Source organism: Bradyrhizobium sp. GW821-FHT12B03 (genome assembly GCF_058807535.1).
In genome coordinates, this window is record NZ_JBXAQU010000005.1 from 356,232 (window position 1) to 401,908 (window position 45,677).

The following is a 45,677-nucleotide window of genomic DNA, read 5'->3' on the forward strand; positions in this document are numbered from 1 at the left end:
CGGTGGCGATGGGTCTCACGCTGCGATCATCGTCATCGACATGGATACGGGTGTCGCCCGGCGCGTGCTGGACGGCGATCGATCCACCGTACCCGAGAATGTGCCGATCACCGTGGACGGCAATGATCTGACGGTGCCCGGCAAGGACGGCAAACCTTCGCTCATCAAGGTCGGCTGCGACGGCATCACGATGGATGCCAGGTCCGAATGGGTGTATTTCGCGCCGCTCAGCGGCCGGTCGCTCTACCGCATCAAGGCCACCGACCTCGGCAACGAGAAGCTGCCCGCCGAAGAGCTGAGCGCGAGGGTGGAACGCTACTCGGACAAGCCGAACAATGGCGGCCTGTCGATCGACTATGCGGGCAACATCTACCTGACTGCGGTCGAGACCAAATCGATTGGCGTCGTCGGGACCGATCGGAAGTTTCGCACCTATCTGAGCGATCCGGACATGGTGTGGCCGGACGGGATTACTGCCTCTCCCGACGGGTACATGTACGTGTCCGCGTCTCAGGTCTCCGCAGCGGCGATGTTCCATGGCGGGAAGGCGGAAAACAAGACGCCGTATCTGATCTATCGGTTCAAGCCGATCGCCGCAGGCTATATCTCACGCTGACGGTGAGGGCGACGACCCCGGCAAGGGCAGCCGGGGCCGGAAACTGTCTTAGCGTTCTTCGTTCGCCACGTTGGCGCTCGCGAGCCGCTTCACGCGGGGCGACAGCACCGAGAGCTGCGCGGGCGAAGCGGGCATGCCGGCGACGATCATCGCGGGCGCTGCGGACTGCTCCTCGACGCCGGCGCCGCCGAGCACCTGCACCTGAGTTGTCGAGATCGGAAACGACTTCATTTCGTAAGAGGGAAGCTCGCCGGCGAGCGCCCCGGCCGAGCTTGCAATCATCGCGCCGGCAACGGCAATCATCGAGAGAACACGCATTGGAAAATCTCCGTGGAGGATGGCAATCGGAGGTTTGGTCGCGCCGATGCAGCAACAGGTTCGCTTGTGTGCGAACATTCCCATCGCCTGGGGCGAATATATTGGTTGCTTGATGCGAAGGGACGAAACGAGGAAGAAGTTTTCCTGCGCCAATGTTTCCGGACGGTTTCGCGGGAAGAGCCGATGCGCCTCGCTTAGCGCACTTGCAGATCGAGCTGCGGAGATTTGACCGGCGCGGTGGCGGCGGGAAAGCGCAGGCTCATCGTCGTGCCGCGACCCGGTGCGGACGAGATGACGAGCTCGCCGCCGTGGGCCGCCATGATCTCGCGGACAATCGACAGGCCGAGGCCCGCGCCATCGCCCGCGCCGTTGCCGGTCTGGAATGGCTCGGTGAGCCCGTGTTCGGCGCCAGCGGGCAGGCCCGCGCCGTCATCGTGAATCGAGATGCCATCGCGGCCGAGCGTGGCGGTGATGCGCCGCGCGCCACGGGCGTGGATGAGTGCGTTGCCGACGAGATTGGCGAGCGCGCTGCGAATGGCGGCGTCCGCGCCCTGTACCAGGAACGGTCCCTGGTCGGCCCGCTCCAGCGCAAGCTCGATGCCGGCGTCCAGCGCCGAGGGGCCGAAATCGGCCAGCACGTCCAGCGTGATCTCGGCAAGATCGATCGGCCGCGTCTCGATCGCATGATTCTGCAGGCGCGCGAGGTCGAGCATGGCGGAGACCAGCGAGGTAAGGCGGCGGACGTCCCGCACAAGCTCGATCTTCAGGGCCGGCTCGGGCACGTCCTCGATCTTCGCGCGCATCAGCGTCAGCGGCGTGCGGAGCTGATGGGCGGCATTGCCGAGAAAGCGGCGCTGCATCCGGATATAGGCGTCGATCTCGCCGAAGGCGCGGTTCAGCGCCTCGACCAGCGGCTTCAGCTCGCGAGGGACCTCGCACAGGGAGATCAGACCTTGTGGTGCTGCTGGGTCGATCGCGAGCGCGCGAAGCGCCACCCGTTCGATACCGCGTGAGACGAAACGCGCGGCCAGCGCCGCACCGACGGCAACGGTCGCGGCAAAGGCCAGCGCCAGCAGCATGATCGAAAAGACACTGCGGATGAGAAAGTTTCTTGCAAGCCGACCGAAACGGACGTGAGGCTCGCCGACCATCATCGCGAGCTGCAACGAACCCCGTTGCATGACGGCGAGGCAGAAGGTGCTCTTCTGGTCGAGTGTGCTGAAGACCGATGAGCCGACCGGGCCGTGATAGGGAAACGCGAAGGGGAGGGCGGGTCGGCGTTCGCTGCCGTACTCGCTGACCAGCTCGCCCGCGGACACGACGTACCACAGGTTCGGGCTGTCCGCCTTCAGCTCTTCGAGGGCGGGAGTCGGGCGCACCGTCAGGTTTTGCCCTTCGACTGTGGTTGCGCGATCAAGAACGGCGGCCACGACCCGGCAGGCCCTGAACTCGCGCTCCTCCATCGGATAGCGCCAGATGAAAAGGCCGAGCATGATCAGGAAGATCGTCGTCGCGGCGATGCCGAGCGACAGCGCAAACGTCCGGGCGATCGACGTCATCGCGGTGTTGCCAGACGCAGGATGTAGCCGATGCCGCGCATGCTGCGGATCTCGACGTCGCCGCCGAGCGCGGCCAGCTTCTTCCTCAGGCGCGAGACCTGCGCTTCGAGCGTGTTGGATTCGATCTCGTCGTCGAAGCCGTAGATCTCCTCGATCAAGGCGGCGCGGGTGATGACACGGTCGCGCCGCATCAATAACGCCGCGAGGATCAGCGCCTCGCGCCGCCGCAGCAGGATCTTGGTGTCGGCGACCACCGCTTCGTTGCTGCCGAGATGCAGCTCGACATTGCCGAGCGACAGCACCGCGGGGGCAAGCAGCCGCGGCCGCCGCAAGACGGCGCGCACCCGCGCAATCAGCTCCTGCGGCTCGAACGGCTTGCCGAGATAGTCGTCGGCGCCGCCGTTGAGGCCGTCGACGACATCCTCCTTGGCGTCCTTGGACGTCAGCATGATGATCGCGGGGCGTTCCGGCGACCGGCAGAGCGCCGTGACCACCTCGAGCGCATCGCCGTCCGGCAGCATCCGGTCGACGATGGCGAGATCGTACTTGAAATTGTTCAGCGCCTGCCGGGCGTCGGCAATCGAGCCGACGAGGTCGACGACGCCGTGCAACTGGCCGAGCAGGCGGCTGACATAGGCGCCGATCTGCGGTTCGTCTTCGATCACGAGGGAGCGCACGCGGGCCGTCCTTGACTCTGCTGGGGCAACGAACCCCGACCTTGACGCTCTCCGGCCGAATTCCGGCGTTTCGGTTCGTGCGCGAGGTTCCCTTTAAGGCAGTGAGCTTGGCGAATAAAAGGCAGGGCCGCGGGTGCCGACCGGCAGGCGCGATCAAAGTCAGCGGCGTGAACGTGTCCCGGGCAATGTTCGGGCAATGTTGGTCCGGGGGCGCGCCGGGAATGGATTGCAACGACGGCCTTGGCGCCTTGCAATCTTGGGGCAATTTTGCCGGACCACATGCTGGGGCTCCAACCACACAAGTCGACCAGGTCTGCATGGCCGGTCCGGGGCCCCGTAATGAAGCATTTTGACGAAGCCGCTCTCGATCGTGCGGCGCGCGCGCAGCCGAGCCTGCTGAGCGCATTCCTTGCCGCACTCGGCGCGATCATGGCGATCCCGCAGTCTGCAACGGCGCAGACCACGTTCACGCTGCCGGCTCCGCCGTTCGATGTGCCGATGCTGCCTTCACCCTCCGGCAACTGGACCGTCATGGTCGGCATCGGCGGCGAATACACGCCGGACTTCGTCGGGTCGAAGAACGGAAAATTCCGTCCGATCCCGATCTTTTCCATTCGTCGTGCCGGATCGATCGATCAGTTTCGCGGGCCGCGCGACAGCGCCAGCATTGCGCTGCTCGACGTCGGCAATTTTCGCGCAGGGCCCGCATTCAAATACGTCTCGTCGCGCAAGAGCGACAAATATTCCGAGCTGACCGGCCTTGGCGACGTCAAGGCGGCATACGAGCTCGGCGGCTTCGTCGAATATTATCCCGTCGACTGGCTGCGCCTGCGCGGCGAATTGCGCCAGGGCATGGGCGGCCATGCCGGCACGGTGGCCGACGTCTCCGCCGACGTCATCGTCCCGCTGATCCAGCGGCTCACGATTTCGGCCGGCCCGCGCTTCACCTGGAAAAGCACCAAGGCGACCGCGCCGTATTTCGGCGTCGATGCCGCGCAGGCGCTGGCGTCGGGACTGCCGATGTACGATGCCAGGGGCGGTGCGCACTCGGTCGGCTTCGGCAGCCAGATCTCCTATCGCATCAATCCCCAGTGGGAGGTCCACGCCTATGTCGAATACGAGAAGCTGCTCGGCGACGCCGCGGACAGCCCGCTCGTGAAGCTGCGGGGGTCGTCGAACCAGACCACCATCGGCCTCGGTGCGTCCTATTCGTTCGATTTCAGGATTCGATAGGTATGCGCCGCAGAGTCATTCTGGGTCTCGCCTGTGCGATCGCTTCCGCCGTCCTCGGAGCCGCTGCGGCGTTCGAGACGCGCGCGACGCGTCTCCAGGCGATCAAGACCGTCGGCATCGTCTCGGCCATCGGCGAGGAGATGAGCCTGACGCAGGCCGGGCTGACCGCGCTCGGCAACACCGGGCAAAGCGCCTCGATCAGCGCCTGGGGGCTCGACGACATGATCGTTCAGCAGGCGACGAAGCTCTTGAGCCCACGCTTTCGCGTGCAGGCGGTGAGCTACAGACGCGCCGCGTTCGCCGCGATCAGGGATTCAGCGGTCGCGCCCGTCAATCTGCTGCGCAGCGATCCGTTCAAGGAGCTGGTTCGCAGTGACGTCGCCCCGCAGGGGGTGGATGCCTACATCGTCATCACAAGGGCAAGATCGAAACTCGGCAATGGCCGCAACGTCGAGGGCGTCGGGCTCGCCCAATACCGGACACTGCTTGCAGACTACGGTCTGATCCACGCGCTCTACGAGGTCCGTGTGATCGACGGCAAGTCGTTCGACGTGATCGAGAAGCGGGCGGCCGCGCCGCTCGACAACACGGGGACCATGCGGCTCGCCGGCCCGAGCGGGCCGGTGGACGAGACGTTTGACGGTCCGGCGTCGGGTGAACGGCTGCGCACGGCGATCACGGATCTCATCATGCGCAGCCTTCCGGTCACGCTGAGCGACATGCACCTGATGGAAAGTCAGTGACTCCTCAGGTCACCGGCGCCGGATTGAACAGAGTGAGATCGTTGTGGATGCCCCAGCGGTCCGACCACGGCTTGGTGCGGCCGCTGGCGACGTCGAGGATCAGGCGGAACAGATCCCAGCCGGTCTCCTCGATGGTCTGCTCACCGGTGGCGATGCGCCCGGCATCGAAATCGATCAAATCCTTCCAGCGCCGCGCGAGCTCGCTGCGGGTCGCGACCTTGATCACGGGCGCCGCTGCGAGGCCATAGGGCGTGCCGCGGCCGGTGGTGAACACTTGCAGCGTCATGCCGGAGGCGAGCTGGAGCGTGCCGCAGATGAAGTCGGAGGCCGGCGTTGCCGCAAACAGCATGCCTTTCTGCGTTGCCTTCTCGCCGGGCGAGAGCACGCCGGTGATCGCGGACGAGCCGGACTTGACGATCGAGCCGAGCGACTTCTCGACGATGTTGGCGAGGCCGCCCTTCTTGTTGCCGGGCGTGGTGTTGGCGCTGCGATCGGCGCCGCCGCGAGCCAGATAAGAGTCGTACCAGGCCATCTCGCGCACCAGTGCGCGGCCGACGTCCTCGTTGATGGCGCGCCGGGTGAGGAGCTGGATCGCGTCGCGCACCTCGGTGACTTCCGAGAACATCACGGTGGCGCCGGCGCGCACCAGCAGGTCGGCGGCAAAGCCGACGGCGGGGTTCGCAGTGACGCCAGAGAACGCATCGCTGCCGCCGCATTGCAGGCCGATGACGAGGTCGGCGGCCGGGCAGGTCTCGCGCGTGCGCTTGTTGAGGATCTTCAAACGAGCTTCGGCCTGGGTCATGATCGCGTCGACGATCGCGCCAAAACCGTCGAAAGCCTCGTCCTGCATGCGGACGATGGCATCGCTGATGCCTTCCGGCACCAGCCGCTCGGGCGCGAGCTTTTCGCAGCCGAGGCTGATCACCAGAATTTCGCCGCCGAAATTGGGATTGAGCGCGAGGTTTTGCAGCGTGCGGATCGGCACCACCGCGTCGGGCGCGTTGATGGCGACGCCGCAGCCATAGGCGTGCGTCAGCGGCACGACGTCGTCGACATTCGGATATTTCGGCAACAGCTCGGCGCGGATGCGCTTCACCGCATATTCCATCGTGCCCTTGACGCATTGCACGGAGGAGGAGATGCCGAGGATGTTCTTGGTGCCGACCGAGCCGTCGGAATTGCGAAAGCCCTCGAAGGTGAAACCCTCGAGCGGCGGCAGCGGCGCGGGGACGGCGGTCGAGATTTCGAGCTTGTCGAGGGCAGGGGCCTCCGGCATGCGGATGCGCGCTTCGTCCACCCATTCGCCGGCCAGGATCGGCGAGAGCGCGTAGCCGATCACCTCGCCATAGCGGATGATCGGCGCGTCCTGTGCAATGTCGACCAGCGCCGTCTTGTGCCCTTGGGGAACGAAGGCGCGCAACGTCAGCCCGCTGGCGAAGCGCGAGCCGGCGGGAAGCCCGAAATCATTGACCACGATCGCGACATTGTCGCGCTCGTTGAGCTTGATGTAACGGGGCTGCTCTTTCGCTGCGACGTCCTGGTCCATGGAAGGACTCCGGGATTTGTAGGGTGGGTTAGCGCAGCGTAACCCACCACTGTCTGCATCCGTCGAACCAGAAGAGGTGGGTTACGCTGCGCTAACCCACCCTACGATGGTAGCTATTAGCCGGGATACGTATAAGCCGTCTTCACCGTGGTGTAGAATTCGCGCGCATAGGAACCCTGCTCGCGGGCGCCGTAGCTCGAGCCCTTCCGGCCGCCGAACGGCACGTGATAGTCGACGCCGGCGGTCGGCAGATTGACCATCACCATGCCGGACTCGCTGTTGCGCTTGTAGTGCGAGGCGTATTTCAGGCTGCTGGTGCAGATGCCGGAGGCGAGGCCGAACTCGGTATCGTTGGAGATCGCCAGCGCTTCCTCGTAGTTCCTGGCGCGGATGACGGCGGCGACCGGGCCAAAAATCTCCTCACGCGCGATGCGCATGTTGTTGTTGGCCTCGGTGAACAGCGCCGGCTGGAGATAGTGGCCGGGCGTCTCGCGCTTGAGCAGCTCGCCGCCGAAGGCGAGCTTGGCGCCCTCGTCCTGGCCGATCTTGATGTAGCGCAGGTCCTGGTCGAGCTGGCTCTGGTCGACCACGGGGCCGATATGCACGCCGGCCTTGAGCGCATCGTCCACCGACAGGCCCTTCAGGCGCTCGGCCACCGCGGCGACAAAGCGGTCGTGGATGCCTTCGGTGACGATCAGGCGCGAGGACGCCGTGCAACGCTGGCCGGTGGAGAAATAGGCGCCGTTGACGGCGACCTCGACGGCGGTCTTGAGGTCGGCGTCGTCGAGCACGACCAGCGGGTTCTTGCCGCCCATCTCCAGCTGGAACTTCTTCATCGGGTTCGAGAGCACGCAGGCCTGCGCGATCTTGCGGCCGGTCTGCACCGAGCCGGTGAAGGAAATCGCGGCGACATCCGGATGCTCAAGGAGCGTCTGGCCGACCACCGAGCCGGAGCCGACCACGAGGTTGAACACGCCTGCCGGAATTCCGGAACGGGTGATGATCTCGGACAGCGCGTGCGCGGAGCCCGGCACCAGCTCGGCGGGCTTGAACACCACGGTGTTGCCGTAGCAGAGCGCCGGCGCGATCTTCCAGGCCGGGATCGCGATCGGGAAATTCCAGGGCGTGATCATGCCGATGATGCCGACCGGCTCACGGGTGAGCTCGACGTCGAGCCCGGGGCGAACCGAGGCGCCCTTTTCGCCGATCAGGCGCAGCGCTTCACCGGCGAAGAACGCGAAGATCTGGCCGGCGCGGGCGACCTCGCCGATGCCCTCGGGGAGGGTCTTGCCTTCCTCGCGGGCGAGCAGGCGGCCGAGCTCTTCCTTGCGGGCGAGGATCTCGAGCGAAATCTTGTTCAGCGCGTCATAGCGCACCTGCGGCGTCGACTGCGCCCAGGCCGGGAAAGCGGCCTTGGCGGCGGCAATCGCCTTCTCGGTCTGCGCCTTGTCGGCCTTGGCGTACTCTCCGACGAGGTCGTTGGTATTGGAGGGGTTGATGTTCCTGGTGACGCCGGAGCCGTCGACCCATTCGCCGCCGATGAAGTTCTTCAGGATCGCAGTCATGTATTCCTCCAGAGTTTCTTAGCGCACGAGGCACGGGCGCTTGTCGTCAAACGTCCAGCCCGGGATCAGGTCCTGCATGGCCATAGCGTCATCGCGTGCCCCAAGTCCATGCTGCTTGTAGAGGCCATGCGCCGTTTCGATGGCAGCCCGGTCAATTTCGATGCCGAGGCCGGGCTTGTCCGGCACTGCGATCTTGCCGCCCCTGATCTGGAGCGGCTCCCTGGTCAGCGCCTGGCCGTCCTGCCAGATCCAGTGGGTGTCGATCGCGGTGACCTTGCCGGGGGCGGCGGCGCCGACATGGGTGAACATGGCCAGCGAAATGTCGAAGTGGTTGTTGGAATGCGAGCCCCAGGTCAGGCCGTTGTCGCGGCAGGTCTGGGCCACGCGCACCGAGCCTTGCATGGTCCAGAAGTGGGGATCGGCCAGCGGAATGTCCACTGCGCCGAGGCGCAGCGCATGGGAGAGCTGGCGCCAGTCGGTGGCGATCATGTTGGTCGCGGTCGGCAGGCCCGTGGCGCGGCGGAACTCGGCCATGATCTCGCGGCCGGAGAAGCCGGCCTCGGCGCCGCAGGGGTCCTCGGCATAGGCGAGGATGCCGTGCATATCCTTGCAGAGGCTGATCGCCTCGTCGAGCGACCAGGCGCCGTTCGGGTCCAGCGTCACGCGCGCGTTGGGGAAGCGTTTTGCGATCGCGGTGACCGCCTCGATCTCCTGCTCGCCGCGCAAGACGCCGCCCTTGAGCTTGAAATCGGCGAAGCCGTAATGATCGTGGGTGGCTTCCGCGAGCCGCACCACGGTCTCTGGCGTCATCGCCTCCTGGTGGCGGAGGTCGAACCATTCCAGCTTGCCGGTTTCGCCGCTGACATAGTCGAATTTGGATTTGCGCCGGTCGCCGACGAAGAAGAGATAGCCGAGCGTCTCGACGCTCTTGCGCTGCTGGCCTTCGCCGAGCAGGGCGGCGACGGGCAGGTTGAGATGCTGGCCGAGCAGGTCGAGCAGCGCGGATTCGATCGCGGTGACCGCATGGATCATGACGCGGAGATCAAAGGTCTGCTTGCCGCGGCCGCCGGCGTCACGATCGGCGAAGGCGGTGCGGACGTCGGCAAGGATGTTGTTCATCGCGCCGACGGTCTTGCCGATCACGAGATCGCGCGCATCCTGGAGCGTCTGCCAGATCTTCTGCCCGCCCGGCACCTCGCCGACGCCGGTGTGCCCGGCATTGTCGGTGAGGATGACGATGTTGCGGGTGAAGAACGGTGCATGCGCGCCGCTCAGATTGAGGAGCATGCTGTCGCGGCCTGCGACCGGGATCACCTGCATCGCCGTAACGACCGGTGCACCGGAGATATTGGTCTCGGCCATCGCACGCTCCTCCCTGTTGTCTTGTTATTCTGCAGCCTGTTGTGACGATCGGATGGCGGGCAGATTCTTCACCAGCGCGGCCAGCTCCGCGATCTCCTGCTCGGTGAGATCGGTCAGCGGTGGACGGACCGGGCCGGAGTCGCGGCCGATCACCTTCATGCCGGCCTTGATGATCGAGACGGCATAGCCCTTCTTGCGGTTGCGAATCGCGATCAGCGGCAGGATGAAATCCTTCAGGCCGGCATGGATCGTCGCATGGTCGCGCTTGCGCACGGCGGCGTAGAAATTGGTGGCGAATTCCGGAACGAAGTTGAACACGGCGGAGGAGTAGGTCGTGACGCCCATGTCGAGATAGGGCAGCGCGAAGGTCTCCGCGGTCGGCAGGCCGCCGACATAGGTCAGGCGGTCGCCGAGCTTGGTGTAGACGCGGGTCATCAGCTCGATGTCGCCGATGCCGTCCTTGTAGCCGACGAGGTTCGGGCAGCGCTCGGCGAGGCGGGCCAGCGTGTCGGGCTGCAGGATGGCATTGTCGCGGTTGTAGACGATGACGCCGATCTTCACGGCGGCGCAGACCGCCTCGACATGGGCGGCAAGGCCCTCCTGCTCGGAATGGGTGAGATAGGGCGGCAGCAGCAGCAGGCCGTCGGCGCCGGCCTTTTCCGCACCGATTGCGATCTCGCGGGCGATTGCGGTGCCATAGCCGGTGCCGGCGAGCACGGGCACGCGGCCCTTGGTCTCGTCGACGGCGACCTTGACGACCTCAGGAACCTCGGTCGGGGTCAGCGAGAAGAACTCGCCGGTGCCGCCGGCGGCGAACAGGCCTGCGACATCATAGCCGCAGAGCCAGTCCATGTTGGCGCGGTAGGTCGCCTCGTCGAAGGAGAAGTCCGCCTTGAAGGGCGTGACGGGGAAGGACAGCAGGCCCGATCCGATCTTCTGGGCCATTTCCTGCGGGGTCATCTTGCTCATGGGCGCGGCTCCCTATTGCGTGTTGTGGAGGACGCAAGCCTGCGCGTCCATGCGCGGTGGTTTAGGAGACGGTTCGATGCGCGTCCAAGCCAAAGCCTATATCGACCGATGCGGATTGAGCATCAATCCTCCGCCATCTCCGCCGAGGACAATTCACCCGCGATCTTGACCAGCGCCGACAGCAGCGGATTCTCGTCGTCGCGGCGCCAGACCATGAACAGCTCGACCGGGACGCGGTTGCGCAGCTTCAGCGGCCGCAGCCGTACGTCTGAGATCTTCAGGCTTGCGGCCGCGGCCGGCACGATGGCAAGGCCGAGGCCGGCGCGGACCATGGCGAGGATCGAGTGGATCTGGCTCAGATGCTGGACATAGCGCGGCAGCACGTCGGCGCGGGTGAACAGCGCCACCAACAGGTCGTGGAAGTAGCGGCTCTCATAGGGCGAGTACATCACGAAGGGCTGGTCGTCGAAATCCTTGATGGTGATGCTCTCCGCATTCGCCAGCGGATGCTTCTTGGGGATCGCGGCGAGCAGGGGCTCGGCGACGACGCGGCGGCTGGCCACTTCGGGGCGCGCGATCGGCGGCCTGAGCAGGCCGGCGTCGATCTGACCGGAGCCGAGCGCCTCGAACTGGTCGCCGGAGACCATCTCCTTCAGCGAGAAATCGACTTCGGGCAGCTTGGCCCGGCAGGCTGCGACGAGCTCGGGCAGGAAGCCGTAGGCGGCCGCGGCCGTAAAGCCGATTTTGAGCGAGCCGGTCTTCCCGAGCGCGATGCGGCGGGCGACCTGCGAGGCGCTTTCCGCAAGCTTGAGGATGCGCCGTGCCTCCGGCAGGAAGCTGCGGCCCGCAGGTGTCAGGCGCACCGAGCGGCTGGTGCGCTCCAGCAGCGGCGCATCGATGATGTGCTCGAGCACCTGGATCTGCCGGGACAGTGGCGGCTGGGTCATGTTCAGCCGCGCGGCGGCGCGGCCGAAATGCAATTCCTCCGCCACCGTGACGAAACAGCGGAGCTGGTTGAGGTCGAACATCGATACATGCCTTAGATGGATAAGGCGCTTCCCCGGCACTTCTAGCATCGATCTCCCCCGAAACAAAGACGGCGGCTTTTCGAGCCGCCGTTGAGTTGCCTGGTCCGCTCCGATTTTCCCGGAGCTCTCAGGAGGAACGTTTGAGCACCACCCGCTCGATCTTGCCCACAACCACGAGATAGGCGAATGCCGCCACCAGGGCATTGGCGCCGACGAACAGCAGCGCGCCGTTGAAGGAGCCGGTCGCGGCCAGGATGTAGCCGATCACGATCGGGGTGGTGATCGAGGAAAGGTTGCCGAAGGTGTTGAACAGGCCGCCGGAGACGCCGCCGGCTTCCTTCGGCGACGTATCGGAAACGACCGCCCAGCCGAGCGCGCCGATGCCCTTGCCGAAGAAGGCGAGCGCCATGAAGCCGACCACCATCGCCTGTCCGTCGACATAGTTGCAGGCGATGATCGACATCGACAGCAGCATGCCGCCGACGATCGGGATCTTGCGCGCCATGGTCAGCGAACCCGTGCTGCGCAGGATCGCATCCGAGATGATGCCGCCGAGCACGCCGCCGATGAAGCCGCACAGTGCTGGCAGCGTCGCGACGAAGCCGGCTTGCAGGATCGACAGGCCGCGCTCCTTGACGAGGTAGACCGGGAACCAGGTCAGGAAGAAATAGGTCAATGTGTTGATGCAGTACTGGCCGAGATAGACGCCGAGCATCATGCGGTTGGAGAGCAACTGGCGGATGTGGTCCCATCCGGAGCCGGCCTCGGGCGCGCGCTCCTGCTTCAGATCGTCTTTCGGCGCATCGAGATCGACCAGTGCGCCGCCGTCCTTGATGTAGTCGAACTCGGCCTCGTTGATGCCGGGATGCTCCTTCGGGCCGTAGACGGTCTTGATCCAGACGAGGCCCATGATGACGCCGAGCCCGCCCATCACGAAGAAGACGTAGCGCCAGCCGTAATCGTGCGCGATCCAGCCCATCAGCGGCGCGAAGATCACGGTGGCGAAATACTGGCCGGAATTGAAGAAGGCCGACGCGGTGCCGCGCTCATTGCCGGGAAACCAGGCGGCGACGATGCGGGCGTTGGCGGGGAAGGACGGCGCTTCCGCGACGCCGACGAGGAGGCGAAGCGCGAACAGCACGCTGATGGCGGCGCCGGCGCTGAGGAAGCCAACCCAGCCTTGCATCATCGTGAACAGCGACCAGACGATGATGCTGAAGGCATAAACGAGGCGCGAGCCGTAGCGGTCGAGCAGCCAGCCGCCCGGCACCTGCGCAACGACATAGGACCAGCCGAACGCCGAGAAGATCCAGCCCATGGCGACGGGATCGAGATGCAGCTCTTTTGAGAGCGCGGGGCCGGCGATCGACAGCGTGGCGCGGTCGGCATAATTCACGGTCGTGACCAGGAACAGCATGGTCACGATGAACAGCCTGACGCGAGACCTCCTCACGTCCGCTGCCGACACCACTGCGCTCATCAGGCGCCTCCTTGAACTTCGAAACGTTTCCTCACGACGACTCCTAGAGGCGCGCGCAGCAAAGTGTCCAAGTTGAAGGGGGTATCGATCGATGCCGTTTTTGGATTGATGGAACGGCGGGTGAAAACGCTGGGAGGTGTGGGAGCCGAGGCCTTGCACCTTGGTGGTCCTGGCTTTCGCGGGGCGAAAGCCAGGACCACCAAGGAAGTTCTCTGCATCGCGGTCTCTCGGTCTAGTCCAAAGGGTGATAGCGGACGGACCGACTAAGAATTCGTAAATGCAAGCAGTGCTGTCGGCCTCGTAACGGTTGATCTGCGTGATGTTTCGGCTCGGTTACTGTCCAATCGACGCACATCCATGAAATTTCCGCAGGGCATGCTGCGATGCAGCGCCAGCCATACTTGAGGCTTCAGCGGAGGATTTGATGAAACCCGAATTGAGCGAACCGAATGTCGTCGTGCCGGTGTCCATGCAGGCCCATTTTTCGCTGCTGGAAGGTCTTGTTCACGCCGCACGCGACCGGTTTGCGACATTGCTGACCCTGCTGGGCGAAATGCACGAAAGGGTGTCGGCGGAAACGCCTATCAATTTGCGAGCCGGTGACAATCCGTCGAGGCGGTTGCGCGGGTCCGCCGTCGCGATCGGGGACATCATGACGCTCGTGGTGCTGATGGACAAGATCGCCGGCGAACTGTTGATCGAGTCGAGGCAATTGTGGGGGTCGGTCGAATACGCTTCTGGAACCGTTCACAAGGTTGCCTTCGGAAAATGGCGCTTGCTTCGGCGATTCGCTCGGGGTGAGCGCTCGATTGCCACCGTCGACGACCAGTTGAAACGATTGCCACACCTGGCGATCCTTCTGGTCGAGTTCAGTGGCCTTCTGGAGGAGGCCGTCGTGACTCTCTCGCCGCGGCAAATTGGGTCGGGCAGGTAGTTGAGCCGTCTTCGAGACGTGGCCAGAGAGGCTTTGGCGCGCGATCCGCGCAAGTCGGGAGGGAGCGCGACGACGGTTCGACCAGCCGTCATGGCGCCGGACCGGCGTCGGCGTCGACAATCTCGAGGCCCGCTTTCTTCAACCCGTCAGCGATCGTGTCCGTAACGGAGTCGACGACATGGCGGTCACGGAAATCCTCGCGCATCTCACGCGCGTAGTTGGGACGCAGCTCGAGCAGCTTCCGGACATGCGGGCGAGCGGCGTTGCGATCGCCAAGTTGACCGTAGGATGCCGCGAGCATTGCGGAGGTCATGTAGAAACCGACCGGCTTGGATGTCAGCATGGCGATCGCCTGCTGATAATGTCCCTGCCGATATTCGTCTGAGGCCAATACGAGATTGTCGAACGGCCCCGGGTTCTTGTTGATGGCCAGCGCTTTGCTCAGCAACTTGGTGCCCTCCTCGAAGTGCCCGATCGCCCAAAGCCGGTTGCCGGCGATCACAAGAACCTTCGGATCGGCGGGACTGATTTCGAGGGCGCGCCGAACAGCTTCCTCGAACCCGTTGAAGTCGCCGTCCTGAAAACTCACGATCATCGACGCCACATGGCTCGATGCGGCGAACGGTGCCAGCCGAAGTGCCTTGGCTGTGGCATCCTTCGCCTGTGCGAGTGCCTGTCCGCTTGCCCTGTTCAGGTTGTAACCGTTACGGGCCTCGTCGGCGTAGATGGTCGCGAGGTAGGCCCAGGCGTCGGCGTAGTTGGGAAGGATGGCGACCGTCTGCTCCAGGCAGTCTCGCGTGGTCGCATGGGTCTTTTGATTCATCGATAGCGGGTAACGCTGCGCCCAAAGCACGCAGAGATATCCGGGCGGCGGCGGATCCGGCAGCGTGCGGGCTTCGAACGATTTCACGAGGCCGTTGCGATAGCCGATCGCGGTAGCGATCTTCTGTGCGATCTGCTCTTCGGTCGAGGTCTCGTTCTGATTCCAGGGCCCCTGTTGGGTCGAGGTAAAGTAGACCTCCATAGTGCGTTGATCGCTGAGGCGCCACCACAGACGCACGGTATCGTGGTCGATCCGGAGTTCCGATGCGAGCATATACACCGATCGGCCCGGATTCTCTGCGAGCAGTTGGACGATCGCGTGGCTGTCGCCGCGCGACTTCGCTGAAATTGCCAGGCCGTCGAATTGCTGGAGCGCTGAGATCAGCGACTGGCTGAGCGTCCGCGCCAGGAGTCGCGTCGGCTCGTCATCCGTCAGCGGCTCGACCTGATCGACGAAAAGCAACGGCTCGAGGACGGGCGTCGGTCGAACCAGCCAGGGTTTTATGCCGACGATGATCGCAACCGCGGCAATCGCTGCCAGTCCCGCCGGGAGCATCCACCGTGCTGGCCCGCTCTTGCGGAATTTCCGCCACGCAGATCCGAAAGCCGGCCGCGCGTCGCCGCCGGAGCGTGACGCGACGGCCGGCATTCGCCCGCCGTCGTGGCTGCTCGGGGGATTTTCGATGTCCTTGATTTCCGGCACGTAGCTGCCACGGGGGAGCGAAAATTGTATCCGGGCCTTGTTGTTGGAATTGGCATAGTAGCTTGCCAGCGAGTTGCGCAGTCTGCTGGCCTCGATTCTGACGATCGGATCGACCGATCCGTCAAAATCAGGCATGCGCCCGAAGACGTCGACTGCGATCGTGTAGGATTTGATCCGGTCGCCGCGGCCGGCCAACTTTTCTTCAACAACGAAGCGCAGGAAGCGCTTGTTGCGCGCCGACGCCTCGAAGGCCGGATCTTCCAGGAGAGTATTGAGAGCGTTGATGATCGCGGCCCGATCGGCCGGGGGTGTTGCAGACGGCGTATTCCCAGACAAAGACTGATACCCTATTCCAAATTCTCATATCTTTTTCCACGCGGGCTGCGGTCCCGTCGACTCAAATGCCTGCACACGGAGTGGATGGACTGACCAGGCAACAGGCAGTGAAGAAAATCTTCACCGCCTTGCTGCCCATTCTCTGATCATTTTTGAGAGTGATCGCAGTGTTGGATTTTGAATTGACACGGGCGTAATCGCTATTTGACTCGCGCCGTTGATGTAACAACCTTTCACACATCCATTTCCGATGCTACGCCGTAACAGTAGCGTTGCAGCATGAGTGGCTGACGCGCGATGCCGTCTCCAAGCTCTGGCGCGGATCATCGCCCGAAATTTGCGATGCGGTTGTTACGTCGCCGTGTGAGATACCGTTACGATCGCGAGAAAGCGCTAGCCGAAGTCATCACAGTGCCTGCGGTTGATTCGCGGGCAGCGATCGCGCCACGCGTGATCGTGGTCCGCACATATTGTGTCGCGAGCCCGCTGAGTCCTGCTCGAAGGCGACGCGTCGTGCGTCGCTTCGATCTGTGCCCTTACCGCGTCAGGCAGCACCGGATTGCTGGCTGGGTGAAATTGCTTCTGGAGCCGGCGCTCGGCATCAATGCTGTGCAGATGCGCGACTCTTCAGGCGCTCACGCCCCAGGCAACCGATCGAGCAAAGCGTAATCGTGCGCGGTGCGTTCGGGTTTCAGCGCCGTGCGCTACTGCCGCGCGCTCGGCAGCAGCGGTGTCAGCAGCCCGCGCGTGACGGCCGGCGGTGCCGCGTCCAGTCCGAGCACCGCGCTCGCAGCCGGCAGCGCCGCGTCCGCCATCGCGGCATGGCCTTCGGCGCTTGGATGCACGGCGCCGCCATAGACGGCGGAGAGCACGCCCCAGGTGGCGTCGTGGATGTCGGTCGGCTGGCTCGCCGCCGGCAGGCCTTGCGGATAGGTCATCGCGGCGAAGTAACTGTCGTTGGCGTCGCGGATCCAGCGGGCGCGGGGCAGGTAAGCGCGATATTCCGAGGCGCCGCGACCGCACAGCATCGGCTGGCTCGCCGCGCTCACGATATCAGGATTGAAGCTCTGGCCGTTCTCGGCGAAGCAGGTGCGGTCGAATTCGGGGTCGTTGCCCGAATGGGCGCAAAAGCCGTGATCGGCGAACGCAGCCTGATGCGTATCGACGAAGGTCATGCGATCGGCTTCGGGATCGCGGCACAGCGCGCCGCGGGTGCAGGTGGCGAGCCCTTTCAGCTGCGGCAGGAATTCAGTGTCGACGAAGGTCGAGACGCGGGCGAGGCGCTGCGGATCGGCGTTGAAGGCGGGATGGATGTCGAAGCCGGCGCGGCCGCCGCGGCAGGGCACGCCGCCATCGGCGAGGGCCGGATTGGCGTAGGAGACGTAGACCACGTGCGAGAGATCGCCGCCGACCAGCGGCTTCAGCGCCTCGCGCAGCTTGACGAAATTCTGCGGCAGCTCGCGCGCCAGCGCGTCGCGGGAGTCGTCGACGCTTGCCATCACGCCGGAGCGGCGGAACAGGGCGCGTTCGGTCGCGGTGTCGACGATAACGTCGGCGACGAGCCCGGAGAAGTAGATGTCGTTGGCGCCGACCGAGAGCAGCACGAGGTCGAGCGTGCGATCCGGCTGGCGCTTCCTGGCGGCGGTGAGCGCTTCACGCAGCTCGGCGACCTGCGCGTTCACGCTGGTGTTGCAGACGCCGGTCTTGCCGGGCGGGCATTCGCGGGCGCGCTGCGAGCCCAGCAGTCCGTCGCCGATGCTGGCGCCGGTGCAGGCGAGCGGCAGAAAGGTCACCGCGATGTGGGTGTAGCGCACGGCCAGCGCCAGCGCGGTGCGGGCCTGGTAGCTGTAGAGCGAACGGTGGCAGGGCGCGTTGAACCAGAGCGCGCTGTAGTGTTGCCAGTTGGCGAGCGTATCCGGCGCTTCGCAGGCGCGGCCACCCTTGTAGCCGGCGCGGCTCGGCCGGTAATACTGCGCACCGGCGGTGCCGAGATAGGAGCGGAAGCAGAAACCGTCATCCGACAGCGCCAGTGGCCGGTCGGGATTGCCTTCGCCTGAGGCGATGCTGTCCCCGAGGCCTGCGACGAAGATGTCGCGGACCTGGATCTCGGCCTGGACGCGCTGGGTCGGATCGGAGCCGGAGGAGACGTCCACGCTGGCGACCGTCTGCTTGCCGTAGCGGACGCGCAGATTGATCGGCTCGGCGCAGTCGAAGGTCGAGGTCTGCGGTCCGTCGCCGTCGTCGAACGACCAGGCGCAGGTGGCTCCGACCGGCACCGCGCCGGTCAGGCGCACGGTCACCGGATGGTCGATGGGTGTGATGTAGTTCTCTTTGACGTTGTCGCGGGTGCAGGGCTGGTTGACCCGGCCCTGGAGGTCGATGCAGAGCCGGTTGACCATGTTGCGGGCCCAGCCGCGGCCCTCGCTCTGGAGCTCCAGCGACTGCTCGGCGGCGAGGATGCTGCGGTTGCGCGCATTCTCCTCGTGAAGCAGGAAGTCGCGCTCCTCGCGGAACAGGCGGAAGCGGTTGCGCACCTCCCAGGAAATCTGCATGGCGCCGGCGTCCTGCGCGGCTGCGCGCTCGGGCGGCAAGGCGGTCAAAATCCCGGCAAGCAGCAGGGCGCCTGCGAAGAAGGTGCGAAGAGATGATCGGATCATGGCCCGCGTGTTCAACGGCAAAGTTGAGGCGGAAATAAGAGAGGATTGCTCCTCCGCCTGCAACCTTTGTTTGACCGCTTTATCGCTTGTTGGCCTGCCGCAGCGACCGCTCGCGCTCCATCGCGGCCACCTGCTTGGGCAGGTTGGCCTGGGCGCAGGCCTCCGCCAGCCGCCGCCGTTCCTGCCAGGGCTCGACCACATTCATCCAGAGCTCGCGCGTGCCCATGATGGAGATGGCGAGGCCGAATGGGATCACGAAATAGAGGATGCGGAACACCAGCAGGGTCGCCAGAAGCTGCTCGCGGCCGAATTCGGGCAGCGCCACCAGCATGGCGGCATCGAATACGCCGATCGAGCCCGGGGCATGGCTGGCGAAGCCGAGCAGCGTCGCCAGGATGAACACGACGGCGAGCGACAGGAAATCGATCGACGGGCTGGCCGGCACCAGGAGGTACATCGCCAGCGCGCAGAAGCCGAGATCGACCACGCCGATCAGGATCTGCACCAGCGTCAGCGGTGCCGACGGCAGCACCACCTTCCAGCCCTTCTGGCCGAGCTCGCGGCGCTTCTCGCCCATGCAGAGCCAGACCAGATAGGCGCCGATCGAGGCGAGGCCGCCGAGCGCGATCAGCCGGTTGATCGACGGCGGCAGCTGATCCATGTAGGAGGCGGCATCCGGATGGATCGCCATGCCGATCGAGAGCACGAAGATGTTACCGAGCCAGAAGGTCAGGCCCGACAGGAAGCAGATTTTCGCGACGTCGATCGCGTTCAGCCCATAGTCCGAATAGATCCGGAAACGGATCGCGCCGCCCGTGAACACCGTGGCGCCGATGTTGTGGCCGATCGAATAGGACGTGAAGCTGGACAGCGCTGCGATGCGATAGGGCACGTGCTTCTTGCCGATCGTTCGCAGTGCAAAAAAGTCGTAGAAGGTCAGCGTACAGAACGCGAAGAACACGCAGATCGCCGCCAGCCCGATATTGGCGCGGGGAATCTCGGTCAATGCGGTCAGGATGACGCCGGTATCGATACCCTTGAGGGTCCGCACCAGTGTGGTGATTGCGAAGGCAATGATGAAGACGCTCGCGGCAATTCCGAGCCGTCGCCAGCCAATCCATCTCTTGAAGCCGCGCTTCAACGCGGGCAGCAGTCCGTGCATTCATCCTCCCGGCGGGGGGCAAGACCGACCAGGCCAGACATTGGCCGGTCGGGTGCGATCACGGCCCGGGCTGGGCGTCGATCGCTAGGCATGATGTAGCTCATTTAAGGCAAAAACAGCGGCTTGTGCAGCCCTTGACAAGGATAGGTTCTGCGTCGGACCGGCCACTTCTGTCATACGCGGTTCACATCGGGTGCGCGTTAAGCATATGAGTCGCAAGACCCGGCCCGGATCGCGCGGTCATCCGTCGGCATGGTTTCATATCGTGCCGCCCGCGGCATTGTTCCAGCGCAAGCGATGCCGGCTTTTTTGGAACGTCGATGCCGCGTGCCCGTTAGCGCCCCATCAGCAATCGAACATGGCGGAATACGCGGCTTTTCGTGCAAGCCGGTGCTGTCGTGTTCCCGAAACCCGAGAGGACCGGAACGATGGGACTGTTCACCAAGGACATCAAGACCATGAACGACCTGTTCGTGCACCAGCTCCAGGACATCTATTATGCCGAGCAGCAGCTCACCAAGGCGCTGCCGAAAATGGCGGATAAAGCCACCGACCCGCAGCTGAAGCAGGGCTTTTTGACGCACCTCGAGGAGACGAAGCAGCACGTCAAGCGCCTCGAGGAAGTGTTCAAGATGCACGGTGCGCAGGTGAAGGCAGTCGACTGCCCGGCGATCGACGGCATCATCGAGGAGGCCGACGAGACCGCCGGTGAAGTCGCCGACAAGGCGGTGCTGGACGCGGCGCTGATCAATGCCGCGCAGGCCGCCGAGCACTACGAGATCGTCCGCTATGGCAGCCTGATCGCCTGGGCCAAGCAGCTCGGCCGGAGCGACTGCGCCGCCGTGCTCGCCAAGACGCTCGAGGAGGAGAAGGCGACCGACAAGAAGCTCACGGCGCTTGCCGAGAGCAAGGTCAATCTGCGCGCGGCGAGCTAAGGCCAAACCTAGCCACGAAGGCGCCGCGCGGTTCGGCTGCGCGGCGCCCGCAGGTCGCGCATCTATCCTTCGGCCATTGTCGAAACATGGTGGCGGGCCGCAAGTCTATATGTCGCATGGGGCTGCAATCGAGGTGGCAGCATGCGAGCAAGCACCATCAAATATGAAGCCTTCGACGACCGAGCCGACGCGCGGCGCGTCGGCTCGCGTCTTGCGACCTCCCTCACGCTCGCCGCGATGAGCCTCGGCTATGGCGTGGTGCAGCTCGACGTCACCATCGTCAACACCGCATTGGATGCGATGGGCCGGACGCTTGGCGGCGGTGTTGCCGAGCTGCAATGGGTGGTCAGCGCCTATACCATCGCGTTTGCCGCCTTCATCCTGACATCAGGCGCCTTCGGCGACCGGATCGGCGCCAAGCGCGTCTTCATGGCCGGATTCGCCATCTTCACCACGGCCTCGCTCGCCTGTGCGTTGTCGCCGAACGCGGCCGTGCTGATCGCGGCAAGGTTGGTCCAGGGGCTGGCAGCGGCGATCCTGGTCCCGAATTCTCTCGCGCTGCTCAATCACGCCTATGCGGACGACCGCGCCCGCGGCCGCGCCGTCGCGATCTGGGCCGCCGGAGCCAGCCTTGCGCTCACCGCGGGCCCGTTCGTCGGCGGCGCGCTGATCACGCTGGTCGGCTGGCGCGCGATTTTCCTGGTCAACCTTCCGATTGGCCTCGTCGGCCTTTGGCTGAGCTGGCGTTATGCGACCGAGACCACGCGCGCGCCCTCGCGCGAGATCGATCTGCCCGGCCAGATCGCGGCAATCGGCGCGCTGGGGGCGCTTGCCGGCGCAATCATCGAGGGGGGCGCGCTTGGCTGGGGCCATCCGGCCGTGCTCTCGGCCTTCGCTTCGGCCTTCGTCCTGGCCGTGCTGTTCGTCTGGCGCGAGAGCCGTGCGGCGCAGCCGATGCTGCCCTTGTCCCTGTTCGGTCACCGGCTGTTTACCCTGGCCGCGGTCGTCGGCCTGCTCGTGAACGTCGCGGTCTACGGCCTGATCTTCGTGCTCAGCCTGTACTTCCAGAGGATCAACGGCCTGTCGGCCTGGTGGACGGGTCTCGCCTTCGTCCCGATGATGGCGGCGGTACTCCCGGTCAATCTGCTGGCGCCGCGCCTCGCCGAGCGCATCGGGCCGTGCCCGACCATCGTGGTCGGCGCCTGCATCTCGGCGCTCGGGTGTCTCGGCCTGCTGTGGATCGAGGCGGGCACCAGCTATTGGATGATCTGCGCACAGATGATCGCGATCAGCGGCGGACTTGGGCTGCTGGTGCCGCCGCTGACCTCGACCCTGCTGGGCAGCGTCGAGAAGGCCCGCTCCGGCATCGCGGCGGGCGTCCTGAATGCGACGCGGCAGACCGGCAGCGTGCTGGGCGTTGCGTTGTTCGGCTCGCTGGTGGCCTCGGAAGGGGCATTCATGGCCGGCCTGCACGCATCGCTGGCGGTATCGGCCATCGTCCTGCTGTTCGCTGCCGCCGTGATCGGGATCGGCGCGCCCTCGCGCGGATGAACGATGAACAATGTGAGCGAACGCACACATCTTCCATTCACCATCTGCCGAACCAGCGCATAGCCGGTTACCGACTATCCATCTCTGTCGGTTGAAGTGCCGGTCGATAGGGGCCGGCAATGTATCAAGTTCTCTACTGTCTCACGGACCAGCATGATTGGCGTCTGGTCGCGCTCGGCGGCGCGGTGTGCCTGCTTGCGAGTGCGGCGGCGACCAGCCTGTTTTACCGTGCGCGTGCGGCGAGCGGGGGTGCTCGCGTATCGTGGATCGCGCTTGACGCCATCGTCGCCGGCTGCGGCATCTGGGCAACCCATTTCATCGCGATGCAGGCCTACGGGCCTGGCGAGGGCGGCGCCTACAACGTTCCGGTGACCGTGCTGTCGCTGATTTTTGCGATCGCGGTTACCTTCGTCGGGTTGAGCATCGCGGTGTCGGCGAGGCGGACGATCCCGGTTGCGCTCGGTGGCGCCGTCGTTGGTAGCGGCGTTGCGGCGATGCACTACACCGGCATGATGGCGCTGGAAATTCCCGCGCGTATCGGCTGGGCGACCGGCACCGTGACGGCCTCGATCGTCCTCGGCATCGTCTTTGGATCGCTTGCGCTGGTCGTCGCGGGGCGACGCGACAGCCTGGCGAATGCGCTCGGCGCGACGGTCCTGCTCACCGTTGCCATCGTCTCTCATCATTTCACGGCCATGGGCGCCGTGGAACTGACGCCGGATCCTGCGATCATCATCAGCGGTCTGTCGATCCCGCCGGCCTCATTGTCCGTCCTCACCGCCAGCGCCGCCGCCGCGATCATCGCGATTGCGCTCGCAGCGGCCGTGCTCGACCGCCGCGCCAAGGGCGAACTGGGACGCCAGCAGGTCGTGCTCGACACCGCGCTCGAGAACATGTCGCAGGGACTGTGCATGTTCGACGCGGACGGCAAGATCATGCTGTTCAACGAGCGCTACGCGGCGATGCTTCGTCGCACCGACATCGCACTCGCGGGCCGCCTGCTGGTCGACGTGCTGCGGGAAGAGCAGGCCAAGGGGCAGTGGCAGGGCGATGCGGATGAATTCTTCTCGCGCCTCGTCGCCGACGCGCGCGAGGGCCGCACGACCAGCCAGGTCGTCAACCGCTTCGACCGCTCCATCCGGGTCGTCAACCAGCCGATGCAGGGCGGCGGCTGGGTCGCGACCTTCGAGGACATCACCGAATGGCTGGAGGCGCAGGCGAAGATCTCGCACATGGCGCGCCATGACGCGCTGACCAGTCTGCCGAACCGCGTGCTGTTCCACGAGCAGCTCGAGCAGGGACTGCTCCGGGCGAAGTCGGACGACCAGCTTGCCGTGCTCTGTCTCGATCTCGATCACTTCAAGGACATCAACGACTCGCTCGGCCATCCCATCGGCGATGCCCTGCTCAAGGAGGTCGGCCGCAGGCTGAAGGCCACCGTCGGCGAGAGCGATACGGTGGCGCGGCTGGGCGGCGACGAATTCGCCGTGGTCCAGATCGGACGGTCGGAGGAAGCCGCCGCGAGGTCGCTTGCCGGGCGCCTCGTCGAGGTCATCTCGACGCCTTACCAGATCGACGACCATCAGATCGTCATCGGTGTGTCGATCGGCATCTCGCTGTCGCCGCAGGACGGCAGCAATCCCGATGAGCTGCTGAAGAACGCCGACCTCGCACTGTACCGCGCCAAGGCGGATGGCCGCGGCACCTACCGCTTCTTCGAGACCGGCATGGATGCGCGCGCGCAGGCGCGGCGTCTGCTGGAAATGGATCTGCGCGCGGCGCTGCAACGCGACGAGTTCCAGCCGTACTACCAGCCGATCCGCGACGTCGCCAGCGGCCGCGTCGTCGCCTTCGAGGCGCTGCTGCGCTGGAACCATCCGCAGCGCGGCCTGATCGCCCCCATCAGCTTCATTCCGCTGGCCGAGGAGACCGGGCTCATCGTCCAGCTCGGCGAATTCGTGCTGCGCTCGGCCTGCACCGACGCGGCCACCTGGCCTGACGATGTCGACGTCGCCGTCAACTTGTCGCCGGTGCAGTTCAAGAACCCGAATCTGATCGCATCCGTGACCGAGGCGCTGGCATCGTCCGGGCTCGCGGCGAGCCGCCTCGAGCTCGAGATCACCGAATCCGTGCTGCTTCAGAACAGCGAGGCGACGCTGACCACCCTGCACGAGCTGCGCGCCATGGGCGTGCGGATCTCGCTCGACGATTTCGGCACGGGCTATTCGTCGCTGAGCTATTTGCGCAGCTTCCCGTTCGACAAGATCAAGATCGACCGCTCCTTCGTGTCGGAGCTGGCGACGCGCGACGATTCCATGGCGATCATCCGCGCCGTGACCGGGCTTGGGCGCAGCCTCGGCATCGTCACCACCGCGGAAGGCGTCGAGAACGACGCGCAGCTCGAGCTGCTCAGGCGCGAGGGCTGCACCCAGGCCCAGGGCTATCTGTTCAGCAAGCCGCGGCCTGCCTCGGATGTGGCGTTGATGCTGGAGCGTCCGCGGCTGCGCGCGTCGGCTTGAGGGGTTAGCCGCGGCGTAGCGCGAAATGCGCCCCGCAGAACGCCATCACCGCGCCGAGGCTCAGCGCGGCGAGCCCGGCCAGCACGCCCGAGACGGTCGGGACCGGGCTCGGCGCCGAGGCCACCTGGCCGGCGCCCGCAAGCAGGAGCACGCCGACCGCGATCAGGAATTGCCGCATCCGTTGCGGGATCTGGCCGTCGGCCGCGCTCTGCATCAATGTCGCCGTGAAATAGCCGCCGGAGAAGCCGACCGAGGCGATCAGCCACCAGGCGATCGCAGCGCCGGCCGGAATGAATTCATGCGAGTCGGAGTGCCAGAGACCGCCGAGGTCGAGCCCGTAGCGCGCCCCCAGCATGTGCACCGCGAGCGCGAGCAGCACGCCGGAGATCACGGCGGCACCGAGGATCAGGCGGCGCGGAAAAAAGGTCGTCTCAGCCATGCCCCGCTTGTAGGATGGGCGAGGGCGACCGCGCAAGCGGGTCGCAGGCGGGATTGCGCGGACGGGATTGATTGGGACGATGCAGGTTTCGGACGCGCAGGGCGCTTCGGGCGCGAGCTACGCCTACAAGGCGTCGCTGATCGGCTCGGCGCATCGCTTCGAGCTGACCGACGAGGGTCTCTCATGGCACATCGCCGGCCGGTCCGGCCTGTGGCGCTATGACGAGATCAGCGCTGTCAGGCTGTCGTTCCGTCCGGTGTCGATGCAGCAGCACCGCTTTCGCGCCGATGTCAGCCACAGCGGCGGCGGCCGCATCAGGATCCTGTCGACGAGCTGGCAGACCGCGGCGCTGATGGCGCCGCAGGACAACGGCTTTCGCGATTTCATCATCGAGCTCCATGCGCGGATGGCGAAGGCGGGCAGCCGCGCGACGCTGACCGCGGGCCTCGGCCGCAACACCTATGCGGCGGTGCTGGTGTTCATGGCGGTGCTGACGGTGGCGATGACCGGGCTCCTGATCCGCGCGCTCATGATCGGCGCGTTCGCCGGCGCGCTGTTCATCCTCGGCTTTGCCGCGCTGTTCGCCTGGCAGGTCGGCGGTTTCGTGCGGCGCAACCAGCCGCAGAGCTACAGCTTCGATCGCGTGCCGAGGTCCTTGTTGCCTTAGCTGCAATCGGCCGCAATCAAACGTGACTTCGCTGCCTTGCGTCGGTGTCGCATCTTGCGGTCATGCCAGCCCTGGATCGCAGCACGCGCCTTCCTGCTGCGGATGAGATCGCCAGGATCAACCGCACGCACCTGATCGACACGCCGCTCCGGCCGGCCGATCTCTTGTTCATGTTCGGCACCCGCGAGGACGTCGCACTGCGCGCCGACACCGCCGCAAGGCTGTGGCGCGAGGGCTTGTTCCGCTGGTCGATTGTCAGCGGCGGCGTGACGCCGGGCTCGGAGCAATCCGAGTGCACCGTCATCAAGGCGGCGATGGCCGCGGCGGGTATTCCGGAGGACCGGATCCTCGAGGAGCACGGCGCGATGAACACCGGCGAGAACGTGATCTTCTCGCTGCCGGTCATTGATGCGGCGCTTGGGCTGCAGAATATCCGCAGCGTGATCTGCCTCGGCAACACCTGGACTGCGCGTCGCTACCCGATGACGCTGCATCGGCACTGGCCGGAGGTCGAGAAGATGCTGCTCACCGTCGACGGCTTTGCGACGCCGCGCGCGCTCTGGCACACCGATGTCGAATTTCGTCGTCGGGTCCTGCATGAATGGGACAAGATCGAGCCGTACAAGGCGCGGGGCTTCATCGCGGAATGGCCGGAGGGCTGACGGGCAAGATTCTGGTTTTGACGCGGTTTCTTGACGCGAACCGGTATCCATTTCGCAGGAAAACGCTCGCGCTACTCCGTCGAGTCGAAATCCTCTTCCTTGGTGCCGAGCAGCGAGACGAGCGTGCGCAGTCCGGAATCGAGCTGCTCGAAGGTGGGCGGGGCGAGCGCGAGCCGCACCGCGTTCGGCGCGTGACCATGCGCGATGGCAAAGGTCGAGGACGGCGTCAGCGCGATGCCGCGCCGGGCGGCGGCGGCCACGAAGGTCTGCGAGCGCCAGTGCGGCGGCAGGGTCAGCCAGAGATGATAGGAGCGCGGGTCGGCGGCGTGCTGGTAACCGGTGAGCAGCCTTGCCGCGGTCTGCTGTCGGCGCGCGGCGTCGATGCGCTTGAGCCGCGTCAGCTCGGCGACGGTGCCGTCGGCCATCAGCCGCTGTCCGGATGCGAGCGCATGGCCGGAGGCGATCCAGCCGCCGGTGCGCACCGCGCCCATCACGCTCTCGCGCAGATGCGGCGGCGCCACGAGGATGCCGAGCGCAAGGCCCGGTGCGACCTTCTTGGACAGGCTGTCGAGCACGATACAGCGGTCCGGCGCGAGCGCGGCCAGCGGCGTGTCGTCGGCGAGGAAGCCGTAGACGGCGTCCTCGATGATGGTGAGATCGAGCTTCTCGGCGATGCGCACGATGTCGGCGCGCCGCGTCGCGTTCATGGTGACGCCGAGCGGGTTCTGGATGATGGGCTGGAGATAGAGTGCCGACAGATGCGCCTCGCGATGCGCCTTCTGGATCGCATCGGGCCGCGCGCCGAACTCGTCCATCGGAATCGGGACCAGCGTGATGCCGAGCCGCGCCGCGATGCTCTTGACGTAAGGATAGGTCAGCGCCTCGACGCCGCAGCGTCCGCCCGTTGGCACCAGCGCAGCAAGCGCGGCCGCGAGCGATTGCTTGCCGTTGGCGGTGAAGACGATCTGCTCGGCCTGCGGCGTGAAATCCTTGCGCGCGAGATAGGCGGCGGCCGCATTGCGCGCGCTCTTGGTGCCCGTGCTGGTCGAGACGCGCAGCGCGGATTCGAGCGCGTCGACGCGCTCGAGCCCCGCAAGGCTCTTGGCGATCATCGCCCATTGCTGCGGCAGCAGGGGATAATTGACCTCGAAATCGATCCGCGCATCGCGCGGCTCGCTCAGCGCCTCGACCTCGCGCCTGATGGCGCCGGAGATGAAGGTGCCGCGGCCGACCTCGCCGACCACGAGGCCGCGGCGGAGCAACTCCGTATAAACCCGGCTCGCGGTCGAGACCGCGATGCCACGGTCATAGGCAAAATTGCGCTGCGGCGGCAGCCGGTCGCCCGGCCTTAACGTGCCGTTAGAGATATCCGAGGCAATGGCATCGGCAAGCTTCACGTACTCGAACTTGGACATTATTGCACCGAGAGCAATGTTTTCCTTGCTCCGAGCAATGTACTGGAGCATTTAAGTTCCATCAAGGTCCGCGATTGAGCCGAGGAAAGCGAGAGCAATCCGATGGCAAATGAGGTGCAGACGCTTCCAGCGTTTGCGCCAACGGCATCCGCTTCGCCGCGTGGACAACAGGCCGGAGAAGAAAAATGACCACGATCTCGCAAACTGCCGGGCGGAGTTTACGCCCATCCTCGTCGGGCGGATTTTTTGGCACGCTCGTCACCGCCGCCTATGCGCTGTTCGACCGCCTGGAGCGCCGCTCCGCCGTCAAGACGCTGAACGAACTCGACGACCGCGCCCTGCGCGACATCGGGATCAACCGCAGCCAGATCGAGGACGCGGTCTACGGCCAGTTCAAGGCCGAGCTGTCGCGGTATCTGTGAGACGCTTCGCTCGTGTCCCGGACGCGCTGCAACGCGTAAGCGTTGCTGCGCAGAGCCGGGACCCAGGAAGCCAAGCGTTCGCTGCAACATAGGCCCCGGCTCTGCAGCGCACCGCTGAAATAGCGCTGCGCTGCGTCCGGGGCACGAGACCGAAGTTTGGTGCGCAGCTGTTTCCCACATCGTCATTGCGAGCGCAGCGAAGCAATCCAGAATCCCTCCGCGGATGCATTTCTGGATTGCTTCGCTGCGCTCGCAATGACGGAGTGTGGGGTGATGGCGTCGCCACTTCAACTCGCATCTTCATTGTAGACACATCTTCATTGCAGACACACCTTCACGCTCTCGCGGCGCAGTTCGCCCGAGCTTTGCTTCATCGCCTTGCCCTCAATGAAAGAGGGCGCAGGGAAGGCCGGGAGCCCGCTGGCACCCGCGGTCCACTGTGCGAAGTTGCAGTGAGAAATCTGCACAGCGGCATACAGGTGTAGCCGGGACATCCCGGCCTTCCCTGCGCAGTGGGCTTACGGCTTATGTCGTGCTCTCCCCGGGGAGCGATGCACTATTGCCCCCGTCGCCTTGCGGATGGCTGATGCGCGCGCCCGGTCGGGCCGCCACATCACCGCAACACTTGACGCACAGACCCCGGGCGTCAGGACCACACGATTTTGCCGTACGCAAGCCACACCTGTCGTTGGCGCGAGGTCGTCGCTCACGGTTGCCCGCCCTGCGACGCTGTTCGCACCGATGTGGCCCACGTCCACCGCCGCCCGGCCCGCGTTCGCGACGATCGCGATACGCCCCTCTTCCTTGGGCCGGAGTGAGGCGACACATATGCCGTTTCCGAATTTCGGTAAAGTGGAATATTTTCGCCGCGCGGTATGGACCCATTGCTGGCGTGTTTTGCCCGACGGGCAACGCAAGATCTCGTAGCCCGGATGGAGCGCCGCGATATCCGGGATTCGCGCGCAACCGGTCCCGGGTATCGCTGCACTCCATCCGGGCTACAAGCTTCAAGCGCGTGGATGGATCAGGCGAAGGCGGCCTGGTCCCATGCTCCGCCGAGAGCTCGATCCTCTTCGGGCCGGCCGGGCGTGCGGCGAGGCCTTGTCGCGGCGCCGCGTTGGCGCCGATGCCGGGCATCCAGATGCCGCAAGTGCGCAGCGACGTTGCCCGCAAACGTGGCAATACGCGCGGCGGCCTGTTTGACGACGAACAGGATCGTGGTGACGCGGCTCAGCATGCCGACCAGGATCAGCACCGAGAAGATGTCGATGTAGGCGAGGAAGTCGCCGATCAGCATCAGCTCCGGCGGAATCGGGATCCTGTGGTAGTAGGCAAATACGATGATCGCGATGGGGATGAAGGCAATCACCTTCCGCACCGTCAGTCTGTCCAGCAGCGCGGCCAGCTGCACGACCAGCACTTCCCATAACGCATCGCCGATCGCGAGCGGGACCTCGTAGGTCCATCTCCGCCACCATTGCTTCATGGCATTGCTCCGAGCTCAGTGCCTGACCACCAGCACCGAGCACTTGGCGTAGCGCACCACGTGCCCGGCGTTGGAGCCGAGGAAGTAGGTGCGCATCGCAGGCCTATGCGATGTCATCACGATCAGATCGGCCTTCATGTGCACGGCTTCCTCCAGGATCTCGTGGTAGATGCCGCCCTGGCGGACCACGCTGGAGATGTGGGAGGCATCGATGCCGGATTCGCGCGCGACGATGGCGAGCGCTTCCTCCGAGGTCTGGCGCTGCTGTTCGTCGAAATCGGCCGGCACGTATTCGGCCAGCATCACCGGCGTCATCGGCAGCACGTTGAGCAGGCGCACCGTGCCGCTCCAGGTCTGCGACAGCGTTGCCGCGGTCGCGATCGCCGGCTTGGCGAGGTCGGTGTCGGCGAGGTCGATGGGCACGAGGATGGACTTGAACATCTGCGCCTCCAGTCTTCCGGTCAGGACGTCTTGCCGGCCCGTCGCGCGATCAACCCGATCGAAGCAGCCTTTAGCTATCGAAGCAACTTGGGGCTGACGAACAGTACCAGCTTGCCGCGGCGGTAGGCCACGTCCCCCCAATCCTCGACGTCAAAGTCGAAGATCGCAAGCCCCGCGGTGGGCAGATTGTCGGCGAGCGCCTTGGCGCCGGCCGGATCGCCGCCGCCGATCAGCATCAAGGCGATCTCGTGCATGCCGGGATTGTGGCCGACCAGCAGCAATTGCTTCGGGTCGCCCGGGATGGTTGCAGTGCGAATGGATTCCAGGATCTGCGCGGGATCGGCGCCGTAGAGTTCCGGCAGGACCTCCACCTGCGGCGCTGCGACGCGGTCCTTCATCGTCTCCCAGGCGATGTCCCAGGTCTGCCGTGCACGGACGGCATGCGACACCAGCACGGTATCGGGGAAGGGGGGATGGGAGGCGATCCAGTCGCCGATCTCGGCGGCATCCTTGTGGCCGCGGTCGTCGAGCCGGCGATCCTGGTCACGGCCGCTCGGCGCGTCGGTCTCGGTCTTGGCGTGACGCAGCAGCATCAAACGGCGCATGGCACTCTCGAATCGTTACACGTCCAGGATAATCTACAGGCGCCCGTTGAGGACAAGGTGACAAGCGCCCGATCGGTTGACCAAAGCGCGACGAGGTTGGGACGAATCGTCATCGCGCTTTAAATTATTGTCTGAGCATGATCTTTTCGGAAAACCGCTGCACACTTTTCCGGATCATGCTCTAAGAAAACGATATGAGCGAGACTTTCACAAGCGTGTCCCAGGAAGAAGCCGGCTTTCGCGACCGCGCGCGACTGTCATTCGATCTCGATGCCGACATTTGCGTGATCGGGGCGGGGCTCGCCGGGCTTACCATCGCGCTGGAGGCGGCCCGGCTCGGCGCCAGCGTCGCGGTGCTGGAGGGGCGTCATATCGGCTGGAACGCCTCCGGCAACCAGCTCGGCACCGTGATGCCGGGCTTTGCGCTGCCGCTCACCGAGCTGATCGAGCGCATCGGCTTCGAGGACGCGCGCGAATTGTGGACGCTGTCGAAGGAGGGCGCCGAGTTCGTCCGCGCCAATGCCACCGAAGAGAACATGCCGGGAATCGCCCGGAGCGACGGGGTGCTGGAGGTCTCCAATGTCGATGCCGGCGACCGGCTGATCAGCCGGTTGCAGATGCTGAGCGAGGATTTCGACACCGAGGTCGAGGGCTGGCAGGCCGATCGCGTCCGCGCGGTGCTCAAGACCGATCGTTATTTCCACGGGGTCTATTACCCCAAAGCGTTCCAGGTCGACGGCCGCAAATATGTGCATGGCCTGGCGGCGCTGGCGCGGCGCGCGGGCGCGCGTATCTTCGAGGACACGCCGGTCGTCAGCATCGACCATTCCGGCATCCGCAAGCGCATCGTCACGCCCTCGGCGCGGCTGCGCGCGACACATATTGTCCTTGCGGGAAATATCCATCTCGGCGCGCCCTTGCGGCGCCTGTCGGAGACGCTGCTGCCGGTCTGGCGCTATGCCGGCATCACCGCGCCGCTCGGCGAGCGCGTGCGCGAGATCATCGCTTTCAAGGGATCGGTGATGGATTCCGACGGCGTCGACCATTTCCGTATCATCGACGGCGACCGGCTGATGTGGGAGAGCCCGGAGACCACCTGGGCGGCGCGGCCGCAGCGCTTTGCCGGCAGCGTCAGGCGGCGGATCCAGTCGATCTTCCCTGAGCTCGGCAACGTCGAGATCACAGAGATGTTCGGCGGCGCCACCGGCCAGACCGTGCACGGCATGCCGCAGATCGGCCAGTTGCGCAAAGGCCTGTGGGTGGCGAGCGGGTTCGGCCGCCAGGGCATGAACACCTCGGCCATGGCCGGGCAGATGATCGCGCGCAGCATCCTGTGGGGCGACGAGCGCTGGCGGCTGTTTTCGCCGTTCGAGCTGGTCTGGGCGGGCGGCGCCACCGGGCGGGTCGCCGGCCAGCTGGTCGGGATCTGGGGCAGGTCGAGCTCCGCCGCCGCAGGCACGCTGGCCCGCTACCGGGAGCGGGCGCGGGTCAAGGACCGGGAACGCGAGGCGCGGCTGGCCGAAGCCAACCGGGCCGCCGGCACCGGTCCGCGCCGTCCGCCGCCCGGTGTCCGGCCACGGCCGGCGCCTCCGCCGGAACATAAGGCCGAAGGCGCGGAACCGGTCTCGCACGACGGCAGCATCTCGCAATAAGTTGAGAAAAACTCCGCCCGGAAGTGTAACGTCGGCCGTTAGAACCCGTATCTCAGGGCGTGGGACTCCCCGCGCACGGAGAATGAGATGTTTGACCGCCGCATCCTGCTAACGACTGTCGCCGGCCTGTTCGGCCTTTCGGCCTTTCGCTGGTTGAGAGGGACACCTGCCGAGGCCGGAGAGAAGGCCGCGGAAAAGTTCGAGATCCAGAAGACGGAGGCCGAATGGCGTGCCCAGCTCACGCCGCAGCAATATGAGATCCTGCGCAATCACGGCACCGAGCGGCCGGGCTCCAGCCCGCTGCTCAAGGAGCATCGCAAGGGCATCTTCGCCTGCGCCGGCTGCGACCTGCCGCTGTTTGCGTCCGACACCAAGTTCGAGAGCGGCACGGGTTGGCCGAGCTTCTACCAGCCGATCGAGGGCAATGTCGGCAAGACCGAGGACCGCACCTACGGCATGCTCCGCACCGAGGTGCATTGCCGGCGCTGCGGCGGCCACCTCGGCCATGTCTTCGACGATGGTCCCAAGCCGACCGGATTGCGCTACTGCATCGATGGTTTCGGGCTGGTCTTCCACCCCGCGGCGGCATCGGCAACTTGAGGCTCTTTGATTTGACGCGTTTTCTTCACGCGAACCGGCCGCCACTTCGCTCGAAAACGCTTTGCTATCCCGGCAATTGTTGCCGGCTCGGCAACTATGCCCCGGTCAACCGACCGGGGTCTGCCTGTTTAAGTCATTGATTTCATGAGAATACCTGCATTGGCATAGCCCTTGCGACTGTCTCCCCCGACTGCGGCCCTGGTCGACCGGCCGCCGAGATCGGATTTGGAGACAAAGTTATGGGTATCTTCGATGCAATGAACACCTCGGTGGGTGGTCTGCAGGCGCAGTCCTACGCGCTGCAGAACATTTCCGGCAACATCGCGAACTCATCCACCACCGGTTACAAGGGCATCGGGACCAGCTTCGTCGATCTCATTCCCGACGCCTCGGTGCCGAGCAAGCAGGTCGCCGGCGGCGTGACGGCCAACGCAAAGGCCACCATCACCACCCAGGGCACGATCTCGTCCTCCACCGTCGCCACCAACATGGCGATCACCGGTGACGGCTTCTTCTCGATCCAGAAGGCGACCGGCATCGTGGACAACGTGCCGGTGTTCAGCGGCGTCACCTACTACACCCGTCGCGGCGACTTCCAGCTCAATGCCAACGGCAACCTGGTCAACGGCGCCGGCTACTATCTGATGGGCGTCACGGTCGACCCGAAGACCGGCAACCCGCAGGGCAACGTGGCGACGGTCCTGAAATTCCAGAACAACTTCATCCCGGCGCAGGCGACCACCTCGATCCAGTACGCGGCGAACCTGCCGACCCAGCCGAACACGGCGGCGAGCTCGACCGCGGCGAGCGGCACGCTGCTGGCGGCCGGCGGCCTGAACCCGTCCGACTTCTCCGCCAATCCGCTGCCGGTCGGCACGCCGCCCGCGCCCTATACCAGCGCGACGGTGTCCGGCGCGGCCGCCACCGGCAACATCCGCTCGGCCTATTCGTCGACGACGGGGACCGGCACGGTTGCGCTCCAGAACAACTCCTCCGCGGTGGCTTCGACCACCACGTCCCTCGACAACACCGTGGGCACGCATCTTGCGTCCAGCATTCTCACCGCGCTGAGCGGCCAGACCCTGACGATCAACGGCAACACGATCACCTTCAACGGCGGCACGACCGTCGCGACGGTCGGCAGCAACACCACGATCGGTCTCGGCGCAGGCACGACGGCCACGGTGGCCAGCATCCTGAACGCGATTCAGACCGCCGGTGGCGCCGGCGTCACGGCCTCGCTCTCCGCCAGCGGCAACATCCAGATCTCGACGGGCACCGGCACCGACGTGGCGGTCAACAGCGGCACGGCAGCCACGGCCCTCGGCATCAGCAGCGTGACGCGCGGCGGCAACGTGCTGTCCTCGCCTGCGATCACCGGCGCCACGGTGCTGAGCGGAAGCGCGACTGCCGGCGGTGCCGAGGTGCTTTCGTCGGGCTTTGCAGCCGGCGACACCATCACGGTCGACGGCCAGACGCTGACCTTCATGGCCTCGGGCGCCTCGGGCGCGAACCAGATCAACATCACCGACAACATCACGACCCTGCTGAGCAAGATCGACGCGCTCTCCGGTGCGTCGGGATCGGCGGTCAGCAGCGGCGGTGTGATCTCGCTGAACACCGGCACCGTCTCCAACCTGTCGGTGTCCAGCTCCAACAGCGCGGCCTTCGCCGCGCTCGGCTTCACCTCGACCATCACCAAGAACCGCGACGGCGGCGGCACCGCCGGCACCGGCGGTGTGATCGGCAACGACATCGCCACGTTCACCAAGGAATCGATCAGCGGCGGCGCGGTGACCGCCTACAACGCCGCCGGCACGCCGGTGAACCTGCAGCTGCGCTGGGCCAAGACCGACAGCGCGTCGCTGGGCGCCGGTCACGCCGATAGCTGGAACCTGTTCTACCAGACCGATCCGAATGCGACCGGCACGACGGTGGGCTGGGTCAACACCGGACAGGCCTTCACCTTCGCTGCCGACGGCTCGCTGACTTCGCCGAGCGGCTCGGGCATCACCATCAACAATGTCAGTGTCAGCGGCCAGACGCTCGGCTCCGTCTCCTTCAACATCTCCTCGGGCGGGCTGACGCAATATGCCAGCACCAGCGGCGCGGTGACCATCAACACCATCACCCAGAACGGCTACGCCGCCGGTCAGCTCCGCTCGGTCGCCGTCAACAACAACGGCCTCGTGGTCGGAACCTTCTCCAACGGCCAGAACCTCGACCTCGCACAGGTGTCGCTGTCGCACTTCAACGGCACCAACTACCTCAAGGCCCTCGACGGCGGCGCTTATGCTGCGACCGAACAGTCGGGACCTGCGATCGACGGCGCTTCCGGCACCATCAGCGGCTCGTCGCTGGAAGGCTCGAACACCGACATCGCCGACGAGTTCACCAAGCTGATCGTGACCCAGCAGGCCTATTCGGCCAACACCAAGGTGATCACGACGGCGAACTCGATGGTGCAGGACCTGCTGAACGTGTTGCGCTGATCGGGGCGCGACGTAACCAAAGGCGGTAAGTACACATGGGTTTGAGTTCAGCCCTTGCCAGTGCGATGAGCGGTCTGCGTGCCAACCAGGCCGCGCTCTCGATCGTCTCCTCGAACGTCGCCAATTCGCAGACGCCGGGTTACGTCGTCCAGACGCCGAACCAGATCGAGGTCACCACCGGCGACTTCGGTTCGACGGCGATGACGACCGGCGTCAGCCGCGAGCTCGACAGCTATGTGCTGAACCAGCTGCGCACCGAGACCGGCGGCAGCGGCTACGCCGACCAGATGGCCAACATTCTGAAGCAGCTTCAGAATGTCTACGGCACGCCCGGCAACAGCGGCACGCTCGAAACCGCGCTGAACAATTTCACCACGGCGTTGCAGGCGCTGTCGACCAGCGCGGGCTCGTCGTCGGCGCAGACCGTTGCCCTCGGCGCGGCGCAGGCGCTGGCGCAGCAGCTCAACGTCACCACCAAGGGCATCCAGTCGCTGCGCTCCAACGTCGAGCAGGATCTCGGCACCTCGGCGCAGCAGGCCAACGCGGCGATGAACCAGATCGCCGACATCAACACCAAGCTCCAGGGCCTGTCGGCCACCGATCCGTCCGCCGCGACGCTGATGGACCAGCGCGACCAGGCGATCAACACGCTGTCGAAATACGTCGACGTCCGCGTCACCACCGACGGCTCGAACCAGGCCAACATCTACACCACGACCGGCATCCAGCTCGTCGGCGCCGGGCTCGCCTCGCAATTCACCTTTGCGTCCGCCGGCGCGCTGTCGGCGACGTCGCTCTACAACATCGATCCGGCCCAGTCCGGGGTCGGTGCGTTCAACATCAGGCTCCCGAACGGCTCGCAGGTCGACGTCGTCGCCAACAACGTGGTCTCGTCCGGCCAGATCGCGGCCGATCTGAAGCTGCGTGACCAGACGCTGGTGCAGGCGCAGAACCAGATCGACCAGCTCGCCGCCACGATGTCGAGCGCGCTGTCCGACAAGACCACGGCCGGCAGCACCGTCTCCGGTCCGCCGGCCGGTTTCGATATGGATCTTGCCGGTGCGCAGCCGGGCAACACGATCAACATCACCTACACGGACACGACGACCAACACCCAGCGCCAGATCTCGCTCGTCAACGTGACCGACCCGGCGGCGCTGCCGCTCCAGAACGCCACCAATGCGAATCCGATGCGGGTCGGCGTCAACTTCTCCGGTGGCATGAGCGCGATCGCCTCTGCGCTGAACACCGCCCTCAACGGCACGCACCTGACATTCTCCGCGGCTCCGTCGCCGGCCACCGCCACGACGCTGCGGGTCACCGACGACAACACCGGCCTTGCCAAGGTCAATTCGGCCTCGACCACCAAGACGATCTCGTCGCTGACCTCGGGCAGCCCGCAACTGGCGGTGTTCACCGACGGCGGGCAGGCGCTCTACACCGGCGCGATCACGGCATCGGGCTCGCAGATGACCGGCCTTGCCGGGCGCATCGCGGTGAACACGCAGCTGGTCAGCGATCCCACGCGGCTGTCCGTCTACAACACCTCGCCGGTGACGCCCGCGGGCGACACCACGCGTTCGGACTATCTCTATTCGCAGCTCACCAACACGGTGTTCTCCTATTCGCCGACGACCGGCCTCGGCTCTGCCAACCAGCCCTTCACCGGCAGCGTCTCGAACTACCTCCAGCAGTTCCTGAGCATCCAGGGCAACGCGGCGACCCAGGCGACCCAGCTCCAGCAGGGCCAGAGCGTCGTGGTCTCGACGCTCCAGGCGAAATTCAACTCGACCTCCAGCGTCAACCTGGACTCGGAGATGTCGAACCTGATCCAGCTTCAGAATGCCTATGCCGCAAACGCCCACGTGATGTCGGTGGTGCAGGGCATGATGAACACGTTGCTCCAGGCTCAAGTGTAACAAGTAACAGGGCTCTGAAACATGTCGATCAGCAGCATCAACTACTCCTCGTCGGTTCTGGGATCGCAGATCCGCAACATCAATCAGCAGCTCACCGACCTGTCGACGCAGCTCTCGACCGGCAAGCTGTCGCAGAACTATTCCGGCATGGGCACCAACGAGGGCTTTGCGATCGCCGGGCGCGCGCAGCTCTCCAACATCGCCGCCTATACCGACACGATCACCAACGTCAACGTCAACATCAACCTCGCCAATACCGCGCTCCAGGCGCTGACGACGATCCGCAACACGGTGCAGACCGGTTCGGCCAACACCGCGCAGGATCTCAACGTCAACGGGCAGACGGTCGCGCAGAACACGGCAGCCGCGCAGTTCGGCTCGATGGTCGGCGTCCTCAACACCCAGTCGGGCAACCGCTATCTGTTCTCCGGAACCGCCTTCAACACGCAGTCGGTCGCGGATGCCGGCGACATCATCAACGGCACCACGACACAGGCGGGCTTCAAGACCGTCATGGCGGAGCGTCAATCCGCCGATCTCGGTGCCAACGGCATGGGACGGCTGGTGCAGACGCAGCCGACGCCCAGCTCGGTGCAGGTGTCGGAGGACGTGGCGGGATCGCCGTTCGGGCTCAAGATCAAGGCGGTTTCCTCGACGCTGACCGGCGCGACCGTCACCGGTCCGAGCGGCTCGCCGGTGTCGTTCTCGGTCGATCTCAACGGAAACAATCCCAGCGACGGCGACAAGCTCAGCATCCAGTTCACGCTGCCGGACGGCACGACCGAGCAGATCGACCTGACCGCATCGACCAAGACGCCGACGCCGCTCGGCAGCTTTGCGATCGACGCGAGCACCCCCGTCAACCCGAACAACACGGCGACGAACCTCAACACCGCGCTGAACACCGCGATCACGAAGCTCGCCAACACCTCGCTGGTGGCGGCGTCCGCGATCGTCGCCGGCGACAACTTCTTCAACACAGCAAGCTCGGCGATCGGCACGCCCGTCAACAACCAGGCGGCGACGCCGGCGCCGGTGACCGGCGCGACGGCGCTGTCCGGCGCGAGCCCCTCGGACTCGATTTCGCCGGGCTTCGTCGCCGGCGACACCATCACCGTCAACGGCACCACGCTCACTTTCGTCAGTTCGGGCGCGACCGGCAACCAGCTCAATGTCGGCGACAGCATCCAGACCCTGATGAGCAAGATCGACCAGATCACCGGGACTTCGAAGCCGTCGACGATCCATGGCGGGTCGATCACGATCAACACGGACGATGCGGCGAGCCTGAACATCACGAGCTCGAATACGGGTGCGCTGGCCTCGCTCGGTTTCGGCGCGACGCCGGTCACCGCGACGCAGCCGCCGCTGCGCGTCGGCTCTTCGCCCGCAAGCTCGGCGACGACGCTGGTGAACGGCTCGGCCAACACCGTGAAATGGTACCAGGGCAATGACGGGCCCGGCTCGGCGCGCTCCACTGCGATGGCGCGGGTCGACGATTCCGTCACGGTGCAATATGGCGCGCAGGCCGACGAGGATGCGATCCGGCGGCAGTTGCAGGCGACCGCCGTGTTCGGGACGTTCTCGACCTCGCCGACCGGGCAGTATTCGGGCGGGCAGGTCTCGGCGCTGAGCCTGCGGGTGACGCAGGCGCTGACCCAGCAGCCCGGCCAGCAGCGTATTGAGGACATCCAGACCGACATCGCGATGGCCCAGAATACGATGAAGGACGCGAGCACGCGCCAGACCCAGGCCAAGGCGCAGCTCCAGACCATCATCGACCAGGCGGAATCGGCCTCGCCCGACCAGGTCGCGAGCGAGATCCTGGCGCTCCAGAACGCGCTCCAGGCGTCCTACCAGGTGACCTCGAACCTGGCGCAGCTCTCGCTCGTCAAGTTCCTGTAAGGACGCGTTAAGGCGCCGTTAACCATGCCTGTTTACCTCTTGGTGAGGATTGGAGCGGGGCGGAGCTGTCGATGTCGGACAAGATGCAACTCGTGGTCGCAACGCCATGCTTCGGCGGGCAGGTGTCGAGCATCTATGCGAGCTCGATCTTCGCGCTCCAGCGCGCCGTGCACGGCATGTCCAATCTCGAGCTCAAGGTGCTGCTGCGCGACGGCGACGCGCTGATCACGCGTGCGCGGGCCAATCTGGCCGCGATGTTCCTGGACGATCCCAAGGCGACGCATTTCCTGTTCATCGATGCCGATATCGGGTTCAAGCCGGAGCAGGTGTTCCGGCTGATCGAATGCGGCGCGGACGTCGTTGCCGGCTGTTATCCGATCAAGCGGGTCAACTGGGACAAGGCGAAGCGGGCGATCGAGGCGGGCCGTGCCGACGTGCCGGCCGCCTCGCTCGACTACGTGCTCGAGATCGAGGATCCCGACCGCATCGTCGTGGTCAACGGCTTCACCCGCGTGCGCTACGCCGGCACCGGCTTCCTGATGATCCGCCGCCACGTGCTGGAGGCGATGTGCCGCCATCCGGACTACGCGAGCCTGCAATTCTTCCGTGAGCACTCGCATGATACGCTGGCGGCGAGCCAGAACCGGTTCGCGCTGTTCGAATGCATGATCGATCCGGCGACCGGCACGTATCTCTCCGAGGATTTCGCCTTCTGCAAGCGCTGGACCGATATCGGCGGCGAGATCTGGGCCGACATCCAGAGCTCGCTCGACCATGTCGGACCTTCGGTGTTCCACGGCGACATCACCTCGCAATTCGCACCGGCGCCCGCGGCGGCGGCCGATGCGGCGTGAGTCTTTCGGGATGAGCGCCGGCGCATCCCGTCTGACAGACCCGGAGCGAGCGTCGGACGGCGGCTCGCGTTATCGCTTGCGCGATCTCTTCACGCCGCTCGACACGCTGCTGGTCTCCGGCGGAGATCCGCGCCTGACGCTCGATCCGATCGACCGCGTCAACGCCTATGGCTGTGCGGCCTCGCCGGAGCCGGAAATCTGGAATTTCGCGTCCTCGACCGCGTCCGTGATCTCGCAGGCGGCCTATGACCGCGCCGCGCTGGCGCGCGAAGAGCTGATGCACAAATGCCTGTTCGACGAGGTCGAGGTCGCCTTCGACGCGCGCTGTGAGGAGATGCGCGACGCGTTGCGCGGTCATCTCCAGCTCTCGCCGCGCGTCGACATCGTGTTCTCGCCGTCCGGCACCGACTCCCAGCTTCACGCCCTGTTCCTGGCGCGCGCGGTGCTCGGCGCACCGCCGGTGACGATCGTGGTCGGCACGGACCAGACCGGCAGCGGGACCGTCCATACCGCACGCGGGCACCATTTCAGCACGATGACGGCGAGTGGCCTTGCGGTGCGCAAGGACGGTGCGGTGGCGGGGCTTGCCGGCGACAGCGTCGCGGTGCCGCTGCTCGGTACGACGCCCGGCATTGCGATGCGCACGGATGCGGATGAAGCGGTGCTGCGCGCGGTGGAGACCAGCCTCGCGCAAGGTCGGCGCGTTCTGTTGCAGGTCATGGATTCGTCAAAACTCGGCTGGCGCGCGCCGAGCGTGGTTTGCCTCGATGAGATCGCGCGACGCTGGCCCGGCAAGGTCCAGATCGTCGTCGATGCCTGCCAGGCGCGGCTCGGCCGCCGTCGGCTGCGCTCCTATCTCGATCGCGGCTACCTGGTGCTGATGACAGGCTCGAAATTCTTCGGCGGCCCCGCCTTCAGCGGCGCGCTGCTGGTGCCGAAAGGCCTGTCGCGGTCGCTCGACCGGGTCGGCGAGATCGCGCCGGGCTTCTTCGATTATGCCGGCCGCAGCGACTGGCCGAAGGCCTGGACGGGACTGCGCTCACGCTTCGAGCGCCGGCCGAATTTCGGTCAATGGCTGCGCTGGGAGGCGGCGCTCGGCGAGATCGGCAGCTACTACGCCGTGCCCGGCGCATTTCGCGCGAGGGCGCTGGCCGAGCTCGCGGCCGGCATCGACAGCATGATCGCGCTGTCGCCGTCGCTTCAGGCCGTTCCGGCCGCGATCCAGTCGTCCGGGGCGGACGACGAGGAATTCGCGCGAGGCACGATCTTTCCGTTCACGCTGCTGCGCGACGGCAAGCCGGTCTCCATCGCCGAGTCCGGTGCCGTGCATCGCGCCCTGGCGCGCGACATGAACGACGACATCAACGGCAGCGCGGCGGACCGGCAGGTTGCCGCACAACGCTGCCTCGTCGGCCAGCCGGTGCGGCTCGAGCCGCCGGGCGGCAAGCCGCAGGCCGTGCTACGCTTGTGCGTTGGTGCGCGGCTCGTCACCGAGGCCTGGTCGGCGGACGGCGCACAAGCGCAACGCAATTTGCAGCATATCCTCGATCGCATCGCCCACGTTCTGGTGAAGATCGAGTTGCTGCTTGACCGCGTCACGGCGGCGCCGGCAAAGTCTGTCCTCGAGGTCTAAGATGTTGCATCCCGTTTCAGCGCCGAACGGCACGACCGCGCCGGACTATTCCGACCGCATCGGCTTTGCGCAGTTGACGCGCCGGGCCTTCGAGGGCGGCAATCTGCACCCGTTGCGCGAGCAGCTTCTGGCGCGGATCGCGGAGGGGACGGCGGAGGCGGGCGAAGGCCTGGATCTGTCGCTGATTGCCCAGCTTCTCGGCGAGAAGGAGGCCGGGCTCGTGATCCAGACCGAGGTGCTCGCCTTCCACCAGCTGTTTCGCACGCCCTGCGCAGCTCCGAAACCCGGCCTGCGCGTGCTCGCGCTGGCGGCCGACATCGACATGGGCGGCAACACCCCGATCGAATTCCTGCTCGAAGGCTCCGATATCGAGTTGCTGACGCTGTACGTGGTCAAGGGCGTCGGCCTGCCCGAGACATTGCCCGAGCACGACGTCGCCATCGTGGTCGCGTCCGATTCCGAGGAATGCCGCGAGGCGCTCGCCGTCATCGAACGGGCCGCCCCGCACTGGCCGCGGCCGTTGCTCAATCGCCCCGAGCTCATCGGCAATCTCGATCGCGACAAGCTGTATCGGCTGCTGGCGGGCATCCCCCGTCTCGACATCCCCGCGACCGTCCACGCCACGCGCGCGCAATTGTCGGATCTTTCGGAAGCGAAGATCGTTTGCGCGGACATCACGGGCGAGCTGCACTTTCCGATGATCGTGCGGCCGCGCGGCACGCATGCCGGCGTCGGGCTTGCGAAGATCGACGACGCTGCGGCGCTCGCTGGTTATCTCGCCGAGCGGCAAGAGCAGGACTTCTTCGTCGCGCGCTTCGTCGACTATGCAAGCCCGGACGGGCTCTACCGCAAATATCGTCTCGCCATGGTCGACGGCAAACCCTACGCCTGCCACATGGCGATCGCCGACCGCTGGGACATCTGGTATCTCAACGCCTACATGGCGTTCAGCGAGGAGAAGCGGGCCGAGGAAGCCGTCTTCATGCTCGACTTCGACCACGCTTTCACCGCGCGCCACAAGAGCGCGCTCGACGAGATGAGCAGGCGCGTCGGCCTCGACTATTTCATCGTCGATTGCGCCGAGAACCAGGACGGCGAGTTGCTTGTGTTCGAGGCTGACAACACCGCCGTCGTGCACAACATGGATCCGCCGGCCGTGTTTCCATACAAGCCGCCGCAGATGCGCAAGATCTTCGCCGCGTTCACGGCGATGCTGTCGCGGCACGCAAAGGCCGGCGAGGGGAGTGCAGCATGAACGAGATCGTCCGCAAGACGCAGGCCGCGGCCACCGGCACCTCGCTCGACCCGCAGGACTGGAGCGCGTTTCGCGCGCTCGCCCATCGCATGCTGGACGAGACGATCGACGGCATCGCCAACGTTCGCACGCGTCCGGTGTGGCAGCCGATCCCCGATGACGTCCGCGCGGCGTTCAGGGCCGACGTACCGCGCGAGGCCAGCGATCTCGCCGACGTCTATCGCGAATTCGCCGAGCACGTCGCGCCCTATGCGACCGGCAACGTCCATCCCGGCTTCATGGGCTGGGTGCATGGCGGCGGCACGGCGGTCGGCATGCTCGCGGAGATGCTCGCCGCAGGCCTCAACGCCAACCTCGGCGGGCGCGACCACATGCCGATCGAGGTCGAGCGCCAGATCGTCGACTGGATGCGCCGCCTGTTCGCGTTTCCGGACAGCGCGAGCGGCATCTTCGTCACGGGCACGTCGATGGCCAATCTGATGGCGGTGCTGGTGGCACGCACGGCTGCGCTCGGCACGCTGGCGCGGCAATACGGCATCGGCAATGACGGCGGGCTGCTCACCGCCTACACGTCGCGGGCCGCGCATGGTTGCGTCTCGCGGGCGATGGACATTGCCGGGCTCGGCACCGATGCGCTGCGCAAGATCGACGTCGATGCCGATCATCGCATCGACGTCGCCGCATTGCGTGCGCAGATCGTGGTCGATCGCGAGGTCGGCTTCAAGCCGTTCCTCGTCGTCGCCTCCGCGGGCACGGTCGATATCGGTGCGATCGACGACCTCAAGGCCATCGCGGAGTTGTGCCGCGAGGAAGGAATCTGGTTTCACGTCGACGGTGCTTTCGGTGCGCTCGCGATCCTGGCGCCCGAACTCGCGCCGCTGCTCGGCGGCATCGAGCTTGCGGATTCCATTGCGCTCGACTTTCACAAATGGGGGCAGGTGCCCTACGACGCCGGCTTCCTGCTGGTGCGCGACGGCGAGCAGCATCGGCAGGCCTTTGCGCAGCCGGCGGCCTATCTGAGCCGCGAGGCGAGGGGACTTGCTGCGGGCGCGGTCTGGCCTTGCGATCTCGGTCCCGACCTGTCGCGCGGCTTCCGCGCGCTGAAGACCTGGTTCACGCTGAAGACGTTCGGCACCGACCGGATGGGTGCGGTGATCGCACGAAGCTGCGCGCTGGCGAAATATCTGGAGGCGCGCGTTCTGGCCGAACCGCGGCTGGAATTGCTGGCGCCGACGAACCTCAACATCGTCTGCTTTCGCTACCGCGCCAATGATGCGGTCAATCGCGAGATCGTCGCCGATGTCCAGGAGTCCGGCATAGCTGCGCCATCAAGCACGACGCTGGACGGCAAGCTCGCGATCCGTGCCGCGATCGTCAATCACCGCACCGAGGAAGCGGACATCGATGCGCTGGTTGCCGCCGTGCTGGACTTTGGCACACGGCGGGTTGGCGAAGGTATGGTCGAGGTCGAGGCACCGCCGCTCGCAGCGCAGTAGCACCGATGCAAGTCTGAAACGACAGCTGAAACGACAACGGCCCCGGAGATGATCCGGGGCCGTTGTCGTTGGCGCGGTTCGGCCGCGCGAAAGCCGATGGTCATGCGGCGGTGCTGACGTCGTCCTTGTCCGCTTCCGCCTTGGGATGAGTGGCCTCGTACTGGCCCCGCAGCTTCTCCTCATAGGCGATCAGCTTGCGGGCATCCTTCAGCGCCCGGTAGAGGTCGCCGTTGAGGATGTTGTTGTTGATGGCTTCGATGATCGGCCAGGAGCTCGGCACCGCGGTGACGATGTCCCGCACGAGGTTGAAATAGGTGCCGTGCTGCGTCTGCGGGTCCGGCGAGATATACATGAGCTGGACCGCCAAATAGACGAGCTTGGCGGGCGTGTCTGCGGTCTCCGGCGTAAGGATATCGCGTTCGCGCAGGATCGGCACGTTCTCGCCGTCGATCAAGAGGCGGGCGCGCTGGTCCGTGTTGGTGATCACCGAGTTGCCGACGATGATGCGTTCGTGCGGTTTGAGCTCGACCTTGAGAGCCATGGCTGTTCTCCATCAACGCTTTCGTAACCGAGCGCTCGTTGCGGCTGATTAGAGCGTGATTCTCGCTCGGAATTAGTTAACGAGCTGTAAATCCCCCGCATTTGCACGAAAAAGCTCAGTCTTTCCAATGTCGTATCCGTGTGGCGGCGCGGCGATGTGCGGGGCTTCCCCGGCCGAATCACGCACGACCCGGCAAAAGCACGGGTTTCATTTCATGTTTCGTTAGAGGTCTCGGCGCCAGGGTCCGCCGGTCGCTGGGTCAATCTCGATCCAAGCAGACGCGTAACAGTAGCGTCGTTTACCAGAAAGGTAACAGAGTCATGTCAGGTATCGTTCTCTCCGCATCGGTTCGTCAGAACCTGCTCTCCCTCCAGTCCACCGCTGACCTCCTCGCCACCACGCAGAACCGTCTGTCGACCGGCAAGAGCGTCAACTCGGCCCTGGACAATCCCACCAACTTCTTCACGGCACAGTCGCT

Annotated in this window: 37 protein-coding genes and 1 pseudogene (1 of these 38 only partly in view); 20 read left to right on the plus strand and 18 right to left on the minus strand. The window is 65.5% G+C overall.

What is annotated here, in order from left to right; genetic code table 11:
- Positions 1–616: the 3' portion of an L-dopachrome tautomerase-related protein gene (locus AC1RUR_RS13200; RefSeq protein WP_492844643.1), read on the plus strand. The gene continues 515 nt to the left of window position 1, outside the view; only the last 616 of its 1,131 coding nucleotides appear in the window; the start codon falls outside the window, past its left edge; the stop codon is at positions 614–616.
- 48 nt (positions 617–664) lie between these two features.
- Here the strand turns inward: AC1RUR_RS13200 and AC1RUR_RS13205 are convergent, their stop codons facing one another.
- The 3 genes from AC1RUR_RS13205 to AC1RUR_RS13215 form a co-directional block, all read right to left on the minus strand.
- Positions 665–934, minus strand: coding sequence for a hypothetical protein (locus AC1RUR_RS13205; RefSeq protein WP_492844549.1), 270 nt, complete (start codon positions 932–934; stop codon positions 665–667).
- A gap of 194 nt (positions 935–1,128) precedes the next feature.
- Positions 1,129–2,493: a sensor histidine kinase gene (locus AC1RUR_RS13210; RefSeq protein ID WP_492844551.1), complete on the minus strand. Its 1,365-nt coding sequence runs from the start codon at positions 2,491–2,493 to the stop codon at positions 1,129–1,131.
- Positions 2,490–3,170, minus strand: coding sequence for a response regulator transcription factor (locus AC1RUR_RS13215; protein WP_492844553.1), 681 nt, complete (start codon positions 3,168–3,170; stop codon positions 2,490–2,492). Before AC1RUR_RS13215 ends, AC1RUR_RS13210 begins: the two co-directional genes overlap by 4 nt.
- Positions 3,171–3,509: 339 nt before the next feature.
- Between AC1RUR_RS13215 and AC1RUR_RS13220 the strand changes: the two genes are divergently transcribed.
- Both AC1RUR_RS13220 and AC1RUR_RS13225 read left to right on the plus strand, forming a co-directional pair.
- Complete coding sequence (locus AC1RUR_RS13220) at positions 3,510–4,403, plus strand: MipA/OmpV family protein (RefSeq protein WP_492844555.1); 894 nt, start codon at positions 3,510–3,512, stop codon at positions 4,401–4,403.
- 2 nt (positions 4,404–4,405) lie between these two features.
- Entirely contained in the window at positions 4,406–5,146 is a 741-nt protein-coding gene (locus AC1RUR_RS13225) for a hypothetical protein (protein ID WP_492844557.1), read from the plus strand.
- 4 nt (positions 5,147–5,150) lie between these two features.
- On the opposite strand, the gene garD is transcribed toward AC1RUR_RS13225, so the two are convergent.
- The 6 genes from garD to AC1RUR_RS13255 form a co-directional block, all read right to left on the minus strand.
- Entirely contained in the window at positions 5,151–6,692 is a 1,542-nt protein-coding gene (garD, locus tag AC1RUR_RS13230) for a galactarate dehydratase (protein WP_492844559.1), read from the minus strand.
- 116 nt (positions 6,693–6,808) lie between these two features.
- A complete protein-coding gene (locus tag AC1RUR_RS13235; protein ID WP_492844561.1) occupies positions 6,809–8,257 on the minus strand; it encodes an aldehyde dehydrogenase family protein in 1,449 nt (482 codons plus the stop codon).
- An 18-nt stretch (positions 8,258–8,275) separates the two neighbouring features.
- A complete protein-coding gene (gene gudD, locus AC1RUR_RS13240) occupies positions 8,276–9,619 on the minus strand; it encodes a glucarate dehydratase (protein WP_492844563.1) in 1,344 nt (447 codons plus the stop codon).
- 24 nt (positions 9,620–9,643) lie between these two features.
- On the minus strand, positions 9,644–10,588 hold the full coding sequence (gene kdgD / locus AC1RUR_RS13245; RefSeq protein WP_492844565.1) for a 5-dehydro-4-deoxyglucarate dehydratase: 945 nt from the start codon (positions 10,586–10,588) through the stop codon (positions 9,644–9,646).
- A gap of 122 nt (positions 10,589–10,710) precedes the next feature.
- The gene (locus AC1RUR_RS13250; RefSeq protein ID WP_492844567.1) at positions 10,711–11,616 is read right to left on the minus strand and encodes a LysR family transcriptional regulator; all 906 of its coding nucleotides are present in this window, start codon (positions 11,614–11,616) and stop codon (positions 10,711–10,713) included.
- 127 nt (positions 11,617–11,743) lie between these two features.
- Positions 11,744–13,096 carry an MFS transporter gene (locus tag AC1RUR_RS13255; RefSeq protein WP_492844569.1) on the minus strand — a complete coding sequence of 451 codons (1,353 nt, stop codon included), beginning with the start codon at positions 13,094–13,096 and terminating at the stop codon, positions 11,744–11,746.
- A 424-nt stretch (positions 13,097–13,520) separates the two neighbouring features.
- Between AC1RUR_RS13255 and AC1RUR_RS13260 the strand changes: the two genes are divergently transcribed.
- Positions 13,521–14,030 (plus strand): hypothetical protein, encoded by a 510-nt coding sequence (locus AC1RUR_RS13260; RefSeq protein WP_492844571.1) that lies wholly within the window; start codon positions 13,521–13,523, stop codon positions 14,028–14,030.
- Positions 14,031–14,118: 88 nt separating this feature from the next.
- On the opposite strand, the gene AC1RUR_RS13265 is transcribed toward AC1RUR_RS13260, so the two are convergent.
- The 3 genes from AC1RUR_RS13265 to AC1RUR_RS13275 form a co-directional block, all read right to left on the minus strand.
- Positions 14,119–15,891: a tetratricopeptide repeat protein gene (locus AC1RUR_RS13265; protein WP_492844573.1), complete on the minus strand. Its 1,773-nt coding sequence runs from the start codon at positions 15,889–15,891 to the stop codon at positions 14,119–14,121.
- A 704-nt stretch (positions 15,892–16,595) separates the two neighbouring features.
- The gene (locus tag AC1RUR_RS13270; protein ID WP_492844575.1) at positions 16,596–18,548 is read right to left on the minus strand and encodes an SGNH/GDSL hydrolase family protein; all 1,953 of its coding nucleotides are present in this window, start codon (positions 18,546–18,548) and stop codon (positions 16,596–16,598) included.
- A 79-nt stretch (positions 18,549–18,627) separates the two neighbouring features.
- Positions 18,628–19,710 (minus strand): lysylphosphatidylglycerol synthase transmembrane domain-containing protein, encoded by a 1,083-nt coding sequence (locus AC1RUR_RS13275; protein ID WP_492844577.1) that lies wholly within the window; start codon positions 19,708–19,710, stop codon positions 18,628–18,630.
- Between the two features lie 428 nt (positions 19,711–20,138).
- On the opposite strand from AC1RUR_RS13275, the gene AC1RUR_RS13280 reads away from it, so the two are divergent.
- From AC1RUR_RS13280 to AC1RUR_RS13290, 3 genes are all read left to right on the plus strand, one after another.
- A complete protein-coding gene (locus tag AC1RUR_RS13280; RefSeq protein WP_492844579.1) occupies positions 20,139–20,645 on the plus strand; it encodes a YciE/YciF ferroxidase family protein in 507 nt (168 codons plus the stop codon).
- 141 nt (positions 20,646–20,786) lie between these two features.
- On the plus strand, positions 20,787–22,196 hold the full coding sequence (locus AC1RUR_RS13285; RefSeq protein ID WP_492844581.1) for an MFS transporter: 1,410 nt from the start codon (positions 20,787–20,789) through the stop codon (positions 22,194–22,196).
- Between the two features lie 119 nt (positions 22,197–22,315).
- Positions 22,316–24,715 (plus strand): bifunctional diguanylate cyclase/phosphodiesterase, encoded by a 2,400-nt coding sequence (locus AC1RUR_RS13290; protein ID WP_492844583.1) that lies wholly within the window; start codon positions 22,316–22,318, stop codon positions 24,713–24,715.
- A gap of 4 nt (positions 24,716–24,719) precedes the next feature.
- Here AC1RUR_RS13290 and AC1RUR_RS13295 read toward each other — a convergent pair whose 3' ends face one another.
- Positions 24,720–25,154, minus strand: a complete 435-nt coding sequence (locus AC1RUR_RS13295; protein ID WP_492844585.1) for a hypothetical protein — start codon at positions 25,152–25,154, stop codon at positions 24,720–24,722.
- Between the two features lie 79 nt (positions 25,155–25,233).
- Between AC1RUR_RS13295 and AC1RUR_RS13300 the strand changes: the two genes are divergently transcribed.
- Both AC1RUR_RS13300 and AC1RUR_RS13305 read left to right on the plus strand, forming a co-directional pair.
- On the plus strand, positions 25,234–25,821 hold the full coding sequence (locus tag AC1RUR_RS13300) for a hypothetical protein (protein WP_492844587.1): 588 nt from the start codon (positions 25,234–25,236) through the stop codon (positions 25,819–25,821).
- A gap of 62 nt (positions 25,822–25,883) precedes the next feature.
- Entirely contained in the window at positions 25,884–26,483 is a 600-nt protein-coding gene (locus AC1RUR_RS13305; protein WP_492844589.1) for a YdcF family protein, read from the plus strand.
- A 71-nt stretch (positions 26,484–26,554) separates the two neighbouring features.
- On the opposite strand, the gene AC1RUR_RS13310 is transcribed toward AC1RUR_RS13305, so the two are convergent.
- Positions 26,555–27,898, minus strand: coding sequence for an aminotransferase-like domain-containing protein (locus tag AC1RUR_RS13310; protein ID WP_492844591.1), 1,344 nt, complete (start codon positions 27,896–27,898; stop codon positions 26,555–26,557).
- A 185-nt stretch (positions 27,899–28,083) separates the two neighbouring features.
- On the opposite strand from AC1RUR_RS13310, the gene AC1RUR_RS13315 reads away from it, so the two are divergent.
- Positions 28,084–28,320: a DUF1127 domain-containing protein gene (locus tag AC1RUR_RS13315; RefSeq protein ID WP_492844593.1), complete on the plus strand. Its 237-nt coding sequence runs from the start codon at positions 28,084–28,086 to the stop codon at positions 28,318–28,320.
- 1,024 nt (positions 28,321–29,344) lie between these two features.
- Here AC1RUR_RS13315 and AC1RUR_RS13320 read toward each other — a convergent pair.
- From AC1RUR_RS13320 to AC1RUR_RS13330, 3 genes are all read right to left on the minus strand, one after another.
- Positions 29,345–29,806, minus strand: coding sequence for a hypothetical protein (locus AC1RUR_RS13320; protein ID WP_492844595.1), 462 nt, complete (start codon positions 29,804–29,806; stop codon positions 29,345–29,347).
- 15 nt (positions 29,807–29,821) lie between these two features.
- Positions 29,822–30,247: a universal stress protein gene (locus AC1RUR_RS13325; RefSeq protein WP_492844597.1), complete on the minus strand. Its 426-nt coding sequence runs from the start codon at positions 30,245–30,247 to the stop codon at positions 29,822–29,824.
- Between the two features lie 74 nt (positions 30,248–30,321).
- Positions 30,322–30,852: a SixA phosphatase family protein gene (locus AC1RUR_RS13330; RefSeq protein ID WP_492844599.1), complete on the minus strand. Its 531-nt coding sequence runs from the start codon at positions 30,850–30,852 to the stop codon at positions 30,322–30,324.
- Positions 30,853–31,046: 194 nt separating this feature from the next.
- Here AC1RUR_RS13330 and AC1RUR_RS13335 point away from each other — a divergent pair, with 194 nt between their 5' ends.
- The 9 genes from AC1RUR_RS13335 to AC1RUR_RS13375 all read left to right on the plus strand — a co-directional run bounded on the left by AC1RUR_RS13335 (position 31,047) and on the right by AC1RUR_RS13375 (position 44,658).
- Entirely contained in the window at positions 31,047–32,504 is a 1,458-nt protein-coding gene (locus AC1RUR_RS13335) for an NAD(P)/FAD-dependent oxidoreductase (RefSeq protein ID WP_492844601.1), read from the plus strand.
- Between the two features lie 87 nt (positions 32,505–32,591).
- Positions 32,592–33,104 (plus strand): peptide-methionine (R)-S-oxide reductase MsrB, encoded by a 513-nt coding sequence (gene msrB / locus AC1RUR_RS13340; protein ID WP_492844603.1) that lies wholly within the window; start codon positions 32,592–32,594, stop codon positions 33,102–33,104.
- A 239-nt stretch (positions 33,105–33,343) separates the two neighbouring features.
- Positions 33,344–35,596 carry a flagellar hook-basal body complex protein gene (locus tag AC1RUR_RS13345; RefSeq protein ID WP_492844605.1) on the plus strand — a complete coding sequence of 751 codons (2,253 nt, stop codon included), beginning with the start codon at positions 33,344–33,346 and terminating at the stop codon, positions 35,594–35,596.
- 35 nt (positions 35,597–35,631) lie between these two features.
- Positions 35,632–37,515 (plus strand): flagellar hook-associated protein FlgK, encoded by a 1,884-nt coding sequence (flgK, locus tag AC1RUR_RS13350; RefSeq protein ID WP_492844607.1) that lies wholly within the window; start codon positions 35,632–35,634, stop codon positions 37,513–37,515.
- A 21-nt stretch (positions 37,516–37,536) separates the two neighbouring features.
- Positions 37,537–39,420 carry a flagellar protein gene (locus AC1RUR_RS13355; protein ID WP_492844609.1) on the plus strand — a complete coding sequence of 628 codons (1,884 nt, stop codon included), beginning with the start codon at positions 37,537–37,539 and terminating at the stop codon, positions 39,418–39,420.
- A gap of 71 nt (positions 39,421–39,491) precedes the next feature.
- Positions 39,492–40,274 (plus strand): hypothetical protein, encoded by a 783-nt coding sequence (locus AC1RUR_RS13360; protein ID WP_492844611.1) that lies wholly within the window; start codon positions 39,492–39,494, stop codon positions 40,272–40,274.
- A complete protein-coding gene (locus AC1RUR_RS13365) occupies positions 40,264–41,907 on the plus strand; it encodes a hypothetical protein (RefSeq protein ID WP_492844613.1) in 1,644 nt (547 codons plus the stop codon). The genes AC1RUR_RS13360 and AC1RUR_RS13365 overlap by 11 nt, the downstream gene beginning before the upstream one ends.
- Before the next feature lies 1 nt (position 41,908).
- Positions 41,909–43,162: an ATP-grasp domain-containing protein gene (locus tag AC1RUR_RS13370; protein ID WP_492844615.1), complete on the plus strand. Its 1,254-nt coding sequence runs from the start codon at positions 41,909–41,911 to the stop codon at positions 43,160–43,162.
- Entirely contained in the window at positions 43,159–44,658 is a 1,500-nt protein-coding gene (locus tag AC1RUR_RS13375) for a pyridoxal phosphate-dependent decarboxylase family protein (protein ID WP_492844617.1), read from the plus strand. Before AC1RUR_RS13370 ends, AC1RUR_RS13375 begins: the two co-directional genes overlap by 4 nt.
- Before the next feature lie 100 nt (positions 44,659–44,758).
- Here the strand turns inward: AC1RUR_RS13375 and flbT are convergent, their stop codons facing one another.
- Complete coding sequence (gene flbT / locus AC1RUR_RS13380; RefSeq protein ID WP_492844619.1) at positions 44,759–45,199, minus strand: flagellar biosynthesis repressor FlbT; 441 nt, start codon at positions 45,197–45,199, stop codon at positions 44,759–44,761.
- 320 nt (positions 45,200–45,519) lie between these two features.
- Here flbT and AC1RUR_RS13385 point away from each other — a divergent pair.
- Positions 45,520–45,677 (plus strand): annotated as a pseudogene (locus AC1RUR_RS13385) (flagellin); the annotation flags it as partial.

What these genes read in the sequence shown, in the direction of transcription:
- AC1RUR_RS13205 (WP_492844549.1), bottom strand. Translation starts at nt 934, where the DNA reads ATGCGTGTTCTCTCGATGATTGCCGTTGCCGGCGCGATGATTGCAAGC.
- AC1RUR_RS13210 (WP_492844551.1), bottom strand. Translation starts at nt 2,493, where the DNA reads ATGACGTCGATCGCCCGGACGTTTGCGCTGTCGCTCGGCATCGCCGCG.
- AC1RUR_RS13220 (WP_492844555.1), top strand. Translation starts at nt 3,510, where the DNA reads ATGAAGCATTTTGACGAAGCCGCTCTCGATCGTGCGGCGCGCGCGCAG.
- AC1RUR_RS13225 (WP_492844557.1), top strand. Translation starts at nt 4,406, where the DNA reads ATGCGCCGCAGAGTCATTCTGGGTCTCGCCTGTGCGATCGCTTCCGCC.
- garD (WP_492844559.1), bottom strand. Translation starts at nt 6,692, where the DNA reads ATGGACCAGGACGTCGCAGCGAAAGAGCAGCCCCGTTACATCAAGCTC.
- AC1RUR_RS13235 (WP_492844561.1), bottom strand. Translation starts at nt 8,257, where the DNA reads ATGACTGCGATCCTGAAGAACTTCATCGGCGGCGAATGGGTCGACGGC.
- gudD (WP_492844563.1), bottom strand. Translation starts at nt 9,619, where the DNA reads ATGGCCGAGACCAATATCTCCGGTGCACCGGTCGTTACGGCGATGCAG.
- kdgD (WP_492844565.1), bottom strand. Translation starts at nt 10,588, where the DNA reads ATGAGCAAGATGACCCCGCAGGAAATGGCCCAGAAGATCGGATCGGGC.
- AC1RUR_RS13250 (WP_492844567.1), bottom strand. Translation starts at nt 11,616, where the DNA reads ATGTTCGACCTCAACCAGCTCCGCTGTTTCGTCACGGTGGCGGAGGAA.
- AC1RUR_RS13255 (WP_492844569.1), bottom strand. Translation starts at nt 13,096, where the DNA reads ATGAGCGCAGTGGTGTCGGCAGCGGACGTGAGGAGGTCTCGCGTCAGG.
- AC1RUR_RS13260 (WP_492844571.1), top strand. Translation starts at nt 13,521, where the DNA reads ATGAAACCCGAATTGAGCGAACCGAATGTCGTCGTGCCGGTGTCCATG.
- AC1RUR_RS13270 (WP_492844575.1), bottom strand. Translation starts at nt 18,548, where the DNA reads ATGATCCGATCATCTCTTCGCACCTTCTTCGCAGGCGCCCTGCTGCTT.
- AC1RUR_RS13275 (WP_492844577.1), bottom strand. Translation starts at nt 19,710, where the DNA reads ATGCACGGACTGCTGCCCGCGTTGAAGCGCGGCTTCAAGAGATGGATT.
- AC1RUR_RS13280 (WP_492844579.1), top strand. Translation starts at nt 20,139, where the DNA reads ATGGGACTGTTCACCAAGGACATCAAGACCATGAACGACCTGTTCGTG.
- AC1RUR_RS13285 (WP_492844581.1), top strand. Translation starts at nt 20,787, where the DNA reads ATGCGAGCAAGCACCATCAAATATGAAGCCTTCGACGACCGAGCCGAC.
- AC1RUR_RS13290 (WP_492844583.1), top strand. Translation starts at nt 22,316, where the DNA reads ATGTATCAAGTTCTCTACTGTCTCACGGACCAGCATGATTGGCGTCTG.
- AC1RUR_RS13295 (WP_492844585.1), bottom strand. Translation starts at nt 25,154, where the DNA reads ATGGCTGAGACGACCTTTTTTCCGCGCCGCCTGATCCTCGGTGCCGCC.
- AC1RUR_RS13300 (WP_492844587.1), top strand. Translation starts at nt 25,234, where the DNA reads ATGCAGGTTTCGGACGCGCAGGGCGCTTCGGGCGCGAGCTACGCCTAC.
- AC1RUR_RS13305 (WP_492844589.1), top strand. Translation starts at nt 25,884, where the DNA reads ATGCCAGCCCTGGATCGCAGCACGCGCCTTCCTGCTGCGGATGAGATC.
- AC1RUR_RS13310 (WP_492844591.1), bottom strand. Translation starts at nt 27,898, where the DNA reads ATGTCCAAGTTCGAGTACGTGAAGCTTGCCGATGCCATTGCCTCGGAT.
- AC1RUR_RS13315 (WP_492844593.1), top strand. Translation starts at nt 28,084, where the DNA reads ATGACCACGATCTCGCAAACTGCCGGGCGGAGTTTACGCCCATCCTCG.
- AC1RUR_RS13320 (WP_492844595.1), bottom strand. Translation starts at nt 29,806, where the DNA reads ATGAAGCAATGGTGGCGGAGATGGACCTACGAGGTCCCGCTCGCGATC.
- AC1RUR_RS13325 (WP_492844597.1), bottom strand. Translation starts at nt 30,247, where the DNA reads ATGTTCAAGTCCATCCTCGTGCCCATCGACCTCGCCGACACCGACCTC.
- AC1RUR_RS13330 (WP_492844599.1), bottom strand. Translation starts at nt 30,852, where the DNA reads ATGCGCCGTTTGATGCTGCTGCGTCACGCCAAGACCGAGACCGACGCG.
- AC1RUR_RS13335 (WP_492844601.1), top strand. Translation starts at nt 31,047, where the DNA reads ATGAGCGAGACTTTCACAAGCGTGTCCCAGGAAGAAGCCGGCTTTCGC.
- msrB (WP_492844603.1), top strand. Translation starts at nt 32,592, where the DNA reads ATGTTTGACCGCCGCATCCTGCTAACGACTGTCGCCGGCCTGTTCGGC.
- AC1RUR_RS13345 (WP_492844605.1), top strand. Translation starts at nt 33,344, where the DNA reads ATGGGTATCTTCGATGCAATGAACACCTCGGTGGGTGGTCTGCAGGCG.
- flgK (WP_492844607.1), top strand. Translation starts at nt 35,632, where the DNA reads ATGGGTTTGAGTTCAGCCCTTGCCAGTGCGATGAGCGGTCTGCGTGCC.
- AC1RUR_RS13355 (WP_492844609.1), top strand. Translation starts at nt 37,537, where the DNA reads ATGTCGATCAGCAGCATCAACTACTCCTCGTCGGTTCTGGGATCGCAG.
- AC1RUR_RS13360 (WP_492844611.1), top strand. Translation starts at nt 39,492, where the DNA reads ATGTCGGACAAGATGCAACTCGTGGTCGCAACGCCATGCTTCGGCGGG.
- AC1RUR_RS13365 (WP_492844613.1), top strand. Translation starts at nt 40,264, where the DNA reads ATGCGGCGTGAGTCTTTCGGGATGAGCGCCGGCGCATCCCGTCTGACA.
- AC1RUR_RS13370 (WP_492844615.1), top strand. Translation starts at nt 41,909, where the DNA reads ATGTTGCATCCCGTTTCAGCGCCGAACGGCACGACCGCGCCGGACTAT.
- AC1RUR_RS13375 (WP_492844617.1), top strand. Translation starts at nt 43,159, where the DNA reads ATGAACGAGATCGTCCGCAAGACGCAGGCCGCGGCCACCGGCACCTCG.
- flbT (WP_492844619.1), bottom strand. Translation starts at nt 45,199, where the DNA reads ATGGCTCTCAAGGTCGAGCTCAAACCGCACGAACGCATCATCGTCGGC.